Origin of the sequence: Methylobacterium sp. J-068, from assembly GCF_022829445.1 — a bacterium.
Lineage (GTDB): Bacteria > Pseudomonadota > Alphaproteobacteria > Rhizobiales > Beijerinckiaceae > Methylobacterium.
The window spans coordinates 57281-112795 of sequence record NZ_JAKSXY010000063.1 but is presented as its reverse complement, the minus strand read 5'-3'; the positions used below and the strand labels follow the sequence as shown (position 1 = coordinate 112795).

The window sequence follows — 55515 nt, the reverse complement described above, 5'->3', positions numbered from 1 at the left end:
CGATGGCGCCGGAGCGGACCAGCGTGTCGGTGATCTCGAGGGCCTGCTCGCCGGTATCGGGCTGCGAGATCAGGAGATCGTCGAGCTGCACGCCGAGCTTGCGCGCATAGACCGGATCGAGGGCGTGCTCGGCGTCCACGAAGGCGCAGACGCCGCCCTTCTTCTGGGCCTCCGCGATGGTGTGCAGGGCGAGCGTGGTCTTGCCCGAGGATTCCGGTCCGTAGATCTCGATGACGCGGCCGCGCGGCAGGCCGCCGACGCCGAGCGCGATGTCGAGGCCGAGCGAGCCGGTGGAGATCACCTCCACCTCGGCGACCTTGTCGTTCTTGCCCAGGCGCATGATCGAGCCCTTGCCGAAGGCCCGCTCGATCTGTGACAGCGCGGCGTCGATCGCCTTCGCCTTGTCCTTGTCCACCATCGGGGATTCCACAACTTTCAGCGCGGGCTGTGCCATTCGTCGGCATCCTTATGCATGGGGGAGGAGCAAGGCTCAATGTGCCTCGGATGCCGATTATGTACCTGTTTTGTTCTTGTTCTGCAAGCGAGCGGCGCCTGATTTCGCTGCTCAGCGCCCGTTCTCGGAACGGGCGGCCCATGGAGAGGAGACCACCGCTCCTCTGATGCCTGGACCCGAGACGCAAGGATGACCGGGAGGGCGAGCGGCACTCCGAGGCGCCGGGTTTACTCGTGGCCGTGTTCGATCGAGACTCTGCGCCGCCTTCGACCGGAATCAGCGCATGATCACCTTCCAGGAACTCGCGACGTTCTCGTCCTTTCGCTCCTGGACGCTCTCGGGTGAGAATGCTGTGGTGAAAGCCGTCAGCGTCGAGGACGCCGTTCGCCCTGCATCCTTACGGACCGCGACGGGCTACGTCACGCAGGCGAAGTTCCTGAGGAATCTGAATTCTCTGCAGATCGAGAGCAGCCTCGGCCTCCGTCCCAACAGCATGAAGAAGGGCTGTTACGTCTTCTACTTCGCCGAGATGCCCAAGCTGAAGGACGTCGACCAACGGTTCACCGCCGATCTGCCCGATGGAAAAGTCTGGAGCGAGACGGTTCAGCAGGCTTACGAGGACGCCCGGGCCGCGGCCCGACAATCGGGCTCGGATCGCATCGAATTCTATCCCCCCGGATCGGCGAAGATCATGCAGTGGCAGCTCATGCGACCGTCGAAGCTCTCGGGGCTCTGGAAGCTCGTCACGCCATCGGTGCCGTTCGAGGTCTGAAAGTGTTCCCGAAACGGCGGATGGCGGTTCTGCGTCGATGCCGCCTGGTGAATCGCCGCGCCCCGCCTCCCGTCAGCGGGCGATGGTCTCCTTCACCGTCTCGACGAGCTGCTTCAGGCTGAAGGGCTTGGGCAGGAAGTTGAAGTCCTCGCCCTCGGGCAGGTTCTTGCGGAACGCGTCCTCGGCGTAGCCCGAGACGAAGATCACCTTCAGGTCGGGGGATTGCTTGCGCAGCTCGCGCAGCAGGGTCGGCCCGTCCATCTCGGGCATCACCACGTCGGAGACCACGAGGTCGATGGTCTCGGTGGTCTCGGCGATGATGCGCAGGGCGTCGAGGCCGGAGGCGGCCTCCAGCACCGTGTAGCCGCGCGCCGAGAGGGCGCGGCTGTTGACGGCGCGCACCGGGTCCTCGTCCTCCACCAGCAGGATCACGCCCTGGCCGGTATGGTCCGGGGCGGGCTTGCGCGGCGCGGGCTTCTCGCCCTCCGGCCGGGTCCGGTCCGGCGCGCCCTTGAGGCGGCTCGCCGCGATGGCGGCCGTGCTCTGGGGCGCCGGCGGCGCGATCTCGGGCTCCGGCGCCGGCTCGGCGGCGGGCTCGTGCCGGGGGAAGTAGATCCGGAAGGCTGTGCCCTCGCCCACCGTGGAGCGCACGTCGATGGTGCCGCCGCTCTGCTTGACGATGCCGAACACCGTCGAGAGGCCGAGGCCCGTGCCCTTGCCGATCTCCTTGGTGGTGAAGAACGGCTCGAAGATCTTCTCCATCACGTCGGGCGGGATGCCCTGGCCGGTGTCGAGCACCTCGATCAGCACGTGGTCGCCCGCCGCCGGCATGCCCAGGCGGTCGTCGCCCGGCACGGCGTCGTGCAGGACGTTGGAGGTGCGGATGAGGAGGCGGCCGCCTTCCGGCATCGCGTCGCGGGCATTCACCGCGAGGTTCACGATGACCTGCTCGAACTGGTTCACGTCGGCCTTGATCGGCCAGATGTCGCGCCCGTGCTTGAGGTCGAGGTCGACCCGCTCGCCGAGAAGCCGCTTCAGCAGCAGCGTCAGGTCGGAGAGCGCCTCGCCGACGTTCATCACCTCCGGGCGCAGGGTCTGGCGCCGCGAGAAGGCCAGCAGCTGGCGCACCAGGCTCGCGGCCCGGTTCGCGTTCTGCTTGATCTGCATGATGTCCTGGAAGGCCGGGTCGGTGGGCCTGTGGCTGGCGAGCAGCAGGTCCGAGTAGCCGATGATGGCCTGGAGGACGTTGTTGAAGTCGTGCGCGATGCCGCCGGCGAGCTGGCCCACCGTGTCCATCTTCTGCGCCTGCGCCACCTGCTGCTCCAGCTGGCGCTGGGCGGTGGTGTCGAGGGCGTAGAGGATGACCCGCTCGCGGTCGTTGTGCGCGCCCTCCGCGCCGTCGCGTCCGGCCACCGCCGGCTCGCCACCGGCGGGGCTGAGCCAGACGCGGGCCGAGCGGGTGCCGGGACCGGCCAGCGCGATCTCGATCGGCGCGACCTCCACGAGCCCGGAGGCGGCCCTGGCCAGGGCCGCCTCCAGGGCCGGGCGGTCGCGCTCGACGATCGCGTCCCACATGGTGGGCTCGCTCTGCAGGTCGTTGCGCCCGTCCGGCAGGGCCTGGCGCGGCAGGCCCCCGAACAGCCGGGCGAAGGAGGCGTTGGCGCGGGCGATGTGGCCGCTCTGGTCGAGGGTCGCGATCGCGATGGGGCTGTTGTTGAGGAAGCGCGCGAGGCGCACCTCGGCGACCCGCTGGGGCTCGTCGCTCTCGGCGCCGGCCGAGCGGTTGAGCACGAAGGTGCGCGAGGGGCCGGGCCGTCCGTCCTGCCCGAAGGCGACGCGGTGGTAGAGGCGGGTCGGCAGCGGGTGGCCGTTGCGGCGGCGGAGGTCCAGGTCGAAGCGGTCGGTGCGGACCTCGCCGGGCAGGCCCTCGGAGGCGGTGAGCACGTCGGCGCCCGGCGCGATGTCGGCGAGCTTCAGGCCGCCGGAGCCGACCGTGGCGAGGTCGTAGCCGAGCCAGGCGGCGAGCGTCGCGTTCATGTAGACGATCGACCCGGCGGGATCGATGGAGAGGAAGCCCGCCGGCGCGTGGTCGAGGTAGTCGATCGCGTGCTGGAGTTCCTGGAAGACGTTCTCCTGGCGCTCGCGCTCGTGGGTGATGTCGCACACCGTCCACAGGGTGGCGGGGCGGCGCGGCCGCTCGATGGGGCGCACGGCGATGCGGAACCACGCGAAGGCGCGCTCCGGCCCGCCGCCGGGCGGGGGCGCCATGCGAATCTCCTCGGCGTGGCCGAGGCCGTCGCGGGAGGCCTGGGCCAGGCGGTAGACCGCCTCCGACACTTCGGGCGAGCCCACGAAGACCCGCTCCACCGGGCGCAGGCTCGCGAAGGTCTCGCCGCCCGCGATGCGCAGGTAGGATTCGTTGGCGTAGATGAGGCGCCCGCCCTCCTCCACCACGATGGCGCCCTCGGGCGAGGCGTCCACGATGGCCTTGGTGATGTCGTCGCGCGCGGTCTGCCCGGCGAGCTGGATCGCCCCGATGGCCAGCGCGAACAGGCAGAACACCCCCGCCATGGCCAGGAGCGCCAGCAGGCCGAGGATGAGCGGCTGCGCCTGCTCGTTGGCGACGAAGGACAGGCCCACCGCCGCGCCGACGAGGAGCCCCGCCAGGACAAGGAGGAGCCCGACGCGCCCCGGCCGCTCGGACCGATCGATCGCGTTCGACGCGGGCTTGCCCTGTCCGCTGAACTCAACCATCCGCCGTCGACCCACTCCTGAAGCCCTTCCGGTTAGCGCTCCGCTCGTCGTCGCGGCAAGCGGAAACCGGTGCAAGTTGCCGATAAATCTCGCGAAAGAAGGTGCATAAAGCGTGGCGGGGCGATGCGCCAATCGTCACGCCGCGCGCCGCCTCAGGCGCATCACGTAGCCGATGACCTCGGCCACCGCCCGGTAATGCTCGGCCGGGATCTCCGCGTCGATCTCCACGGTGGCGTGCAGGGCGCGGGCGAGCGGCGGGTTCTCGAGTATCGGCACGTCGTGGTCCTTGGCCACCGCGCGGATCTTCAGGGCGAGGCTGTCGACGCCCTTGGCGACGCAGATCGGCGCGGCCATGCCGGCCTCGTAGCGCAGGGCCACGGCGTAGTGGGTCGGGTTGGTGACGATCACGGTGGCGGTGGGCACGGCCGCCATCATGCGCTTCTTCACGCGCTGGGCGCGCAACTGCTTCATGCGGCCCTTCACCTCGGGGCTGCCCTCGCTCTCCTTGTGCTCCTGCTTCATCTCCTCCTTGGACATGCGCAGGCGCTTGTGCCAGCGGAAGCGCTGGTAGACGGCGTCCCCCAGCGCGATGGCGATGAAGACGCAGAGCATGCCGGCCATCAGCTTGAGCGCGAGCCCCAGGATGGCCGCCAGCGTCGCGGCGGGGTCGAGGCGCGCGAACACCTCCATCCGGTCGCGCTCGCCCCACAGGATGGTGCCCCCGACCACGCCGACCATGCCGAGCTTGGCCAGACCCTTCAGGAACTGGAACAGGGCCTCCATGCCGAAGATGCGCTTGGCGCCCGCCATCGGCGAGACCCGCTCCCATTTCAGCCCGAGCGTCTCCGTGCTGAAGACCAGCGGGTGCTGGATCAGGCCCGCGGCGAGCCCGGCCACCACCACGAGGCCGATCGGCACCACCAGAGCCTGGGCGCAGATGAGCAGCATGCGCATGCCCATCTCCGTATAGGCCGTGGGGTCGGAGGGGACCTGGTGCGCGTTCGCCAGGAAGCCGCGCAGGGCGGCCACGAGGTCCCGGGCGATGCTGGGCGCGGCGAGAAGCAGCGCCATCGTGAACGCGGCCAGGATGAAGAAGGTGTTGATCTCGGGGCTGTTGGGGACGTTGCCCTGCTCGATCGCCTTCTCGATCCGCCGCGGAGTCGGGTCTTCGGTCTTGTCTTCCGGATCGGACTCGTCGGACACGGGGTCAGGCCTCCGTCACGGGGCTCAGCGCCCGGCGAGATCCGCGAGGTAGCGCCCGATATCGTCCAGGAAGACGCCCATCATGACGCCGAGGCTGCCCAGCAGCAGCAGCATGCCGATGAGGACCGAGGCCGGCACGGCCACGAAGAACACCTGCATCTGCGGCATCAGCCGCGCCAGCACGCCGAGGCCGACGTTGAACAGGATGCCGAAGGCGATGAAGGGCGCCGAGATCTGCACGCCGAGGGTGAAGCCCCGCGCGATCGCCTTCAGGGCGAGGCTCGCGGCCTCGCCCATGCCCGGCACCCCGTCCGGCGGCAGCAGCGCGTAGCTGCGCCCGATCGCGTCGAGCGCCACGTGGTGCAGGTCGGTCGCCAGGATGAGCGTGATGCCGAGCAGCGACAGGAAGTTGCCGACCGCCGCCTGCTGCCCGCCCTGCGTCGGGTCCACCGTCATGGCGTAGGACAGGCCGAGCTGCTGCGAGATGATCATGCCGGCGGTCTGGAGCGCCGCGACGACCATCCGCACCGTCAGGCCGAGCATCAGCCCCACCAGAAACTCGCCGATGAGGAGCGCGATCAGGCCCGGCCCCGCCAGCGCGCTCCCCTGCGCCGGCAGGAGCGGGCGCACCATCGGGAACAGGACGAGCGACAGCAGCAGCGCGAAGGCGAGGCGCAGGCGCGGCGAGACCATCTGCTCGCCCAGGCCCGGCATCAGCATCACCAGGGTGCCGACCCGCGCGAAGGTGAGGAGGAAGGCCGCCGCGATGCCCGGCAGGAGGAGGTTCATGGCCCCTCATAGCACGCCCCGTCATGGCACGACCCCCGGATTCCGGCCTCAGCCGCCGGAGACGATGCGGGCGGCGATGCGGGTCATGTAGCCGCCCAGCGCGTCGCCCATGAAGGGGAGCATCAGGAGCAGGGTCGCGAAGACCGCGACGATCTTGGGCACGTAGATCAGCGTCTGTTCCTGGATCTGCGTCAGCGCCTGGACCAGGGAGACCACGAGGCCGACGACGAGGGCCACGAGCATGATCGGCCCGGCGACCTTGAGGAAGACGAAGATGCCGTCGCGGGCGACGTCGATGATGGCGAGACCGGTCATGTGGGGGATGTCATCTCGCGGCTGGGCGATGGTCAATCGGGCGGGGCGAAGGCGGCTTCGGCGTTAGATCTGCATCCGCATGATCTCTTCGTAGGCCGAGATCACCCGGTCGCGCACCGCCACCAGGGTCTGCAGGGCGGTCTCGCTCTCGGCGACCGCCGTGACCACGTCGACGACGTTGGCTTTGCCGCCCGCCACCGCCATGGCCTGGCTGTCGGCCTTGCGCCCCGCCTCGCTCACCGAATCGAGGGTGGAGGTCAGGAGCGAGGTGAAGTTCGAGCCCTGCGCGCCGGCGGCCGGCGCGATCTTGGGCGCGCCCTTGGCGCCGATGTTCTGGATCGCCGCGTAGGCGCCGGCGGCGAAGGCGTTGGTGGTCATGCGGGCGGTCCTTCGGAGTGCGGCGGGCGGTGGCGTCAGGCCTTGAGGATCTCGAGGGTCTTGGCGACCATGCGGCGGGTCGCCGTGACCATGTTGAGGTTGGCCTCGTAGGAGCGCTGGGCCTCGCGCATGTCCATGTTCTCGATCAGCCCGTTGACGTTGGGCATCGCGACCTCGCCCCTGGCGTTGGCGCCCGGATTGCCGGGGTCGTACTTCGTGCGGAACGGTGTGGTGTCGCGCCGGACCCGGCCCGCCTCGATCAGCGCGGCGCCGGTCTCGCGGTCGACCTGTTGGCTGAAGGTCGGGATCTTGCGCCGGTAGGGTTCGGCCCCGGGGCTGGCGGGCGCCGAATCCGCGTTGGCGATGTTCTCGGCGATGATGCGCATCCGGCTCGACTGGGCCTTGAGGCCCGAGGCGGCGGTGGTGAGGGATTTCAGGAAGTCCACGGGGCGCGCTCCATCCGGTCGGCCGACATCGTCGCTCAGCGCTTGCCGATGGCGATCTTCAGGGTCTCGAGGCTCTTCTGGTAGAGCGACGCGGCCATCTGGTAATCCGCCTGGTTGTCGCCGGCCTTCATCATCTCTTCCTCGAGATTGACGCCGTTGCCGCTCGGCCGGATCTCGAAGCCCTTCACCCGGCGGGGATCCGCGCCGGGGCCCTCGGAGCCGCCGCCGGGGCCGATATGCGCGACGTTGGTGACGGCGAGACCGCCGCCGCCGGGCGTCGCGGCCCCGGCGGGCTGGGCGAGGCCGCCACCGGAGCGCCCGAGGTCGGGGCTCGCGAGGTCGCGCGGCTTGAAGCCCGGCAGGTCGGCGTTGGCGACGTTCTCGGCCAGGAGCTTCTGGCGGGTCTGGTGCCACTGCATGCGGGTGCGCAGCATGCCGAGAATGGGAAGGTCGGTGACGGACACGGCTGCGAACCCTCCCCTCGCCCGGAAGAATCTGCCCGGTGGGACCGGCAAAATCTGCCGCCCTCATGGTTAACGCCCGGTTAAGATCGGCCGCCGTCCGGGTGGATGGCCGCTCGTCTCATGCCGGATACGGTCTCAGGGCGCGCGCGGGGTCGGCGGGCGGGCCTGTGGGCATTCCGCCGGCGGCGGACCGGTGGGGTTGAGCGGCGCGCAGGCGACCGGCGCCCCGGCGCCGCGCGCATCCTCGCTCGGATGCCGCAAGGCGCCCCGGCTCCAGAGGAGGCCGAGGGTGAGGGCCGCCGCGACGAACAGCGCGGCGGCGAGGACGGGAATCCAGCGCGGGACGGTCATGGACCTCGGCCTTTCGGAGGCGCCGCCTGCCGGTCGCGCCAGATCGCGTAGGGATGCGCGCCCGCCTCGACGGCCCGGTGCTCGACCCGCATCGGCTGCTCGGACGGGGGCCGACAGAGTTCGGCGTAGATGCCGGCGCCGATCAGCCCGTACGCCTCCCCCTCCTCCGCGCTGAAGGCGAAGTACGCCCTGGTGATACCGGCGAGCCGCATGGCGGCGTGGCACATCGGGCAGGGCCGCCCGCTGGCATAGACGACGCAGCCCTCGAGCTTCGGGCTGCCGAGGGCGCGGCTGGCCGCGCGGATCGCCACCATCTCGGCATGGTCGGTCGGATCGTGCGTGACCGAGGTGGTGTTCACCGACCGGGCCAGCACCGTCCCGTCGCGCACGATCACGGCGCCGTAGGGCCGGCCGCCCGCGCGGGCATTGTCGCGGGCGAGCGCCACGGCGTCGCGCAGGTATTCGTCGCGCAGGTATTCGTCGGTCCGGTCATCGGGCGGCACGGGGCGGGTCTCCGTCGGCGGGTCCCTTACAAACGCGCAGGCCGTGCCGGCGGGTCCCGTTTCGAGACCGCGCGGATCGCCCGCATTGAGGCGGGGCTAACCGAGCGAGGTCAGGATCACGGACAGCCGCGTTGCGTATCGGCTCGCCGTGTGGACACGGCATGCCCCGCCGGCCCGTGATCGGATCGGGCGGCGGGGCACCCGCCACGACGCGGGACTTCCCGCTCCGCGCTGAGGCGCTCGCCGGGGCAGCCGACAGGGCAAAGGAGCTGTTAACGAAGTCTTAACGTTATTGCCCGTGCCCCCGCCTGCCATGATACTGCGAGGCCAAGTGTTGCGTTGGGCCACGAGCCCCTAAAAGCGAGAGACCCCGGTCTTGTCATCGTTCTTCAGCTCGGATGGTTCGTTCCCTCTCCAGTTCGCCATCATCTTCGTCGTCATCTTCCTGGTCCTGGCCGCCGGCGTGTTCCTGCTCCGGCGCTTCACCGGGCGGGGCACGCCCCTGTCGAACAAGACGCCCCCGCGCGGCCGCCAACCCCGCCTCGGCATCGTCGACATCTACGAGCTGGACCGCCAGCGGCAGCTGATCCTCCTGCGCCGGGACAATGTCGAGCACCTGCTCCTGGTCGGGGGGCCGAACGACGTGGTGGTTGAGCGCAACATCACGCGCGGCATCAATGCCCGCCTGCCGACGGAGGAGACCGCCTACGACGAGCCCCCGGAACAGGCCCCGGCCAATCCGTCTCCGCCCACCCCCATCTCCGGCCCGTCGCCGAGCCTCGGGGCGGGCCTCGCGCCGAACTACCCGCCATCCGCGCCCTACCTCGAACCGAGCTTCGCGATGCCCGTCGTCGTGCCGGCGCCCGAGGCCGCGGCCGCCGGCGCCCGTCCCCCGGAGCTTCCGCCCCAGCTGGATCTCGGGAGCGACCTGCGCGCGCCCCAGGCGAGCGCCGCCCCCCGGCCGAAGCAGAAGGAATCGCAGTTCGCGCGCGTGATCCGCCGCGCGCCGCCCGGCCTCGCCAACCTCGTGCCCGCCGCCCTCGCCGAACGGGTTCGCCTGCCGGAACGCGCGCCCGAGGCGCCGCCGATCCCCGCCGTCGAGCCGCCCCCCTTCGTCTTGCCTGCGGCGGTGCCCGTCCCGCCTCCGGCGTCCCCCGTCTCGCCCCCGGCGGCCCGCGCCATCGATGCGGCGATCCTGTCGGACATGGCGCGCCAGCTGGAGGAGGCTTTGCGCCGGCCCGCCGCGGCGGTGCGTCCGCCCGTTCCCGCGCAGCCCGAGCCGCAGGAGAGTGCGGAGGCGGCCGCGTCGCGGGTCGAACCCGAGGGCGTCCCATTCCACGAGCCCGAGCCGGTCCGCGCGGAAGACATTCAGGCCGTCGATCCGATCGCGGCCGCGATGGCGGCCACGGCCCAGGAGCCCGTCCCGACTCAAGAGCCTGTCTCGACCCAACAGCACGCCCCGGCCGATGCTCCGCTGGAGGTGCCTCCGGCGCACGACGCGCTGTTCGCCGAGGACGAGGCGCATGCGCCGCCGGCCGACACGGGCCCCGTCTTCGTGGAGCCGCCCGAGCCGGTCGTCCACGCGGTGATCGCGGATGCGCCGGTGCTCGAAGAGCCGGCGCCCGCCGTGACGCCCGAACCCGATCCGGAGCCTGTGCCGGCCCCTCCTCCGGCCCCCGCGCCGAAGCCGGCCGCGTCGCCCAACCCCTTCTCCGTCGAGGAGATCGAGGCCGAGTTCGCCCGCCTGCTCGGCCGGCCCCTCGACCGGAAGCACTAGAACCGCCCGAAGCTTTTCCGCGCCGGCCCGTGCGGCGATGCGGGCCAAGGCGCGGATGCCAAACGCCGCCCGGATGGTAAGAGGGGCCGAGCGGCCGCGCCGCCCCGCATCGCCCGGAACCGGTATGACCGACGCCCGACCCTCCTCGACCCGGCCCTCGAATCCATGGCGCCCGTCCCGGCCCCTCCTGCTGGCGATCCTCGCGGGCGGCGGCTGGGCCCTGACGGCAGCGACCGTGCGGGCCCAGAGCCTGTCGGTCGATCTCGGCACGGGCGGGGTCACCGAGCGGGCGCTGCAACTCGTCGCCCTGCTCACCGTGCTGGCGCTGGCGCCCTCGGTGCTGGTGATGGCGACCTCGTTCACCCGGATCATCGTGGTGCTGTCGATCCTGCGCTCGGCGATGGGCACCCAGAGCGCGCCGCCGAACGCGGTGATCACCAGCCTCGCGCTCTTCCTCACGGCCTTCGTAATGGCGCCGATCGGCCGGGAGGCCTATCGCACCGGGATCGAGCCGCTGATCGCCGGCCAGATCACCCAGAGCGTCGCGTTCGAGCGCGCCTCCGCGCCGTTCAAGACCTTCATGCTGCGGAACGTGCGCGAGAAGGACCTCAAGCTCTTCCTCGACATGGCCAAGGCGCCCCTGCCCGCCGGGCCGGAGGCGGTCGGCCTCGAGGTGCTGACCCCGGCCTTCATGATCTCGGAACTGCGGCGCGCCTTCGAGATCGGCTTCCTGCTCTTCATCCCGTTCCTGATCATCGACCTCGTGGTGGCCTCGATCCTGATGGCGGTGGGCATGATGATGGTGCCGCCCGCCACCGTGGCGCTGCCGTTCAAGCTGATCTTCTTCGTGCTGGTCGACGGCTGGACCCTGGTGGCCGGGTCCCTGATCCAGAGCTACGGCACCTGACGAACGAAGAAGGGCGCCCGCGAGGGGCGCCCTGGCCGTCCATCCCGCGCGAGCGACGGAGGGTCAGCGCTCCAGGTAGCTCTTCAGGGTCGAGATGCGGGTGCCGACGAGGCGGACGGCGCGCTTCAGGCGGTCCTCGGTGACGCCGAGGCGCGAGGCCATCATGCTGCGCTGCTGGCTGTCGTAGATGTCGAGATGGGTCTTGCCGGTCTTGGAATCGAGGGAGTCCGTGAGCATGACGGGGCCTTTGCTGTGCCGGGCTGGGCAATGCGCCGCGGAAGAGGGATGCGATTGGATTCAGAACGTGGCGGCCCCGCTTTTGTTGCGGCCCCGGCCCCGAATTTCGCGCATTCCGACAAGCTTTTACGCCGCAAGCCTCGCGTCGGGCGGGAACCGCCTCGCCACACCTGATATCGCCTCCGAACCGGGCGAACCGCCGCTCATACGCGGTCTCATCGCGGTCCGGGATCAGCCGGGCGGTGACGCGCCGCCCTGCGCGTCGGCGCGGGCATCGGTCTCGCGCTTGGCCGGGGCCGGGACGGCGCTGTCGGGGTAGCGCTTGCGGTATTCCGACAGGAAGGCCTGCAACGTCTCGGCGCTGGTCGCCTTCTGGGCGATCTCGCGGAAGCCGGACGCGCGCACGGCGTTGGGCTGGGTCAGGAGCGCGAAGGTGCGCGCATCCGTGCTCTCGGCCATCGGACCGGCGAACTTGGCCCGCAGGCGCTCCAGGCCGAGCGTCTCCCCGGCCAGGCCGTAGGCGATGGCCGTGCGCAGGATGTCGGTGCGGGCGGCATCGTCCAGGGGCGCCCGGCGGCGCCAGGCATCACCCACCAGGGCCTCGTGGGCCTCCCCGGCCTCGCGCCAGCGCCGCGCGGTCCAGAGGATGTCGGCCTTCAGACGGGCCGCGTCGGCGCCGGTCTCGCCCTCGATGGTCTCCAGGGCCAGGTCCGTGCGCGACAGGTCGGAGAGCGCCCGCGCCCGCAGGAGGGCCCGCGCGCGGCGCAGGTCCTCGGGCAGTTCCGGCACGTAGGTGGCGTCCAGGCTCTGGAGGGCGAGCAGGGGCTTGTCGTCCATCAGCCGGATCGCGGCGAGGCGGGCGGCGACGCTGGCCCGGCTCGCGCCCTTGAGGCGGTGGTCGATCTGATGCTGCAGGAGTTCGCCGGCGGAATCGAGGAGATCGAGTTCCACCAGGCGGTCCGCGAGGCGGCGCACGATCTCGTCCCCGCGCCGGCCGATGGGCGCGAACTCCTTGAAGTCGAAGTACAGCGCCAGGGCCTCGACGCCGGTGATCTTGTCGCTGCGCGCGCCGAGGTAGAGGTCGTCGAACAGGGCCTGCGCCTGGTCGTGGATGTCGCGCAGGAGCGGCGTGTCGACCCCCAGGGCATCGGCGCGCCGCGCCGTGAGCAGGGCCTGACGCCACCGCCCGGCTTCGACGTAGAGCTTGGCGAGGCTCGCGATGGTCCGATGCTCGATGTCGCCGCCGTGCCAGGACAGTTCGAGGGTCTCCAGGCGGTCGATCGCGTCCGCGACCGGGATTTTGGCCGTGGCGTATCCCAGCATGGTGCCGCGCAGTTTCGCGGCGGCGGCGACGGAGGGCGCCTCGCTTTCGCTCAGGCGCCCGTAGACGTCGAGGGCGGCGACGGTCTGGCCGGTGACCTCGTCGATGCGGGCACGCAGCAGGGCGAGTTCGTCCTGCGTTCGGCGATCGCCCATGCGGCTGGCGGCGATGATGTGCCGGTTGGCGGCGTCCCAGTCGCCGGTCTCGACCGCCGCCTCGGCGGCGGCGGTGCGCAGCAGGGCCTGGAGGTCGTCGGGATAGCGTTCGAGCACGCTCGCCGCGGCCTGGAAGCCGTCGGCGGCCGGCACCCAGCGGCCCGTCGCGGCATCCAGGTAGGCCTGCCACAGGCGGGCTTCCGGATCGTTCCTCAGGATTTCGGCGGACAGGCCCGCGCGGGCGTCGCCGAAGCGGCTCATCAGCGCGTTGCCGATCACGGTCAGCATCGGCACGTCGCGCTGGCCGGCCAGGACGGGGTCCTCCCGGGCGGCGGCCTTCAGCACGCCGAGCCCCTCGATCGCGAGTCGGTTCGCCAGGAGGCTGCGGGCGAGCACCATCCGGAGTGGACCCCGCGCGCCGCGCGGCGCTTCCGCCGCCGCCTGCAACTGGTCGCGCAGCAGGTCGCGGGTGTCGCCGCGCTGCGAGGCCTCCCAGGGCCCCCGGTCGATGGCCAGATCGCCGATCGCCGCGAGCGGCGCTTCCGAGGGCCGCGCCACGCCCGACACCGCCATGCCGGTGTCCCGGCCGATCGCGACGCCGTCGATGTCGGGCCGCACCAGGAGGTCGTCCGCCCGGGCCAGGACCGCGACGCCCTGGCGGCTCGGCAGCAATTCGAAATCGACGAAGGCCTGCCGCTTCGGGATGCCGGCCGGCTGCGGGCCGTAGCCCGTGACCACGGCGATGCGCTCGCCGTCGAGGTCGAGCCAGGTCGCGGAGCCCGGATTCGGCAGGCGCACGCCCACGCCGATCCGTCCGGCGGCGTCGGTGGTCCGGAGCGCCGACAGGGGCTGGCTCGCCGCCAGGTTCTCGCCCGCCACGAGTTCCCAGCCGGTCGGCGCCTCCGGCGGTCCGGCCGGGACGAGATCGAACAGGCGGTCCTGCGGGACGGGGAAGCGCAGCACGACGACGCGGCCGGTCCGTGCCGGCGGCCCCAGCGGCGTGAGCGGCGCGCCCGCGCCTGAGGCGGTGACGGGCTCGCCGGTCTCGAAGACCAGGGTGGCGATGCCCGACCGCTCGAACAGGGCGGCGGAGGGCATGCGCTGGAACGGGAAGACGAGGCCGGGGCCGGCGGGGCGCTGGACCACCGGCCGGGCGGGCATGGCCGCGCGCGGCGCCGGCTCGGCCCGTGACATTGCGGCCGCCTTGTCCGGCATCGCGCCCGCCTTGGGGTCGGGCGATCTGGCGTCGGACGGTTTGGCCTCGCCGGATTTCATATCGCCTTCGGCCATCATCGGCCCGCCGGCGGCCCCCGGCTTGGCGTCCGGGACCGGCAGGCGGGCGACGTCCAGGGTCACGCCGTCCTCGTCGCGAAAACGGCGCACCTCGTAGCCGGCGGCCGGCGTCACGAGGAGGCCCGCGCCCGTCGGATCGTCCTCCACCTCCAGGGATTCGATGGCGGGCTTCAGGCGTCCGCGCGTCGCGACGTCGTCGAGCCGCCAAGCCCCGGGGATGGACACGCGCGTGGACGGCCCCACGCTGTCGAAGGACGATTGCGCGGAGGCCGGCAGGCGCAGGCTCAGGCGCGTGAGGTTCGGAAGCTGCGCGAGTTCGAGGCGCAGCGGCCTCGGCTCCGCCGGGGGCTTGGCCGCCTTCAGGGCCGCCTCGGCCGCCTGGGTCCGCCGGAACAATTCGGCCACCACCTCGGGCGGCAGGGCCGGCGGAAGGCCGCTCCAGTCCTGCGGCAGGAGATCGATGAAGACCCGCTCGCCCGCTTCCTGAACGTTGATGCGGAACGGCCGCTGCAACCCGAGCCGGAGGCCCAGGCCGTCGGGGTCGCGCCGGACCACGGAGACGTAATCCGGCATCTCGGCGGCGATCCGCTCGGGTGCGGCCCCCGACCGCTCGGAGAAGCCGAGCACCAGCACGGCGCCCGAGACCCGCGCCTTGACGGCGACGGGGCTGTCGAAGCTGAGGACGATGCGGCCGTAGCGCTCGGCCTGCGACCCCTTGATCGCGGTCAGCTTGGCGGCCTGCGCGCCTCCGGCGCTCCAGAACCCGCCGGCCAGCACCGACGCCACGACCAGGCCGGCCCAGGGCCGACGCCGTTGTGTCGCGAAACCGGCATCCAGAGCCATCGCAGAATACGCCAACCCGGTGGGCGAACGGACCGACGGGGTCCGGTCGCCTGAACGCCACAACTTCGCGCAGTGTCGCCGGTCGAGGCTAACGGGCACTTAAGATCGGCCCTCGGGTGAGCCCGGCCCGCGAGGCCAGACTCACCCGAGATTCGGCGCAGGCCCGGTGGCGGCTACCGCTTCGCGATCAGGCCCGGCACCGTCTGGCCGTTCTCGCCGAAATTCGTGACCGCGCGGGCGCAATTGGCCGGGACGTCCTTGGCGTAGGTCTCCGCATAGGCGAGCGCGCGCAGGTGGAGGTCGCCCGCCTGAAGGTCGTCGAACGGGACGCCCAGCCGCGCCAGCACCGCGCGGAAGCGCGCGTCGTCGGGGCTCAGCTCCGGGCAGTGGGTCCGCACGAAGCCGATCAGGCCCGCGAGCTTGGCCGCGTTGTTCCGCTGCCGGTCCGCCGGGCTCACCGGGCCGGACGGCATGCCGTCCGGCGGGGCCGGCGGCGGTTCCTGCGCACGGGCCGGACCGAGCAGGAGCCCGAGCAGGGTCACGGCCGTCAGGGTGGATCTCATGATGGTCCGTGTCCTCGGGTGGATCGCAGGGTCTTTCCCGCGGGCGGCCCACCACGCGTGGTCGCGACCGCGCGGGTGCTCAGTTCGTCAGGGCGGCGGCGCGGGCCAGGGCGTCGCCGAACCCGGCCAGCGGCACGGTGATCACCGTGGGCTCCTTCGCATCGGGTTTCATCGCCGAGACGAGCAGGTTCTTGGCCGTCTTCATGGTGTCCGTCGCCAGCGTCGGCAGGCCGATCGGCACGAGGCAGCCCTCCTGGCTGCACGAGAGATAGGGCGCGCCCTTGCCGAGGACGGCCTCGTCGAGCTTGAACGCGATGCCGGGCTCGATCGCCAGGCCCAGGGGCATGAGGATGAAGCCCTGCGCGCGTCCCTCGGCCGGGGGCCGAAGCTCGATCGCGAACTCGCGCCGGCCCTTCGAGCCCTGCGCCTGCATGACCGCGCATTCGGGCTTGGTATCGGGAGTCTTGGCATCAGGGGTCTTGGTCTCCGCCGATCGGGCGCAGGTCACGGTCCAGTCGCCGTAGACCTCGGTCACCGAGCTCGCGCCGACCGGCCAGCCGGCCGTCGCGGCGGCGGGCGTCGCGACCGGCTTGGCCGGCGCGGGTTTGGCCGGCGCGGGCTTCGGGGGAGCGGGCTTGCGCGGTTTCGCCTTCGCGGCGCCTTCGGCCGGCGCGTCGGGCGCCTCGGCCTCCTGGGCGAGGGCCGGCCCCAGCGCCACCAGGGCGACGGCGAGTGCGGCGAGGGGTCGGATCAGACTGGTGGACAACACGGATATCGCTCCCCGGATCCGGAGGGCGGCTCGCGGCCCCGCGGAATGCCTGCCCCTAGTCGGGTGACGCCGAAGGCGCAATGGAGTCGCGCGCGACACGGGCCCGCAACGGGGCGATTCCCCGTCTCGGCCCCCGGGTTCCTCAGCGCCGGAGCTCGGTCCTGGCCACGGGGTCGATCGCCGGAAGCTCGTTCGGTCCGAGTCCGGCCGCGACAGCCTGGGCCGGAGCCGGTCCCTGGCCGCGCGCCCGGTTCGCCAGGGCCACCGTCAGCTTCTCGGCCGGCTCCGACTGCATCAGGGCCAGCACCTCGGCCATCTTGCGCGGGTTCATCGCGAGCACGATGGGCACCAGCACCTCCAGGCTGAGCCGGTCGAACACCCGCGCGGCATCCTTCGGCTTCATCGTCTCGTACATCGTCACGATGTTCTTCAGCGCCGCCCGCTCGGCCTCCGCGCGCTGCGAGCCGCCGCCCTCGGTCTTCTCCTCGCCCTGCTTCAGGGTGTCGACGCCCTCCTCCAGCTTGCGCTCGGCGGTGCCGAGAAGCTGCTCGCGCAGGTCGAGGGCCTCGCTGCGCTGCTTCAGGGAGTCCCGGCGGGCCGCGAGGCGCTCCAGCAGGGCCCGCTCGGAGGCCGGCATCGGCTCGGGCGGCGGCGGTGGCCGGGGGGCCGGCTTCTCCGGTTCGGGGGCCGGTTTCTCGGGTTCCTTCGGGGTGACGGAGCCCGTCGTCGTCGGGTCGGCGGGCTCGTAGTTCGTGCGGGCCTTGGCCAGCACCCGCGCGAAGTCCGGCAGGCCCGCGCCCGGCTGCGGCTTGGTGTCCTCCACCGCGATCGCCGAGAGCTTGAGCACCAGCAGCCCGGCGGCGGCCAGGGTCACGGCATCGATCAGCCGCAGCTTGAAGGGGCGCGGCTGGGGCAGCCGGACGCGGCGGGGGAGCGTCTTCACGCGGCCTTGCTCCGCAGGCGGCCCAGCGCCCGCTCGGACATCGCGAGCGCCGCCGCCGCCGCGACGCCGAGGCGCTCGCCGTTGGGGCTGGGCGCCGTTGCGGGCGCGGGCGCCGGGGCGATGCGGCGGGGCGATGCGATGGCCTCCGGGTCGCGCTGCGCCGCCGGGCGGACGGTCTCGCGCCCGGGCGCGGCCTGGGACACGATGGAGGCGATGCGGGCGATCACCGCCTCGCCCGCCTCCACGTGGGCCGCGAGGTCGGTGGCGTAGCGCTCGGCCGTCCCGAGCCGGTCGGCCAGGGTCCGGTCGCACTCGTCGAGGGTGGCGCGCAGGCCCACGATGGCCCGCTCGGCGGTGGAACTCGCCATGACGAGGTCGCCGATGGTCTGGCGCAGGGCCGCCTCGTCGGCCTTGAGCCGGGTGATGCGGCGGCTCAGGCGCACCGACGAGACGATGCTGGCGACGAGCAGGACGGCGACGAGGACATCGGCCGCGAGGGTGACGAGGAGGCTCATGGTGTCGTCACCCGTCCGAGCGGTTGTTCATGGAGGCCTCGAAGGCCTGGAGGGTGGTGCGGGACTGGCGCAGGGGCCGGGTGAGCTGCACCGCGATGTTGTCGTCGATCCGCCCGATGCGCCCCTGGGTCAGGGCCCAGTCGCCGCAGCGCACCGCGATGAGGTCCGAGGGCTTGGTGTCGAACATCAGGGTGTCGCCCACCTTCAGCGACAGCACCTTCTTCAGCGGCAGCATCATCTCGTGGAGGACCGCCTCCATCGTCGATTCCGCCTGCCAGATCTCGGTGGCGAGATGGCTTTCCCAGGTGTGGTCGCGACCGAGCTTCTCGCCCATGAAGCTCTGCATCAGCAATTCGCGGATGGGCTCGATGGTCGCGTAGGGGAACAGGATCTGAAGCAGGCCGCCGCGGCCGTCCATGTCGAGCTTGAGGCTGATCAGGATCGCGGCGTTGGCGGGCCGGGTGATGGTGGCGAAGCGCGGGTTGGTCTCGATCCGGTCGATGGCGAAGCGCACCGGCGAGAGCGGCTGGAACGAGAGTTCGAGGTCGCTGAGGATGATCTCCACGAGGCGCCGGACGAGCTGCATCTCGATGGTGGTGAAGGGGCGCCCGTCGAGGCGCGTCGAGGAGCCGCCGCGCTTGCCGCCGAGGAGCAGGTCCATGGTCGAGTAGGCGAGATTGGACTCGACGGTGACGAGGCCCGAATTCTCCCAGGCATCGGCGCGGAACACGCCCAGCAGGGTCGGCAGCGGGATCGCGTTGAGGTAGTCGCCGAAGCGCACCGAGGTGATGTTGTCGAGGGTGACCTCGACGTTGTCCTGGAAGAAGTTGCGCAGGCTCGTCGACAGCAACCGGATCATCCGGTCGAAGACGATTTCCAGCATCGGCAGGCGTTCGTACTGGACGACGCCCGAATCGACGATGGCGCGCACGCCCCCCGCGCCCGAGGCGGAGAGCTCGCGCAGCGAGAAGCCCAGGACGCCGTCGATCTCGTCCTGGTTCAGGATGCGGTCGTTGCCGGCCAGTTCGGGGAGGTTGTCGGTCTCCCCGTCCTCGATCATCGTCGCCCATTCGGCGGCGACGTCGCTGGCATGCGTCGTGGTGCCCTGCTCGGCGAGCGCCGCGCCCCACTCGTCGGCGAGCGAGGATTCCCCGCCCTCGCCGTTCTGGGCGATGAGGGCTGCCGCCCAGTCGTCCTCGTCGATCGCGTCGTCCGCTTCGGCCATCAGACTCTCGTCACTCGCAAACGCTTCATCGGCCCGGTGATCGGGTGGCTACTGGACGACCACGTCCTTGAACAGCACCGCTTCGGCCCGTGCGGGGTGGATCGCGATGTTGACCCGGCGCAGCAGTTCCTCGCGCAGGCGGTAGATGCCGGCCGACCCCGCGAGGTCGCTGGCGCGCAATTCGCGCAGGTAGACCTGGAAGGTGTCCTCGATGCGCGGCATCAGGGGCTTCACCTCGCCCTCGACCTTGGCGTCCTTCAGCTCGATCGCGACCTTGATCTTGGCGAAGCGGACCCTGTCCTGTCCGGGCTCGCTGGCGAGGTTGATCATCATCTCGCGCACGTCGAGGAACACGACCGGCTTCTTGACCTCGGCCATCGCCTCGCCGTGCCCGTCGCCGCCACTCTTCTTCTTCAGGAAGAAGAAACCGCCGCCGCCCGCCAGGGCGAGGACCACGGCGCCGATGACGATGATCTTCTTCTTGCCCGATTTCGGGGCCTCGCCCTCGGCGCCCTCCTCGCCCTCGGCGGCGGCCTTCTTCGGCTTCTTGGCCATCGCTGGACCTCGGGCTGGCGTCGCGGAGCGGGGCGCCCCACCCTCGCGCGGGACGGCCCTCGCCCCGGTATCGGACCAACAGGGTTAACGCGTCGTTAAGGCGGCAAAAACTGCCGGGTCGGACTTGCCGCGCGGCGTCTGCGGACGGTGCGCGGGTGTCGCCAGGAATATCTCAAGTCACTGGGAAACATCGATAAAACGGATCTCGCAGAAATGGCACGGCCCGTGCGGACATGTCCTCGTCGTCGCGTGTCGAGGCCGAGGGTGTCATGCAGAACGCATTGTTCGTGGGGGTTTCGAGCCAGGTCGCGCTGCAGCGCGAGCTGGACGTCATCGCCAACAACATGGCCAACGTCTCGACCAACGGCTTCAAGGCGCGCAACGCCCGGTTCCAGGAATACCTGATGCCGGTGGCGAGCGCCGATTCCTTCCAGAAGCAGGACCGGCGCGTCTCCTACGTCATCGACCAGGGCACCGCCCTCGATCTCGCGCAAGGACCGATCGAGCAGACCGGGAACCCCCTGCACGTGGCCGTGCGCGGCGACGCCTTCCTGGTGGCCCGCACCCCGAACGGCGACCGCTACACCCGCAACGGCGCCCTCGAGACGAATGCCCAGGGCACCCTGGTGACCAGCGACGGCTACCCCGTCCAGGGCGAGGGCGGGCCGATCCAGATCGGCCAGCAGGAGACCGGCATCGCGATCGGGCCCGACGGCACCGTCTCGACCAATCTCGGCATCCGGGGCCGCGTCCGCCTCGTCACCTTCGCCAACCCGCAGGCGCTCACCAACGAGGGCGCCAACCTCTACGCCTCCACCGCGCAGCCCCAGCCCGCCGGGCTCGCGGGGCGCCTCGAATCGGGCGCGCTGGAGCGCTCCAACGTCAAGCCGGTGATCGAGATGACCCGGCTGATGGACGTGAACCGCACCTACACCATGGTCTCGGGCGTGATCTCGCGCCTGGACGATCTGCGCGGCACGGCGATCCGCCGTCTCGCCGACGTCGCGTAAGGAACACCGCCAATGCGCGCCCTCTACGCCGCCGCCACCGGCATGGCGGCCCAGGAACTCAACGTCCAGGTCATCTCGAACAACATCGCGAACCTGCGCACGACGGGCTACAAGCGCCAGCAGGCGCATTTCCAGGACCTGCTCTACCAGAACCTGCGCCGGGCCGGCTCCTCGACCTCGGACCAGAACACCCAGCTTCCCGCCGGCCTTGCCATCGGCTCGGGCGTGAAGACCACCTCCACCGCCCGGGTGATGTCGCAGGGCACCCTGACGAGCACCGAGAAGGACTACGACGTCGCCATCCGGGGCGAAGGCCTGTTCCGGGTGACGATGCCGGACGGGCGCACCGCCTATACCCGCGACGGCTCGTTCGACCTCTCGGCGCAGGGCCAGCTCGTGACCCGCGACGGCTACCTCGTCGATCCCGGCGTCACGGTGCCGAACAACGCCACCTCGGTGACGATCAGCGCCCAGGGCGCGGTCCAGGCCACCGTTCCGGGCCAGACGGCGCCGCAGGCGCTCGGCCAGTTCCAGCTCGCCCGCTTCGTCAACAAGGTCGGCCTCGAATCCATCGGCGACAACCTCTTCGTCGAGACCGCCGCCTCCGGCCCGGCGATCAACGGCCTGCCCGGCGCCGAGGGCTTCGGCAACCTGCAGCAGAGCTATCTCGAGGAGGCGAACGTCAACGCCGTCACCGAGATCTCCTCGCTGATCGCGGCGCAGCGCGCCTACGAGATGAACTCGAAGGTGGTGACCGCCGCCGACCAGATGCTCTCGACCACCTCCCAGATGTTCCGCGGCTGATCGGATTCCTGACCATGCACGCCCTGCGACAGATCACGCCCCATCGCCCGACGCGGGTCGCGACCCTCAGCCTCGGGATCGTCTCCCGCGTCCTGCTGGCCGTGATGGCGCTCTCGCTGCTCACCGCCCAGGTGCTGGCCGAGGCGGCCGGCGCGAGCGGACCCACGAACGGATCTTTGCGCCTGCGCGGCGACGTCACCGCGCGCGGCGACGTGCTGACCCTCGGCGACCTCGTGGAGGGCGCCGCCCCGGAGGCGGCCCGCCGCCCGGTCTTCCGCGCGCCCGCGCTCGGCGCCACGGGCACGATCCAGGTCCGGCGGATCGCCGACACGGTCGCGGGGCTCGGCCTCGGCGAGATCGAGACCGGCGGCCGGGTCCAGGTCTCGGTCCTGCGCGCCGCGCGGCGGGTGACGCAGCCCGAGATCGAGGCGGCCCTGAAGCGCGCCCTCGAGGCGGGCCACGGCGTCGAGGCCCGCAACCTCGCGATCCGCCTCGACGGCGAGTCGCCGGTGCTGCTGGCGCCCCTCGACCTCGACGGGCCGGCGAGCGCCCTCGACGTCGCCTACGACCCGCGCACGCGCCGGATCGCCGCCCTGATCACGCTCGGCGAGCGGCAGGCCTCTCTCCGGGTGACCGGACAGGTGATGGAGATCCGCGAGGTCGCGATCCTGGGGCGCAGCCTCAACCGGGGCGAGGCGGTGACCGCCGCCGACCTCACGATCGAGCGGCGCCCCCGCGAGGCGACCCCGGCCGATGCGCAGGGGTCTCAAGGGAGCCTCGTCGGGCAGGTGGCGCAGCGCGGCCTCAGCGCCGGGGCGATCCTGCGCTCGGGCGACCTCGCCCCTCCCGACCTCGTGATGCGGGGCGAGGCGGTGACGATCGTGTTCGACGCGCCGGGCCTCAACCTCTCGCTGCGCGGCCAGGCCAACGAGAGCGGCCGCCTCGGCGCCTCGATCACCGTGACCAACCCGGTCTCGAAGAAGGTGCTGGCGGCCACCGTGATCGGCCCCGGCCGGGTCTCGGTCGGGCCCGCGCCCGCCGCGCGCCAGGCCAGCGCCGCCCTCGACACGTCCGTCCTTCAGCGTTGACCGATCCGGTCCGCTCCCCCCTCCGGTTTGCCAAGGGTCCGGTCCCCATGACCTCTCGCTTCACGGTCCTCCGCCCCGCGCCGCGCCGCGCGTCTCCCGCCCTCGCGGCCGCGCTGCTCTGCACGTCCCTCGGCGCCTGCAACACCGTCGACCGCCTGTCGCAGATCGGCGCGACCCCGGCCCTGTCGGCCATCGAGGACCCGACCGCGCAGGCCGGCTACAAGCCCGTGCGCCTGCCCATGCCCGAGATCCAGCCGGTCTCCTACGCGCCGAACTCCCTCTGGCGCACGGGCTCGCGCGCCTTCTTCAAGGACCAGCGCGCCGCCCGCATCGGCGACCTCGTGACGGTGAAGGTCAACGTCACCGACAAGGCCAACCTCAGCAACGAGACCAAGCGCTCGCGCTCGAACGCCGAGGGGTTCGGCCTGCCCAACGCCTTCGGCCTGGAGAACAACAAGGCCGTGACGGCCGCCGGGATCAGCGCCGACAAGCTCCTCAACGCCACGTCCACGACGTCGAGCGACGGCGCCGGCTCGGTCCAGCGCAACGAGACCGTCACCACCAGCGTCGCCGCCATCGTCACGCAGATCCTGCCGAACGGAAACCTCGTGGTGGAGGGCAAGCAGGAGATCCGCATCAACTTCGAGGTGCGCGAACTCATCGTGGCCGGCGTGGTGCGGCCCGAGGACATCGAGTCCGACAACACCATCGATTCGAGCAAGATCGCCCAGGCCCGCATCGCCTATGGCGGCCGCGGCCAGATCAGCGACGTGCAGCAGCCGCGCTACGGCCAGCAGCTGGTGGACGTGATCCTGCCGTTCTGAGGGGGGCGCCGGCGCGGATTCGATCCGCGCCGGTCCGGGCGCCCGCCGCCGCGCGGTCGCACGGGCAGACCTCGATGAGCCGGGCTCATCGCGGTCTGGTCTCAGTCGTCGCGGTAGACGCGCTCGCGGCGCTCGTGGCGCTCCTGGGCCTCGAGCGAGAGGGTGGCGATGGGGCGGGCGTCCAGGCGCTTGAGCGAGATCGGCTCGCCGGTCTCCTCGCAATAGCCGTAGGAGCCGTCCTCGAGGCGGGCGAGCGCCGCGTCGATCTTGCCGGTCAGCTTGCGCTGGCGGTCGCGGGCCCGCAGCTCGATGGAGCGATCCGTCTCGGAGGAGGCGCGGTCCGCCAGATCAGGATGGTTCTCGTTCTCGGTCTGCAACGCCACGAGCGTATCCTGGGCCTCGCGCAGGATATCCGACTTCCAACCGAGCAATTTCCGGCGGAAATACTCGCGCTGCCGATCATTCATGAACGGCTCGCTCTCACTCGGTACGTACCCGTCCTCAATCGTGACCTTCGCCATTCGCGCCTCTTGCAGCCGGTTCGCGGCGATCATTTTGCGTGGCTATAATGCAGGGGGCAGGCCACGACAACGCATCGTGCGCCCTGCATGGCATATCCCCCCGGATGTTTTGCGCGCTGCGGCAAACACGCCACGGCTGTAGGCGCCCAAGATCGGTTGCCGCGCTGCAATTCGCGGCGCGGGCGCCCACGCGCGGCGGCTTCTGCGATCTTCGATGCGGTGGCTTGCGCGATCTCCGATACAGGCCACGCGGGCCGGAACCCGGACGAGCGGCTCACGTTGGGCTCGGCGTCGTCAGGAGCGCGTTCCCCCAAGTCGAAATGCATTCGGGCCGCGTGCCGAGATCGTCGATATCCAAGGCAGGATCTCACCTGTTCGGGACGTGATCTCGGATCCTATCCCATCCCTACGGACACGGATCGAATGTGTTCGTCGTGACGTGTCTGGAACATCCTGATCCGTGGTCGGGTGTTCCATGCGATGACCTGTGGGCGTGAGCTCCGAGAACGCCGTCCCGACGCCCGAATCTCTTTATCATCCTCAACCCGGAGCAAACGTCATGGCCGCCAAGACGAAGACGCTGCACGATGCGTTCTACGAGACGCTGAAGGATGTCTACTACGCTGAGAAGCAATCGGTCCGGGCCCTGAAGAAATCGGCCAAGGCCGCCGAGCACCCGCAGCTTCGCAGTGCCTTCGAGACCCACGCGGAGGAGAGCGCCGAGCAGGTCGAGCGCCTGCAGCAGGTGTTCGAGATCATCGGCAAGCCGGCCCGCGCCAAGACCTGCGAGGCGATGCAGGGCATCACCTCCGAGATGGAGGAGGATCTGGAGGATTTCGCCGACAGCCCGGCCGCCGACGCCGTGCTCGCCGCCTGCGCCCAGGCTGTGGAGCATTACGAGATCGCCCGCTACGGCACCCTGAAGACCTGGGCGCGCCAGCTCGGCTACGCGGACGCCGCCAAGCTGCTGGAGCAGACCCTGGAAGAGGAGAAGAAGACCGACGCGCTGCTCAGCGAGATCGCGGAGCAGATCAACACCGAGGGCAGCGAGGGTGTCGAAGCGGAGGACGAACCCGAGGACAAGCCGCGCGCCAAGGCCAAGTCCAAAGGCTGATTCAAGGTCTCGTCCAAGGGCTGATCGCCCCGTCGGCCGGCGCGCGCTCCCGCGTCGGCGGCTCAGGCCGCCCGCGCCGCCGAGGCCGACAACTTGGCGAGTTCGACCGCCGCGCGCAGTTCGATATCGGCGATCAGGCCGTCGAGGCGCGGATCGCCGCTGGTCCCGGCGCGCTCGTTCAGGCGGGCGGCGATTGCCTGGAGGTCGCGCGGCGAGACGCGTCCCATCAGCAGGGCGGCCTTGAGCCGGTCGAGCCCGTCGAGGAGGTCGTTGCCGCGCCGGGCGGAGCGGCGGCGGCGCTCCTCGGGCGTGTCGGTGTTGCTCTGGAGGGTGAGGATCGCGTCGAGGCCCGCGAGGCTCGCCGCCGGGGTCGCCGTGGCGCCGGGGGCGTTCGGGGCGGGGCTCGACAGGGCGAAGGCCTGGCCGGGCTCGCTCCGCCGCGCCGCGCCGCTCGGGTTCGTGTTCAGGGTGACGAAGCGGGTATCGACGCGCATGGCAGGGGACCGATCGGGGCGATCGGCCGCCCATCGCAGCGAGAATCCGGCCGACGTGGTTAAGCCATCGTAAACGTCCCGGCAGAAGATGCCGGGTCGGCACGAAGCGTCCGGGTCCGCGGCGGTGTCGCGATGGCGTGTGCCTTGAAAAAGCCCTTTGAAAGCAAGGCGTTGCGGAAATCCGCCGTCTGGCACGCTCCTGGCAGGATGGTCGGCACCCGTCCGCCACGAAGTGCGCCATGCCCGACAGCCTCACCGGCACCACTCGATACCTTCGCCTCGCGCGCAGTCTTCCAGCGGGCTTGCTTCCGGCGGGCTTGCTCCTGGTGGTGCTGGCGCTGGTGCTCGGCCACGCGACGCCCGTGCTCGCCCTGTCGCGGGTGAAGGATCTCGCCAGCGTCGAGGGGGTGCGCCAGAACCAACTCGTCGGCTACGGCATCGTCGTCGGCCTCAACGGCACCGGCGACACCCTGAACAACATCCCCTTCACCAAGCAGTCGCTCCAGGCGATGCTCGAGCGCCTCGGCGTCAACACGCGCGGCGCCACCATGCGCACGCAGAACCTCGCGGCCGTGATGGTGACGGCGAGCCTGCCGCCCTTCGCGACCCAGGGCAACCGCATCGACATCACCGTCTCGTCCCTCGGCGACGCCAAGTCCCTCCAGGGCGGCACCCTGCTGGTGACCCCGCTGCTCGGCGCGGACGGCGAGGTCTACGCCCTGGCGCAGGGCTCCGTGGCCATCGCGGGCTTCTCGGCCGAGGGGGACGCCGCCAAGATCACCCGTGGCGTGCCCACCAACGGGCGCGTGCCCAACGGGGCGATGATCGAGCGCGAGATGGCGTTCAAGATGAACGACATGCGCACCCTGCGCCTGTCCCTGCGCAACCCGGATTTCACCACCTCGAAGCGCATCGCCGCGGCGATCAACGACTTCATGGGCGCCGACACGGCCGAGCCCACCGACCCCGCCACGGTCACGCTCCAGATCCCCGCCAAGTACAGCGGCAACATGATCCGCCTCGTCACCGAGGTCGAGCAGCTCAAGGTCGAGCCCGACCAGACGGCGCGGGTCATCGTCGACGAGCGCTCCGGCATCATCGTGATGGGCCGGGACGTCCGGGTCTCCACCGTGGCGATCGCGCAGGGCAACCTCACCGTGACCATCACCGAGCAGCCGCAGGTGAGCCAGCCGGCGCCTCTCTCCAACGGCGCCACCGTGGTGGTGCCGCGCACCGGGGTGAAGGTCGATACCGGCGACGGCAACAAGCTCGCCCTGGTCAAGGAGGGCGTGACCCTGCGCGAACTCGTCGACGGCCTCAACGCCCTCGGCATCGGCCCGCGCGACCTCATCTCGATCCTGCAGGCGATCAAGGCCGCCGGCGCCCTCCAGGCCGACATCGAGGTGATGTGATGCCGGCCCGCCCCTCCCGTTTCCTCAAGCCCGCGAGGTAAGTTCCATGCTGTTCGCGCCACTCGCCGCCAGCGCCGCCCTCGGGGTCGGCAAGGCCATCGTCGGGGACATCGCCAAGACGGTCCAGGGTGCGGTCGGTTCCGCCACGACGAGCACCGCCAAGAGTGCGGCGGAGACGAAGGCCCGCAAGGCCGCGACGGATTTCGAATCGATGTTCCTGGAGCAGTCGCTCGACCGGCTGTCGCAGTCGGAGGGCACCGACGGGCCCCTCGGCGAGAACGGCACCGGCGGCGGCGTCTACCGCTCGATGCTGACCAAGGAATATGCCGGCCAGGTCGTGAAGAGCGGCGGCGTCGGCATCGCCGATCAGGTGTTCCGCGAGATGATGAAGATGCAGGAGGGCGCTCGTGCATAGGCCCGTGGAAGCCCCCTTACGGATCACCGACCGCGCCGGTGCCGCGAGCCTCGTCGCCGCCGTGATGGCGAGCCTCGAAGCCCTCGACGCCGTGCTCGCCCGCGAGAGCGCCCATGTCCGGGTCGGGCGCCTGCGCGAGGGCCTCGCCGAGGGCGAGCGCAAGACCGCCCTGTCGGCGGCCTATCTCCAGGGTCTCGAGACGGTCAAGGCCAACGCCATCGCCCTGGCCCGGTTCGCGCCGGACGGCGTCGCGACGCTCAAGGCGGCGCATGCGCGCTTCACCCAGAGCGTCGAGACCAACCAGGCGGTGCTGGCCACGGCCCGCACCGTCTCGGAAGGTCTGGTCAAGACGCTCGCGGACGAGATGAACCGCGCGCGCATCCCGACCGTCTACGGCCGTCCCTCGCAGGGGCCCTCCCCTTATGGCCGCAGCGGCGTCGCCCGCAGCCAGCCCCTGGTGCTCTCGCGCAGCCTCTGACGCGTTAGGGCCGTCCGTGCCCCATGCGCACGAAGGCACGCACGGGGCCGAGATCCGACTCGGTCCGGGCGTCGATCGAGAGGTGTCCCGCCGTCACCGGAGCGGCGCCGTGCGCACCGATGTCGACGCCGCCGACGGCGCGGCCGCTGACGCGGACGCAGGTGGCCGAGCCCGGCAGGCGCACGAAGCCCGGACCCTGGCTCGGGCAGGGCTGCATCGCCTCGCGCTGCCGCTTGCGCGGGGGCTTCGGTCGTACGGCCGACAGGTCCGGCCCGACCCGGTCGGGCGCGATCAGGTCCGGAACCGTCAGGGCCGGAAGTGCCAAATTCGGGGCTGCCAATTCCTGGCTGGCCGAGCCCGAGGCGGTGAGGAGCAGGAAAGCGACGGCCAGCCCCGCGTGTTTCGCCCCTCGCATGCCCGTGCTCCCGGTCTCGGATCCGGTCCTGGTTAGGCCAAGTCGTACGGTCGAGCCAAGTCGCACGATCGAGCCAGTCTCGTTGCGATCCCGGCCGCGCGCCGGACCGGGAACCCGGAGCGCCGTCCCGATTTGGCGGGATCGGGCGACCCTCCGGGATCGGGCGCCTCCCCCCGGCCCTTCGCGAAGCTGGACCTTTTTTTGGTCTGCTCTTGGACCGTCCGGAGATCATTGACCGGGCGGGAATCGGGAGCGGGCACGATGGCGGCCGTCGGACTCTCCTTCCGGGAGGTGCCTGACAGCGACGCGCTGGGCTTCTGAAGGCCGGCACGCTCGTGACACCCCGCGCCCGGGGTAGCGTCAGCTCAGATAGTTCACGAGGTTCAGCTTCGAGAGCATCGAGGTCACCTGGTAGCTCGCCTGGAGCTGCGTCTGAAGCTGCAGCAACTGGACGGTGACTTCCTCGGTCGAGATCGTGTCGACGCCGTCGAGGGAGTTCTCCAGCGCCGCGCGGCTGGTCCGGTTCGCCGTCTGGGTGTTGGTGAGCGTGCTGGAGGCGAGGCCGAGGTCGCTGGCGATGCCCGGAATGCCGCCCGCGGTCGTGTCGGATGCCAGCAGGGCGCGGGCGCGGTCGGCGACCGCGCTGAAGCGGGCGGTTTCCTGGGTTCCGGTGGTCGCGGTGTCGACCGCCACGAGGGCGAGTCCTGCCAGCACGGCGCGGATCGGCGCCTCGTTGGCCTGCGTGCCGATGTTCAGCACCCGGTTGGCGCTGACCTGCGCGGTGGCGGTGGCGCGCGGATCGGCCGAGGTGTCGTCGCCGGTGTACCAGATCACCGTCTTGGTGCTCGCCTGCTCGGCGTAGCCGTTGCCGTCGGCGTTGACGCGGCGCGGCGCGAACCCGGCCGATTGCGAACCCGCGAAGAAGTCCTCCGCGGCGCGCGAGGCGGAACTCGCGCCGAGCGTGGTGGCGGCGGCGCCCTTCAGGGCGTTGTTGACCGCGTTCGAGAGGTTTGTGGCGATGTCGCCGGTCAACGAGAACTCGGTGGTCGAATCGCTGGCGGCGGTCGCGCGCGCCGTGAGGGTCAGGCTCTGGGTCGTGCCGTCCCGCAGGGCGATGTTGACCGTCACGGTGTCGCCCGCCACGGGCGTGCCGGTCACCCCCAGGGTGAGCGAGGCCGGCGTCCCGGTGCCGAAATCGGCCTGGATCCCGAGGGCGGCGGGGCCCTGGACGCTGGCCACGCTGACGGACTTGAAGCGGTCGTTCAGGTAGGTCTGGGCCTCGGCCGCCGTCGCGAAGACCGGAATCGTGTCGGTGTCGGCCGCCGTGGAGGACGCCTTCGCGGTCAGGTCGACGAAGCTCTGGGTCCCGTCCGGCTGGTTGACCGCGACGCGGATGCGGTCGCCCTCGGCGGGGGCTTTGGCCAGGGTGAAGGTGACGGCCGGCGCGCTGGCGTCCGTGGTGGCGCTGGCGCTGATGCCGGCCGGGTTCGAACTCGTGGCCGTGATGAGCCGGAAGCCGAAATTCGCGCGGGCCTCGGTGCCGGCCGTGCCCGTGCCTTCCTCGGCGAGGGTCACGGTCGTGCCGCTGACGCTCGCGGCGACGCGGCCGTTGCCGTTCGGGCCGAGATCGGCGGTCTTCTGCTCGGCGATCAGGGTCTTCAGGCCGTCGAGCCCCGCGGCCGGGTCCCCGTTGAGGATCGTGTCCACCGGGACGACCGGGGGCGATTCGGTGGCGCGGCCGCCGAAGATGTACTGCCCGCCCGCATCGACGTTCAGGGCGTCGATCGCGGCATCCAGGCTGTCGCGCGCGATCTTGGTCGTGTTGGCGGAGGTCGAGGTGTTGCTGGCGGCGAGCGAGCGCTGCAGCCCGGAGCCGAGGGTGTTGACCTGCGTCACGCTGGCATTGGCCAGGGCGACGCGGGTGGTGGCGCCGGTGATCGCGGCATCGTAGCCGTCGAGGGCGCTGAGCGCGGCGTGCGCGCTGAGGCTGGTGGTGCGCCCCGCGCCGAGGCCGCCATAGGTGCTGGCGGTCTTGCCGCTGGCGAGCTGGGTCGTCAGCGTGTCGAGGCGGCTCTTCAGCCCGAGGAGGCTGGCCGTGTTGCGGTCGCCCACATAGGTGCTGGCGTTGAAGGGCGCGATGCTCATCGGGTCCTCGTCGGAGAAGGAAACCTCGGCGGGATGGGAAGGCGCGGACGGGTTCGGCGCATGGCGGGCTGGCCTTTAGATCCGCAGCAGGGTGTCGAGGAGGTCACGTGCGGCCGTGAGGACCCGCGCGTTGGCGCTGTAGGCGGTCTGAAGCTGGACGAGCTTCGACATCTCCTCGTCGATGCTGACGCCGGAGGTCGAGGCGACGCGGGACTGGGCCGTCGCCAGCGCGATGCCCTGGCCCTCGTCGAGGCTCTGGGCGGTGGCGGTGGCGGCGCCCTGCGCGTCGATGATGCGCTGCGCGAAGGACTGGACGCTGGCGCTGTAGGGCGCGTCGATGCCGCCGATCCCGCTCGCGGCCGCGAAGGTCCGGCTGGTGCCGGTGAGCGCCGTGTAGAGGTATTGCGGCCGCGTGCTGTCGGAGGCGAGGGTGGTCGCCGAGGTCCCGACGAGGTTGGCGGTGTTGCCGACCAGGGCCTGGTTGACGCCGATGCGCTGGGCGAAGCCGGTGAGCTGAGAGCCCTTGTCGAACGAGCCGGTGTAGAGCGTCCCGTTGCCCGTCGTGTCCTTGGCCTTCGTGTCGACGAAGAGGGCCAGCTGCGGCTGGCCGCTCTGGAAATCGGTGGTGCTGGTCGGCTGCGTCACGCTGGCGCTGATGCCGAGCAGGGTCGGGGCGCCGGCGCTCCCGTCGGTGGTGACGCGCAGGCCGCCGGTGCCGGCGCTGGGCTGGCTGGTGACGCTGAAGGTGCCGCCGAGCGCGTTCTGGATCGCGTCGCGCAGGCCGGCATTCGTGCCCGTCAGCTTGATCGGGACGATCGTCGCCGTCGGGTCGCTGGTGTCGGCCGGGTTCACGCTCGGCGCGGGGTCGGAGGTGTAGGGGATCAGCACGAGGTTGCGCTGGATGCCGGCGGCGTCGCGCAGGCCGATCGTGACGGCGTTGCCGGCCTGGAGACCGTTCAGGTCGATGTCGAAGCCGCTGGCGCTGCCGGCGGTCACGGCGGTGCCGGTCGCCGAGCGGTCCGACAGCGCGCGCGAGAGCCCGGCCGCGAGTTCGTCGAGTTGGCGCTGGGCCTGCGGCAGGGTCGTGTCGCGCAACTCGATGCCGGCCGCGAGCGAGCCCGAGCGGATCGCCTTGGCGGCGATCAGGTCGATGCGCGCCCCGCCCGGCGTGGTCGCCGTGATGGTGCCGACGCCCCGCTGCGTCGGGTCCTGCGAATAGGCCGCGTCGGGCGACAGGGTGCCCCGTCCGTCGAAGCTCAAGGCGGCGGCGGCGCCGCGATCGACCAGCGTCAGGCCGGAGGTGGTGATGACCGAGACCGTCCCGTCGTGCTGGTCCACGGTCTGCACGTCGAGATAGGCCGACAGGCCGGTGATGGCCTGGTCGCGCCGGTCGAGCAGGTCCGCGCGCGCGCTCTCGTCGGTGGTGCTGGAGATCTGGGTGTTCAGGGTGGCGATCGATGTGAGGTAATCGTTCGCCTTGGCGGTGTCGCTGCCGAGCTGGCTCTCGGTGGCGGTGCGCAGGTCCTGCACGCCCTGGGCGATGGTGCCGATGCTGGAGGCGAGGTTCGCGGCCTTCGTGAGCACGGTCGAGCGGGCGGAGGTCGAGGTCGGGTCGCTCGTGAGCGTCTGAAGCGAGAGCGCGAAGTCGTTCAGCACCCCGTCGAGGGCCGTCGCGCTTCCGGGCGTGCCGTAGAGCTGGTCGAGCTGCGTCCGGACCGCCGAGACGGAGCCCGTATAGGCCGAGCCCGACGTCTCCATCCGCAGCTGCTTCAGGGAGGCGGCGTCCAGCGCCCGGCCGATCGTGCCGAGCGAGACGCTGGAATTGCCGACGCCCTGCGCCACCGAGGTCAGGGTGCGCTTCGTGTAGCCGACCGTGCCGACATTCGCGATGTTCTGCGAGACGACGCCGATCGCGGCCTGCGTGACCTTCAGGCCGGCGGTGGCGGTGTTGACGGCGTTGAAGCTCACGGCCCCCCTCCCCTGATCTCAGATTCCGGCCGGTCTCCCGCGGCGTCAGCGAATGATGTTGATCAGCGCCGACATCATGTCCTGCGACGTCGAGATGACCTTCGTGTTGGCGGAATAGGCCTGCTGCGTGACGATCATCTTCGAGAATTCGCTCGCGATGTCGGTGTTCGACTGCTCGACGTTGCCGCCCACCACCGTGGTGCCGTTCAGCCCGACCAGCGGGGTGCCGGATTCGAGGGTCTGCGCGTAGGTGCCGTTGGAATTCGCCTTCAGGCCGTCCGAGTTGTTGAACTGGACGACCTTGACGTTGGCGAGCGACAGGGTGTTGCCGTTGCTGTAGGTGCCCGAGACCTTGCCGTCCGTGGTGATGCTGAGGTTGTTCAGCGTGCCCGAGGTGTAGCCGTCCTGCGTCAGCGTGTTGGTGGTCACGGTGCCGCCCGAGGAGGTGTAGGCGGTCAGGCCGCCGCTGCCGTAGTTGAGCTGGATGTTGCCGAGGTTGACGCCGTCGACGGTCAGCGCCGGGATGGTCACCGCCGTGGCGGTGGGCGAGGTCAGCTGGCCGCTGCCGTTGAACTGGAAGGCCGTGCCGGCATTCGTCCAGGAGGTCGCGGTGCTCGTGACCGCGCTCTTGTCGGCGTAGAACAGGTTCCAGACGTCGCTGGTGGCCGGTGTCGCGGTGGCGTCGGCGTTCTGGACCTTGGCCCAGCGGGTCTGGATGCTCACGGGGCCGCCGCTGGCGCTGTAGGCGGTGAGGGACGGGCCCGCGATGCTGCCGTTGACGAAGCTCGCGGCATCGGCCGCCGAGACCGTGGCGGTCCCGGTGCCGGACAGGATCGCGGGGTTCGCGCCCGAGGCCAGGGTGCCGAGGAGTTCCGAGCCGGCCACGCTCGCGCTGGCGTTCGTGGTCGCGGGCGTCTTCGGAAGGTTGGCCGAGTAGGTGATGGTCGAGGTCGGACGCGCCGGCAGGATCGAGTTCGAAATCTTGATCGGCCCCTCGCCGGTCGCCTGGCCGGTGATCGGGTCGAGGCTGGTGCCCTTGAGGTAGGAGCCGGCGCCGTTGACGAGGTACCCGTCCTTGTCCAGGGCGAAGTCCCCGCGCCGCGTGTAGGAATCGCCGGTCGAGAAGGTGGTCTGGCCGTTGGTGTCGCCGGTCTTGCTCTGCACCACGAAGAAGCCGTCGCCGTTCAGCGCCATGTTGGTGCCGATGTTGGTGGCGTTCAGGCTGCCCTGCACCGTCGTGGTCTGGCGCGAATTGGCCGCGACCGTGCCGGCCACCTGCCGGCTCGGCGTCTCCTGCTCGGCGATGAGATCGACGAAGTTGGTGTCGACCCGCTTGAACCCGGTCGTCTGGGAATTCGCGATGTTGCCCGAGATGTTCTCGAGCGAAAACGATTGCGCCTTCAGGCCGGAGACGGCCGTCTGCAACGCGGTGAAGACATCCATGGCCGGGAACCCCAAGCGAGACGGTGGTGGGGCCGGTGCACATCCGCGCCGGCCTCGGTCTCGATCAGCAAGCGATGTGCCAGCGCTAAGTCATTGAAAATACAAGATCTTGCCAAGGAGGCGCCCGGCAGGAACGGCCGCCGGGCCGGTCAGGCGGCAGCTTTTGCCGGGCAGTCCGGTCCCGCAACGGTCGTTTACGTCGCGTTATCGCCGATCTGTCTAACGTGGCGCGATCAAAGGCGGTGTATCGCGATCATGAGAGCCAAACGCTCGACCCTCATCCACCTGATCTACTTCTCGCGCCTGAACCTCGCGGCGGACGCACCCTCGCGCACGCGGCAGATCGGCGAGATCACGCGGCAGGCGCAGAAGAAGAACGAGTTCTCGGTGATCACCAGCTTCCTGATCATCGACCAGAATTTCGCCGCCCAGATCATCGAGGGCGAACGCGCCTCGGTGAGCGACACCTTCGGCCGGATCAGCAACGACCCGCGCCACCGAGACGTGCAGATCGTCGAGTGGCGGGAGATCCTCAAGCGCGAGTTCGTGAACTCGTTCACCACGGGTGTTCGCGGCCCGGTCAACGACGGGCTGTTCCAGAAGGCGAACCTGTTGCCGATGTTCCAGCGCGGCACGCCCAAGGGCGCGGCGATCCACGGACTCGCCGTGAACCTCCAGGCCGAATCCATGACGAAGCAGGGGATCGACCACCTGTTCGTCTGAGCGAGATCCTGCCCGGCGCGACTTCGTCGCCCCGCACTCAAACCCGTGAAATTTCATGAGCGAGACGCCCGCGATCCTCATCGTCGACGACCAGGAGAAGCTCCTGAAGCTGGTCATCCTGTTGATGAACCGGCTCGGCTTCCCGGACGTCGAGGGCGTGACCGATGCCGTCACGGCCCTCGAGCGGATGCGCGAGCGCCGCTATGCCCTGGTGATCTCCGACCTCGACATGGAGCCGATGGACGGGCTCTCGTTCCTGCGCGAGATCCGCGCCGACGACGCCCTGATGAACACCCCCTTCCTGCTCACCGAGGCGTCGTTCGATTTCGAGGACATCAACCTGGCGCACCAGGCGGGGGCCGACGCCTTCATCCTCAAGCCCTTCGACATGTCGGTGCTGAAGACCAAGCTGAAGCAGGTGATCAACCGCAAGCCGCGCCGCCGCGAGGCGCCGCTCGCCGCGGAATCGGCGCTGAGCATCGACTTCCCGATGCTGGGCAAATTCTGATCGGTCGCGTTCTGAGCGGGACGGGTTCCGGGTCCCGATACGACGGGAGGTGACGTACGCGGCCGCCCGACGCGCCCGGCCGCATTCTCCGGCTCCGCCCGCGTGCGAGCCGCTACCCCAGCGCGGCTCGCCGTTCGAATGCTGTCGATGTCACGCGACAACTGGCGCGGCCGGCGCTTTGTTCTTATGATCGCATGTCGCGCAGGGCCGTCCGGGGGACTTTCCCCGACGCGATGTCGCCGGCCGTCACCCGCTCGCGACGTGTCGGCGGGCGGGGGCGCCCGTGCCGAGAGCCAATCCTCGGGTGAAGAGGCCGCTGCATGTCGACCCCGTCAAGAGCGTCGCCCCGGAATCGGTTGCGGAACGTGGCCGCGACGGAGCAGACCCTCAGGAGCGCGCCCGGCAGCGGCGACGCGATGCACGCCCTTCGTCTCGCCCTCTCCGACACCATGCGCGTCGCTCTGCTGTCGGATCAGGAGATCGTCCGGTACCTTGCCAAGGTGAGGGACAGCCGGAGCGCGTTCACGACCTCCATCAATGTGTCCGGCCTGAAACACATCAAGTTGCCCGCCCATACGAACCTGGACGCCGGCAAGTTGAGGATCGTGTTTCCAAATGCCGATCCGGATTACCTGTCGTCCGTCGCCCTCGAGCTGAACCGGGATCTCAAGCTGTACGGTCTCGATAGTCCGTTGCGTCAAGCGCATTTCTTCGCGCAACTGAGAGAGGAAAGCGGCGCCGACCTCTCGAAGACCGTCGAAAATCTGAATTACAATCCGGCGGTGTTGCCCGTCAAATTCGGCTATTACAAGCGTCATAAGGACGAAGCCAAAGAAGATGGCTATGCCAAGGATGAAAAAACCAAAAAAATCACGCGCAAAGCCGATGAAGAGACGATCGCCAACAAGGTCTATGCCGACAGGAATGGTAATGGCGGCATAGACAGTGGGGATGGGTGGAAATTCCGCGGGCGCGGTTTGATACAGATCACCGGGCGCACAAATTATGCCGCTCTAACCAAGAAGTACGGGGAATTGTATCTGGAGAAAAAGTCGATCCGTCGCTTGAGTTTCGTGTCGAATCCCGAATTGCTGGCCGAATTTCCCTACAGCCTCCGCTCTGCGATCTGCTACTGGAAAATTCATAAGCTTCATCGACTCGCCGATAGAGGGCATGCCGATGCCGACGTCGATCGGATCACGAAGGTCATCAATGCCGGTACGGACAGCTACGGCAAGCGCTGCGAGCATTTTCAGCGGGCCTATAGCGCTTTCAGCTAAAGCCTGGCTCCTGATCGCGGTCTTGCCGTGCTGCTTCGCCCAGGATGGCCTTGCCCGAGATGGCCTTGCCATGAACGGTCTTACAAAGAACGGTCTTGCCGAGACCACGCAACCCCCGGCCTCGCTCTGCCAGGCCGACGAAGAGGTGGTGTTCTCCTGCGCGCTGGGTTCGGACGTCGTATCCCTCTGTGCCCGATCTGATCGGGATTCGATCCGCCAGCTATCCTATCGCGAGGGCAATCCAAAAATGATTCGGACCCTCTACGTGGCCGACCAGGCCAACGGCCATCGCTTCAAGGCGAACGTCGCTCCGGCGAGTCCCGGCGCCCTGGTCAAGCAGGTCTGGTTCGATCAGGGCCCGCTTCGCATCCTGCTGACCGAATGTATCGGCGGCGATTGCCGGCGCTCGGCGGGGCTGGCCGTTTTCCGAGGCACGCGGGTCGTCAGGAACAGCGGTTGCGCGAGGACGGACAGTGATCTGGCCTGGTTCTCCCGCAAGGTCCTGAAATTCGACCCGGTCGCGAAAGCGTATGGATCCACGTCCGACCTGCTACAGATGGAAGAGGCCGACAACATGCTGGAGACGATCTACTGATCGTCCCGCGTGCCGTCCGCGCCGCAGGCCGTGACGCTGCGAGGATGCCCGCGGGCGGGCCCTCAGGCGGGGACGATCCGCCTGTAGAGGTGCCAGGTCGCGTGTCCGAGGATCGGCATCACCACCGCGAGGCCGACGAAGAGCGGCAGCGATCCGAGGACCAGCAATCCGGCCACCACGAAGCCCCAGGCCGTCAGGGTGAGCGGGTTACGCCGGAACGCCGCCAACGACGTCTCGATCGCCGTGAGCGTGTCGATCCGCCGGTCCACCAGCATCGGCACCGAGACCACGCTGATCGCCAGCACCGCGAGGGAGAAGGCGAATCCCACGAGGTTGCCGATCGCGATCAGGGCCCAGCCGCGCGGGGTGGTGAGCACGTCGCGGGCGAAGCCGAGGAGGGAATCCGGGGCGGCGTCGCCGTAGAGCCCCCAGTAGATCCCCTGCGCGGCCACCAGCCAGCAGGCGAAGATCAGGGTCAGGAGAAGGCCGATGCCCGCGAGCGCGCCCGCCGCCGTGCGGTTCAGGCTGGAAAAGGCCGCCGCCCAATCGGCCGGAAGGCCCCGCTCGCGGCGCCGGCTGAGTTCGTAGAGGCCGACCGCCGCGAAGGGGCCGATGAGGGCGAACCCCGCCGCCAGGGGGAAGACCAGCGGCAGCACCGCCGTGCCGAACGCGACCGTCGCCAGCACGAGGCCGATCAGCGGATAGATCAGCCCGATGAACAGCGCGTGGGTCGGCATCGCCTGGAAGTCGTCCCACCCGCGCCGCAGCGCGAAGGACAGGTCGCGCGCATCGATCGCGTTCACGACCGGCCGGGCCATGCCGTGCCGGTGGTGATCCGCGTGGTGGAACTGATCGGCATGAAGTGTCGTCATCGCTCAAACCCTCGTCCGGGGATGAAGCTCACGACGTGGACGCCCAAACTTGCAACGCATGCTCGCGCGTGCAGGCGCCGAGAGCGGATGCGTCCGACACTAAACCCTTTTCGCGGACCTGTCCCGATGTCTCGAGACCGGAACCGAATATTTCAGTCAGCTTGGCTTTTCGGCGCGTAGACTTGGCCCGGGTCGCGCTCTTGGGCCCGACCGCGCGCGCCGCCTTCAGGCGGCGCGCTTCTGGTAATCCTTGATGTCGCTGAAGCGCACCTCCGGCGCGCGCTCCTCCTCGTAGCGTAGCGAGAAGGCGGTGGTGGCCATGAAGACCGGAGCCCCGTCGAGGTCGCTCGCCAGGGCCGAGCCGTGGCTGCCGATGAACTTGTCGAGGTCGGTCTCCTTGTCGGCCGTGATCCAGCGGCAGATCGAGAAGCGGGTCGGCTCGTAGTCGATCGGCAGGCCGTACTCGGCCTGGAGGCGCTCCTTCAGGACGTCGAGCTGCAGGGCGCCGACGACGCCCACGATGGCCTGGGAGCCGTCATGCGGGCGAAACACCTGCACCACGCCCTCCTCGCCCATCTGCTGGAGGGCTTCGCGCAGTTTCTTGGCCTTCATCGCGTCGGTGAGCTTGATCCGGCGCAGGATCTCGGGGGCGAAGCTCGGCACCCCGCGAAACACGATCTCCTCGCCCTCCGTCAGGGTGTCGCCGATGCGCAGGGTGCCGTGGTTCGGGATGCCGACGACATCGCCCGCGAAGGCCTCGTCCGCGATGGCGCGGTCCTGCGCGAAGAAGAATTGCGGGGCCGAGAGCGACATCGGCTTGCCGGTGCGCACGAGCTTGGCCTTCATGCCCCGGTTCAGCCGCCCCGAGCAGACGCGCATGAAGGCGATGCGGTCGCGGTGGTTCGGGTCCATGTTCGCCTGGATCTTGAAGACGAAGCCGGTCATCTTCGGTTCCGTCGGCTCCACGAGGCGCTTGTCGGCGTCCTGGCCGCGCGGCGGGGGCGCGAAGCGGGCGAGCCCGTCGATGAGGTCGCGCACCCCGAAATTGCGTAAGGCGCTGCCGAAGAACACCGGCGTGAGGTGGCCCTCGCGGAAGGCCTCGAGGTCGAAGCGCTTCAGGCCGGTCTCGGCGAGTTCCGCCTCCTCGCGCCAGGTCGCGGCCTCGCCGTTCTCCGTCAGCAGGGTGTCGAACAAGGGATCGTCGATCCCCGTCACCGGCACGGTGCCGGCATCGTCCGCCGCGTCGAGGCGGCGGACCCGGCCGTTGCCGAGGTCGTAGGTGCCGGCGAAGTTCCGGCCCCGGCCGATGGGCCAGGTCACGGGCGCCACGTCCAGCGCCAGCACCTTCTCGATCTCGTCGAGGAGCTCGAACGGGTCGCGGGCCTCGCGGTCGAGCTTGTTCACGAAGGTGACGATGGGAATGTCGCGGAGCCGACAGACCTCGAACAGCTTGCGCGTGCGCGCCTCGATGCCTTTCGCCGCGTCGATCACCATCACGGCCGAATCGACGGCCGTGAGCGTGCGGTAGGTGTCCTCCGAGAAGTCCTCGTGGCCCGGGGTGTCGAGGAGGTTGAAGACGCAGTCGCCGTACTCGAACGTCATCACCGAGGTGACGACGGAGATGCCGCGCTCCTTCTCGATGCCCATCCAGTCCGAGCGCGTCGAGACGCGGTTGCGCTTGGCCTTGACCTCGCCGGCGAGCTGGATGGCGCCGCCGAACAGCAGCAGCTTCTCGGTGAGCGTGGTCTTGCCCGCATCCGGGTGCGAGATGATCGCGAAGGTGCGGCGACGGGCGACCGGATCGGCTTTCGCGTCGGCGGATTTCATCTCAGTTTGCATCAGCATGGCGGGCAAGGCGTTCCAGGTCCCCGCGCGGCGGACGGCGTTCGCGGCGGGGATTCGACGACGGGCGGGCGCGAAGGGGCGGCGCGGTGCTGTTCTGTAGGCGTTTCGGACGCGATGCGCAAAACTCAGCCGCGCCCGAGATAGGGCATGGTGGTCGCGACCACGGTCATGAACTGCACGTTGGCCGAGAGCGGCAGCCCGGCCATGTAGACCACCGCGTCGGCCACGTGGCGCGCCTCCATCACGGGCTCGGGCCGGACGCTGCCGTCGGCCTGCCGGGCGCCGGCGGCGATGCCCGCCGTCATCTCCGTCTCGGCATTGCCGATATCGATCTGCCCGCAGGCGATGTCGTGGGGGCGCCCGTCGAGGGAGGTCGCCTTGGTCAGCCCCGTGATGGCGTGCTTGGTGGCCGCGTAGGGCGCCGAATGCGGGCGCGGCGCCTGGGCGGCGATGGAGCCGTTGTTGATGATGCGGCCCCCGCGCGGGACCTGGGCCTTCATCATCCGGAAGGCGCCTTGCGTGCACAGGAACGCGCCGGTGAGGTTCACGTCCACCGAGCGGCGCCAGTCGTCGAGGGTGACGGCGTCGATCGCCGCGCCCGGCGTGAACACGCCGGCATTGTTGAACAGGAGGTCGAGCCGCCCGAAGCGCGCCGCCACCCGCGCGAACAGGTCCGCCACGGAGGCCGCCTCGGCCACGTCGGTGGCGATGGCTTCCGCCGCGACGCCGCAGCCCCGCGCCTCGGACGCGACCGCCTCCAGCGGCGCGACCCGCCGCCCGGCCAGGGCGAGATTATAGCCCGCCCGCGCCAGCCCGAGCGCCACCACGCGCCCGATCCCCGAGCCCGCCCCCGTCACGATCGCGACCCGACCCGCCATGCCCGTCCCTCCGTTGCGCGGGCGGGAGCATAAAGCGCTCCCACCCCCCGTTGCCAGCGCCCGAGACTGCGTCTAGACAACGCCACGCCAGCGCTTTGGGGCGTCGCCAAGTGGTAAGGCAGCGGTTTTTGGTACCGCCATTCCCAGGTTCGAATCCTGGCGCCCCAGCCAAGTTTTCTTTATGTAACAATGGTATTCCGCTGCGGACATCGCGGCCATGGCGGAACAGACCGTGTTTCTGGGACGCACGAGAGTCGGCACTGGTTTCGGGGCGAATCGAATCCGCGCCTATACCCCGCGCGCCGCAGGCATTCTCTCAAAATGCGTGATGCTCTCGATATGCCATCCCGTTCGGCACGCCATAACCGCCTCTGCTCCACTCGACGTAGCACATGTGCTGGAGGCTTTATGCCCAGATTGGGGCAATGCAAGCCGTGCGCGCCGCAGGCTTTACCGTCCAACTTCGAGGCCTATCTGACCTGTCACTGCCTCGGCCGCAGATGGGGGGCGAGACGCCGAAACGTTGCACGGTGTGAATCAACCACTGAGGCATCTAGGCGCGCAATCTTACCTATGAAAGGTGGCGCATACTTCGGTTCAAGCCGGTGAACGGCACGATTCATGGCCACTGGACGCGACTCCCGTTTGCTCATTGCACGGGATAGGAGTATTGGGATTACAAAATTCATGTTGATAGTGGACCAATCGGCTACGGAGCATTTCCCGCATGCAAAGTTGATTGTCGTTGGCATGTGAAGACGCACAGCAAGATCTGGGATCGCCAAAAGAGCTTTCTTGACGGATCTACATTGGATAAGCTTAAGACTGGGCCTGTCTCATCAGGTGTGGAATAAAAGATTTGCGGTTCCGATTTTTTGAGTTCTTGAACTTTTGGATGGGCATGCTGTCATATATAAATATTCGTGGCGATAATTCATTGCTTATGCTGAGAACTTCTCATGGCACAATGGTCGGCATCGACCCAGTGAGCCGTGTTCTGCGACATGCTGATGTTTCTCAGCTGGTTACGCTGTTTGGAGTCCAGATCCCAACTGGCGATTATGTCTTTGTTGCAGCCGATGGCGGTAGTTTCCATCTAAATCTGGGATACACTTTCCGTAACGCGGCTCTCGTAGCGGCTCGATGCGTGACGGGCGTATCGAACGGTGTTGGCCTGCTCGACAAATTGGTCGAAAAATATTTTATGGCCGACCCAGATGGGCAATTGGTTGTAAATCGCACCGAAATCTTCGGATGGGAAACTTTCGAACTTGTCTCAGTCCCGAAATCCCATATCCCATCAGGTTGCTACGATCGGCTCAATTGCTTTTCGTTTTGGACAAAAGATAATACTAATATAAATTCTAATTTGCGAGATGTGGTTGAGTTAAGTGTAAATTGTCTCAGTAGGAATCAAATACCGCAATTTATATCTAAAATCGAGCTCGATGATCGTTTCCGGGGATGGGGCGATCTTCTTGGCGTGGACGACCCTTGGCTTGGCGCAAGCGAGAACGCTCTCAAAGCCTGGGAAGCGGGCAGCCGTAGCCGATCTGGTCTGGCCGAACGCGATTGGCTTATGCCACCGGAGTACGACTTTTTGAGTCAAGCTGGATCGGAGGGGCAGCTGATATCTGTCGGGCATGCGATTTCGCGTGTCAAGCGAAGCTTGATTGAGCCGAGCCGGAAATGGTGTATTGTAACAACCGTAAGAAATGAGGGCGTCTACCTTGTTGATTGGATAGCGTATCATAAATCGTTGGGGGTTGATACGATATTTGTTTATAGCAATAATAATGATGATGGGTCGGATCGTCTCCTTGAAGCATTGGATGCCGTCGAAGCAATCGTCTGGATGCGAAATGCGGTGCAAGGTGCAGTTTCGCCCCAATATAAGGCTTATGGTCACGCCTTTGGCCTCCTGCCGGACATACTTGATTATGAGTGGGCGCTTCTAATAGATCTCGATGAATACATTATTGTAGACAGTAAAAAATTTGAAAATGTAAGTTCATTTCTTGATTGGGAAATGAGCCTTGGCGCAAATACCATTATGATGACGTGGCAAGTTATTGGCTCGTCACGTCAGGCGCGGTGGGTCGATCTGCCAGTACCTGAGAGATTTGTAGATCGTCAGGCCAGAGAGCCGACGCTCACGAAATGTTTTACGCAGCCTCGGTGGACTTCTCATTCTCATTGCCATTTTCCCTGGTTCAGCCAAGTGTTTACAATGCAATGCTTAGATGCGACTGGGCAAGAAGTAGACGATTTTAATGATGGAAATGTTTCTGCGCCTTCTATCGTCAAGCGAGCAACGCGAAAAGAACCGATCAGTGAAAATGCTTGGATCAATCATTATTGGTACAAATCGGCGGAGGAATTTCTCGCGCGTCGCACGTATGCTGGCGGTGGGGAATCGATTGTAGAACACGGAAATGTCCCGCCGAGTTTTGCTGCTCATTTCGCAGGTCAGGAGTTTGGAGAGATTGATAAAAGCATTTCACATCTTCTGCCTGGAATGTACCACTTTCGTAACCAAATTCTTGCTTCTTCAAAGGTCAAGGATGCACGCGATTACGTAAACTCACGTTATGCCGAAATTCTAGCGCAAAAAATTCGGTCTAACCTTCGATCGGACGATGTTAGCGTTAAGACATTGGCCGAACTCGTAATTAAATCTAATTAATATCCGTTCTGCAGTTGCGGTAAGTGTCAGTAATTATTTTTTCAAATATTAGTTATATTGTTTTATTTTTCGAGTAGAATGCTTTGATTTGGATTTAATGGCGATTTGGTTTGGGATGAGAGGACGGAGGAGGAATCCTCAAGCAGTGGATATCAGCCGGATGTCTTCCGCCTTTCGGCTTACCGCGCCGCTCGAATGATCGCTGCGAAAGCGTGCTGGCGCGAAAATGCGCTGATGGGGTTGAGGCAGGTCGCGATCTGTACGATGCGGCAGTGGCCGTGCCTGACCGGGGACGGTGATGTGACGATCGCAACGCCGTATTCAGGGTGCCGCGGGAGCCACCACGGCGTCGTGCTGGCCGCTCGCCGCCAGCGCTTCGGCGACGAAGCCCGAGGCCTTCATCGTCTCGATGAAGGCGCGCATGTAGGCGGCCGATCCCGCGCGCTCCTTCGGCGTGGCGACGGTCTGCTCGATCACCATGAAGCGGCCGGGCAGTATGCGCAGGCCCGGATGGGTCTTGACGTAGCTTTCCAGGGGCTGGCGCACGGAGGCCAGCACGTCCGGCTTCGCGTCGAGGAACAGCGTCAGGGCATCGGCGGAGGTCGGTGCGTAGATCCGTTCGGCCGCCTGGAGGTGGCGCCCGAGAAAGAGGTCGTAGGCGGTGTTGCGCCCGACGGCGATGCGGATTCCGGCGCGGTCGACCTCGTCGTTCGCGGTCAGGGCGGAGTCCGTGCGGACCAGATAGGCGCCCTCGATGATGACGTAGGGCGGACTGAACGCGATGGTCCGGCCGCGTTCCGGGTCCACCGCCAGGAAGGCCACGTCCCAGGTCCGGGGGCCGCCGAGGGCGGCCACCACGTGGCCGGCCGTGTCGAAGGTCTCGAACGCGACCGGGACGCCGAGGCGCCGGCCCAGTTCGCGGGCGAGGTCGGCCGAGACGCCGGCCGGCGCGCCGTCGGCGCCCCTCTGGGCCAGCACCGGATTGCCGTAATTGATCGCGGCCCGCAGCGTGCCCGTCGGGGCGATCTCGGCGCGGAGCGCGGGTGTCAGGTCGAGGGCCACGGCAACCTCCCCGGAAAGCGAAACCAGCAGGGCGAGCGCCAGCAGGCCGCTCACCGTCCGTCGAGCCCGTGAGCGGGCCGGGCCCGAAAAGCAAGCCCGGACGAGGCGGGTCCACGCATTCCGCATCGCGCGCAATCGGGTTGGGCCATGCGGTCTGGCATCGTATCCTGGCGGGCGGCTGTGCATGTCCGGGCGGCCCCACGACGTCGATCTTCGGGAGAAACGATCCATGAGTGCCCTCCACGCTCCGGCGGACGATGCGGTGTCCGAAGCCGTCGTCATGCGCAAGGTCGGGCTCCGGCTCGTGCCGTTCCTGATCCTCTGCTACTTCATCGCCTATATCGACCGGGTCAATGCCGGATTCGCCGCCCTGACGATGAACAAGGACGTGGGCCTGAGCCAGGCCATGTTCGGCATCGGCGGCGGCCTGTTCTTCGTCGCCTACGTGCTGTTCGAGGTGCCGAGCAACCTCGCCATGGAGCGCTTCGGCGCGCGGGTCTGGATCGCCCGCATCATGATCACCTGGGGGCTCGTCGGCGCCGCCATGGCCTTCGTGACCGGGCCCTACACGTTCTATCTCGGGCGCTTCCTCCTCGGCGCCGCCGAGGCCGGGTTCTTCCCGGGGGTGATCCTCTACCTGACCTACTGGTTCCCCAAGGCCTACCGGGCCCGGATCGTCGCCACCTTCATGGTCGCGATTCCGCTCTCGAGCTTCCTCGGTTCGCCGCTCTCGGCCGCCCTGCTGCAGATGGACGGGCTGGCGACCCTGCGCGGCTGGCAGTGGCTGTTCATCATGGAGGCGATCCCCGCCGTGCTGCTCGGGCTCGCGGCCCTCGTCCTGCTGCCGAGCCGCCCGGCCGACGCGGCCTGGCTCGCGCCGGCCGAACGCGCCTGGCTCTCGGACCGGATCGCCGCCGATCGCGGCGCGGCGAGCCCGGTCGCCGACCACCTGCCCCTGTGGCAGGTCCTCTCCAACAAGTACGTCTGGGCGCTGGCGCTGATCTATTCCGGCAGTTCGGCCACGAGCAACGCGCTGTCGCTCTGGATGCCGCAGATCCTGAAGTCGTTCGGCCTGTCGAACGTCGAGACGGGCTTCCTCAACATGATCCCGTTCGGCATCGCCTCGGTCTTCATGATCGTGTGGGGCCTGCGCGCCGACCGTTCGGGCGAGCGGGTCTGGAGCACCGCCCTGCCGCTGGCCCTGACCGCGACCTGCCTGCTCGCCACGACGCTCACGACCTCCCTGACGGTGACGCTCGTCCTCCTGAGCCTGGTGCTCGTGGGCAATTACGCCATCAAGGGCCCGTTCTGGGCGCTGGCCACCGAGTGGCTCTCGGCCGGAACCGCCGGCGCCGGCATCGCGGGGATCAACACTCTGTCCCATCTCGGGACCGGCGGGGCGACCTGGATGCTCGGGGTGATCAAGGACCGGACCGGCAGTTTCCCCCTCGCCCTGACCCCCCTCGTCGTCCTGACCGCCGCCGGCAGCGTGATGGTCCTCGCCCTCGGCCGGGCGGCCCGCCAGCGCGCCGCCTCATCGCCGGATCGTTCGAGAGCGCCGTCGCAGCCGAGCCCGCGCGGCGCCTGAGCGAGGCAAAACCGTCGTGACGCGATCCGCGCCGCACGGAAGGCGCGGCTCGGAGCTGGGGACGCCGGACGGCGCGCGGGACCAAGCGTCCCGCCTCGGATCAGGTCAGGTGGCGCACCACGGTCCGCTCCATGACGAGTCCGATCGCGAGCGTCGAGCCCGCGATGAGCAGAACGTAGGCATGATCCACCTCGACGCCGAGGGCGGGCTCGTAGGCGACGCGCACCCACTCCACGATCTGCACCATGGGGTTCCACTTCATGATCTCGTAGATCTGGGCGGGCAGCATGTGGGGCAGGAAGAAGATACCACTGCTTATGTACATGCTGATCGTCACCAGGATGTAGCCGAGCTGCCATCCGGGAAAGAACGAGACGATACCGATATTGATGGAGCCAATGCCGATGCCCATGAAGATCGCGGCGCAGTAGCCGCCGATCGCCACGGCCGGCTCCTCCGGGATGGGATCCACACCGAGGCAGGCGAGGATCGCCAGGACGATCACCAGGCCGGTGAAGCCCTTGACGATCTCCACGAGGAGTCGTGCGATCATGAGATCGAAAATCTTGACCTGCGGATAGTAGATCAGCGGGCGATTATTCATGATCGCCTTCATGACCTCGCGCGAGATGTACTGGAAGGTCAGCGCCGGCACGCAGCCCGTGGCGACGAACAGGAGCGGGCTGTCGCCCATCGGCGACGGCATTCCGCGGAATGCCATGATCCCGACGATGAGGAAGATATGGGCGACCGGCCACAGGACGACGACCGCGTAGCCCCAATGCGAGCCGCCGAACCGGGTCCGCATGTCACGCAGGACCAGTGCCCGGATGACATGGGAATAGACATCGAACTTGGTCGGCGTCTCGATGATGTTCTCGGCGGGTGGGGCCATCGGGTGTCGCGATCTCTCAGCGGGTCGGCCGACCATGGCAGAGGATCAAGACGGAAATGGGTCCGTGGCCATGGCCGGGCCGTGGTTGGAGTCACGGCCGGTCGCCTTGGCCTTCGGGGATCGCGCCGGTCGCATCGCGACCGACGTGAAAGAACCGCCGGCTCCGTGCCGGCGGCCCTCGTCACGCCGTCCCGGTCGTCATTGCGGCGCGGGCGCCGGCATCGCGGGCGCGGGTTCCGGCGGGGCGGTGGCCGGCGGGGCAGCGCTCACGACTTCCGTCGACGTCGCCAGTTCCGGGTAGGCCTCGACCACGTGCGCGCCGTTCAGGGGCTTGCTCTGCCCGTTGTGGCAGGTGGTGCAGTTCACCTTGGGCGCGTCGCCGAGCGCGCCGAGCCGGTTCGGCGGGAAGGTCGAGGTCAGCGGCTCGAGGTAGTTGCCGTTGAGGTCCCGCACCATCCGGATGCCGTGCCAGGCGGTGGTCCGCTGCGGCGTGCTCTGCGACCAGTTCGAGATCGCCCGGGTGTTGTGGCAGAAGGTGCAGTTGACCCCGAGCCCCTCCGACATGTGGATCATCAGGCCGTAGGTCTTCTCCGCGTCCTGGATCGGCTTGCCCTTGGTGGTGGGCAGCGCCGTGGTGGCGTTCACCCGGATGGCGTTGTTGTCGATGGACTTGTCGGCGAGGTACTCGGTCAGCGTGTCGTAGGGCAGCGAGGCGAGCCCGACCGAGGGGGCGGCCATGTTCTGCCCGTTGTTGCGGGCGATGAAGCCGCCGGGACGGTTCGGGCCGGGATCGGTGAACCAGATGTTGGCCGGCACCGGCTGGCCGCGATGGCAGGTGTAGCAGGTGACACCGGTGCCGCCGACATGGTTCTCCTTCCACGCGGCGTTGATATGCTGCGTCATCTGCAGCATCCGGCGGGCGACCTTCTTCTGGTAGAGGCCGTCGTCGGCCATGTTCTCGGTGTTGTGGCAGTAGGTGCAGCCCTGCTCGGGGCTGACCCACTCAGTCATCGAGGCCATCAGGCGGTTGAACTCGTTGACGCTGACGTTCTTGAGGACCTGGACGTTCTCGTAGGTGGTGCCGGCGAGCTCCTCGCCGGGCTCGGCCGGATCGGCGGGCGCGGGCGCCAGGTTGGCGTCCTTCTTCTCGGCCACGCCGTCGCGGGTGTGGATCTGCGCCATCGCGGTGCCGCGAAAGCCGTTCTGCTGCGTCACCAGCGGCGGCCGGTCCCAGCCCGAGGTGCCGAACATCGCCACCGTGAGGAAGAACGCCACGGAGGCGCCGAGGATGGTGAAGAAGGTCTTCATGGCGCTCCCCCGGGAATGGTGGTCGGCGAGACGCTCAAGGGGTCGACGACCGGCGGATAGACATGCGGGTAGGACGGGGCGACGCCGTGCTTGACCGCCCAGAGGTACCAGTTGTCGACCACCGTGCCGGTGAGCAGGATGCCGATGCCGCCGGTGAGCGTGGTCAGGACCGCGAACCACCAGGCCCAGCGGTGGACCGATTCCATGGTGGCGTTGAAGCCCATGGTCCAGCGCCAGAACAGGGCGGCGCGCTCGGTGGCGGTGCCGCGATCGACGATCTGGTCGATCTCGCGCTCGCCGCCGAAGCGGCTGACCGCCAGGATGGTGCCCCCATGCATCGCGAAGAGCAGCGTCGATCCGTACAGGAAGACGATCGAGAGCATGTGGAACGGGTTGTAGAACAGGTTGCCGTAGCGCAGCGAGAAGGCGGCGGTCCAGTCGAGGTGCGGGAAGATGCCGAAGGGCACCGCCTCGCTCCAGGACCCCATCAGCACCGGCCGGATGAAGCCCAGCACCAGGAACAGCCAGATCGCGGAGGCGAAGGCCCAGGGCACGTGGTAGCCGAGGCCCAGAGCCTTGGCCCGCCGGAACAGGCGCAGCCACCAGAGCAGCACCGAGGCGGTGAGGAAGAAGCCGGCGATCAGCCACCAGCCGCCCTCGGCCAGCGGCGGCAGGATGCGCAGGCCGTATTGCGGGCGCGGCGGCTCCAGGGCGAGCCAGGGCAGCTGGCGCACGAACTGGACCGGGTCCCAGTTCACGCTCGCCCACATGTTGAGGCCGATGATCTCGAAGGCGATCAGCCCGCAGGCGAAGGAGAGCGCGCCGAGATAGCCGATGTAGATCGGGCCGACCTGCGCGTTGCCGATGAGGCCGAACAGGTAGGAATTGAACGGCGTGCCCCAACGCTTGTCGACGTCGACGGGGATTCCGTGTTCCGGCTTGATCGGCCGGACCTGCACTTCGGAGAAGATGTTCTGGTAATAGGCCATGACGTCACGAGCCCCCCTTTCCCGAAATCCGTGTTGTCCGAAGTTGTCGTTGTCCGAAGTCGTCGTTGTCCGACGTCGCCGTCGTCCGAGGTGCGTGTCGCGCGCGGTCGATCCGGCCTCAGCGCCAGACCGGCAGGTTGAGCCACCAGCCCCACCATTCCGGCCAGCCGCGGGTCCAGAACGGGCCGCTGATGACGATGCAGACCGCGCTCCAGAAGCCCGCCGAGAGGGCCAGGAACAGGCCGAGGCGGTGGATGCCGAGGGTGCCGATCGAGTAGCCGATGGTGTCGCGGAAGAAGGTGTCCTCGTGCTCGGGCGTCTTCACCACCTCGCCCTTGCCGGGATTGGTGGAGGACAGGATCAGCGAGCCGTGGAGCGAGAGCGCCAGCGTGGTGGTGAAGAAGAACGACACCGCCAGCATGTGCGCCGGGTTGTAGTGGAAGTGCAGGTACTGGTAGCCGGTGTTCGAGACCCAATCGAGGTGGGACAGGATGCCGTAGGGGAAGCCGTGGCCCCAGGCGCCCATCAGCAACGGGCGCACCACCACCAGGGTGACGTAGGCCAGGATCGCCACCGAGAAGGCGAAGGGCACGTGGTAGCCGATGCCGAGCTTGCGGCAGATCTCGACCTCGCGCAGGGCCCAGGACGAGAAGGCGCCGACCGCGCAGAAGGTGATGATCTGCCAGAGGCCGCCCTCCTGGAGCGGCGCCAGGGCGAGCCCGTATTTGAGGTCGGGCGGGGCGATGTTGATCTGCCAGATGTTCCAGGTCGGCCCGAGGGCCGCGCCGTAGAGGATCAGGGCCGTGCCCAGCACCGAGAAGAACAGCGTCGTGACGCCGAAGAAGCCGACGTAGAACGGCCCGACCCAGAAATCGAACAGGTCGCCGCCCATCAGGGTGCCGCCGCGGATGCGGTATTTGCGCTCGAAACTCAGCATCGCCATCGCGACCTCCCAGGGCTCATCACGATTCTCGGCGATGGTCGACGGGTGGTGTGTGGCCAGCCCGCCGATCATCCGTGTTGTGCGGTCCGTTGCCGTTCGGTGCCGCGCCGGTCAGGCGGGCATCGTCGGCAGGACCAGGGTCTGCGCGTTGGCGGTGCGCGGCGCCTTGGGGCCTTCCAGCCAGTTGAAGCGGTCGGTGCTGAGCAGGATGAAGTGGATCAGCAGCGCCAGGATGAACAGGAAGGTGAAGAGCGCCACCAGCGTGCGGCGCGGATCGAAGAGAAGCCAGACCTTGTGCATGATGAGGGGGTCCTTCTCAGGAGAGCAGGGAGACGACGCCCTGGGCCGCCGTCTCGAGGGCAGCGTAGCCCTTCGGTCCGGGCAGCCACGGGCGCCACAGCCACACCAGGATGTGGGCGACCACGGCGATCGCCGTGAAGATGATGAAGCTCGTCAAGAAGATCGCGTGGAACTCCTTGGCTTCCGGTTCCGTCAGCCCGGACAGGCTGCTCGGTTTCTCGACAATGCCATTGGCCATCGGTTCAAACCTCCGCTTTGACTGGCCGCGCCCGGATGTCCGGGGGCGGCGGATGTCGCTGAGGCCGCGCGGCGCGGCCTCGGCGGTCCTTCCCGCCGCATGACGGGAGGTCGGTGGGGGCCCGTGCGCCGTGAGCGTCGCCGAGCCCCGTGAGACGAGTTCCGGCCGCACAGTTCGGAAACTGGCGCGGGGTCCCCTCGCCTGGAAGGAGAGGGTGAGGGTGAGGTGTGTGACCCCTCCGGAGATGGCCTGCACCTCACCCCAACCCTCTCCTTCCAGGAGAGGGGGCGCGTTCCGAGTATGAAGACCGAAGTGATCGACCGAATTGCGTGTCAGCCCATGAAGACGAAGGGGATGGCCGAGACCGCCATGGCGCGCGCCTCGGCGAAGACGGAGCGGCGCTGCTGCGGCAGCGCGCTGCGCGCGCCCGGCCACACCCGCTGCGCCACGGCGGCGACGAGGAAGAACGGGTAGGTCAGCCCCAGGATGATCCGGGCCTGGACCTCGTCCTGATGCTGGCGCGACACCGAATTCAGAGAACGTTGCATGGGATGGATCTCCTCGTGGCGTTCCGCGGCGGGACGCATCCGGCGGAGGATGCGTGGGCTCGGTCTCGATCGGCCGGGCGGCGCCGCGCCGCTCCAGCCGGAAAGGGAAACATGCGAAGGAGCCGGGCGCGCGCTCATGCGGCGGCCCCCAAGCTCGTCTCGGCGCGGGCGCGCTCGACGTGGTCGGGGGAGACGCGGGCGCCGCCCTCCCCGCGCGCCGCCCGCTCGGCGGCATCGCGCAGGCGCTTGGCCGCCGAGATGCGCACCAGCACCGGATGGGCCTCGACGAGTTCGTCGAGCCGGGCACGCGCCGCCTCGTCCCACGGCAATTCGCGGTGGAACCGCCCCGGCGTCGCCTCGACGGCATCCATGTCGCGGGCGAGCGGCAGGATGTGGAAGAGCATGTCGAACAGGGCGTTGCAGACCTCCTGGACGAGGTAGGTCGCGCCCGAGAACCCCATGAAGGGCGTGCCGGTGTGGCGCCGGATGATGGCGCCGGGAAACGAGGCGGGCACGAAGATCGCCCGCGCCCCGGCTTCCGCCGCATACATCCGCTCGTTGAACGACCCGAACAGCACCAGCGGCGGATTCTTCGCGATGAGGTCGCGGATGGCGGCGTTGTCGGTCTTGGCGCCGGCCCTGCGGGACTCCGCGAAATGGCAGGGCAGGCCCATCTCGTCCTCGAGGAAGTGCCGGACGCCCCGCGCATAGGTCTCGGACGCCACGATGCCGAAGCTCGCCGTGCCGAAGAAGTCCTGGGTCACGGAGCGCCACAGGTCCCAGACGGGCTTGATGGTGGTGTGCTTCTCGCGCTCGATGAACGGCTCGGGGTCGAGGCCCAGAATCTCGCCCAGCGACCGCAGGAACTTCGTCGTCGAGTGAATACCGATGGGCGCCTGCAGGTAGGGCCGCTCCAGGGCCTCGCAGAGGAGCCGGCCGAACTCGCGGTAGAGGCAGATATTGGCGTCGGCGTTCACGAGCTTGGGCACGTCGGCGAGATGCGAGCCCAGCGGAAACGCGAGATTGACCTCGGCGCCGATGCCCTCGATGAGGCGGCGGATCTCGGCGAGATCCGAGGGCATGTTGAAGGTGCCATAGGCCGGCCCGATGATGTTGACGCGGGGGCGCTCGCCTTCCTTGCGCGCCGGCCGGGCCGGGATGCCCTTCTTGGCGAATTTCCGCGCGCCGTATTCCTGCCAGAGCCAGGCCATGGCCCGGTCGGCGGCCTGCCACTGGTCCTCGTCGATGGTGCGCGGCAGGAAACGCTGGAGGTTGGTGCCCTCCGGGGTGACGCCGCCGCCGATCATCTCGGCGATGGAGCCGGTGACGACGACGCTGGGCTGGCCCGGATCGAGGGTCGCGTGCGCCCGCTTCATCGCGGCTTCCGTGCCGTGGCGGCCGAGCTCTTCCTCCGCGAGGCCCGTGACCACGATGGGCAATTCGTGCGGCGGCAGGGCGTCGGTGTAGTGCAGCACCGAGGTGACGGGCAGGTTCTCGCAGCCGACGGGGCCGTCGATGACCACCTGAAGGCCCTTGATGGCGGTGAAGACGTAGACGGCGCCCCAGTAGCCGCCGGCCCGGTCGTGATCGAGGACGAGCATCAGGCCATCTCCCCGATCGGATCGTGCGCGGGCTTGCCCCGGGGGGCGCTGGCCACGGCCTTGCGCAGCTGTGGGACGTCTTCCCAGATGCCGGCGGCGTGGCCCTCGCCGACCCCGGCGAAGAAGTCCCGCATGGTGTCGAAGCGGTGCCGGTTGCCGATGGCCGCGTTGATGACCTTGGCCAGCGACCCGGCGCCCGCGACGCCCATGAGGGGGCGGGCCGAGATGAGATTGGTGAAGTAGAGCGCCGGGATCGCCAGGGCTTTCGCCTTCTGCACCACCGGGGTGGTGCCGATGGCGAGATCCGGCCGGAATTCGAGGAGGGCTGCGAGATCGTCCTCCAGGGAGGCGCGGAACCGGACCGTGACGCCGCGGGCCTCGAGCCAGTCCCGGTCGGCCTCGGCATAGGGGGTTCGCGGGCAGGCGGTGCCGACGTAGCGCAGATCGGCGCCGCTCTCGACGAGGAGGCGGCCGACGAGCAGCTCCGAGCCTTCGTAGCCCGACAGGGTGATGCGGCCCTTGATCGGCGTCGCCGCCAGCGCCCCCCGGATCATCGGCAGCATCCGGTTCTTCGTGGTTTCCACGAGGGTGCGGGGGACGGCGCAGGCCTCGCCGATCCGGTCGAGCCAGTCGGCGGTGCCGTCGTGGCCGACGGGCGCCGAGCCGACGATGGGCCGACCCGCCGCCTCGAACTCGCGGATCGAGGCGGTGTAGAACGGGTGGATCGCCGCCACGGCCGCGCCGTCGAGCGCCGCGTAGAGTTCGCGCCATTCGCGGGTGGGCACGACGGGACCGGCGGCGAGCCCGAGGGGTTCGAGGAGGCCGCCGATCACCACGGGGTCGGCGGGGAACATCTCGCCGAGCAGCGTCACCGTGGGCCGCTCGGAGCGGCCGGCGCGGGGCGCCTGCACCGGCCCTTGCTCGACCTCCGTGCGGGCGAATTTCAGCATGGCGCCGGCCAGAACGTCCTTGGCCTCGGCATGGGTCGGCACCCCGAAGCCCGGCACGTCGATGCCGATGATGCGCACCCCGTCGATCTGCTTGGGCAGGAGCCGCAGGGGCACGCCGGAGGCGGTCGGCACGCACAGGTTGATCACCACGACGGCATCGTAATCGGCGGGTTTGGCGACATCGAACACCGCTTCGCGGATGTCCTCGAACAGCTTGCCGGTGACCAGGGTCTCGGAGTTGAACGGCACGTAGCCGACGCTCCGCTTCGCCCCGTAGAAATGCGAGGTGAAGGTCAGGCCGTAGACGCAGCAGGCCGAGCCCGAGAGGATCGTCGCCGTGCGGCGCATGCGCAGGCCGACGCGCAGGGAGCCGAAGGCCGGACACATGCTCTGCGGCTGGTCGTGCGGACCTTTCGGATAGTCCCTGGCATACTGGTCGAGGGTCTCGCTCATGCCGGCGGCTTTGGCGGCCGCCGTCATCGCGTCCTTGCCGGCATGGCAGCCGAGGCCGTCGCCCTTGGCGGCGGCGAGGTTCACCACCTCGGCCGGAACGGCCGGGGCCGCCAGGGTCGAGGCCGGGCGCTCCTTACGGGCGCGCAGATCGGCGATGTCGAGGGTGACGGCCATGCGCGTCAGACCTCGTCGTAGACGACTTCGAGGGACGGCTTCACGACCTGGGCCGTGCCGCACATGTCCTCGAAGGTGGCGGGCACCAGGGTGACGCCCCGGCCCACGGCCTCGCCCTTGAACAGGCCGAGCAGACCGTCCTGGGAGAGCGGCGTCGGATGGTTGGCCGCCGCGTCGTGGACGTTCTGCGCGAGGTCGGCGAACAGCGAGCCCCAGGGACTCTCGGGCCGGCCGATGATCTCGTAGTTCGCGCTCTTCTTGCGGATGTCGTCGTCGGCCGGGATCGAGGCCAGGATCGGGATGCCGACGGCAGCCGCGAAGGCCTGGGCCTCGCCGGTGCCGTCGTCCTTGTTGATGACGAGGCCGCCGACCCCGACGTTGCCGCCGAGCTTGCGGAAGTATTCCACCGCCGAGCAGACGTTGTTGGCGACGTAGAGCGACTGCAGGTCGTTGGAGCCGACGACGATGACCTTCTGGCACATGTCGCGGGCGATCGGCAGGCCGAAGCCGCCGCAGACCACGTCGCCGAGGAAGTCGAGCAGCACGTAGTCGAAGCCCCATTCGTGGAAGCCGAGCTTCTCCAGCAACTCGAAGCCGTGGATGATGCCGCGCCCGCCGCAGCCGCGCCCGACTTCCGGGCCGCCGAGTTCCATGGCGTAGACGCCGTCGCGCTTGAAGCAGACGTCGCCGATGGCGACCTGTTCACCGGCGAGCTTCTTCTTGGTCGAGGTCTCGATGATGGTCGGGCAGGCGCGGCCGCCGAACAGGAGCGAGGTGGTGTCGCTCTTCGGGTCGCAGCCGATGAGCAGGACCTTCTTGCCCTGCTGGGCCATCATGTAGCTGAGGTTGGCCAGCGTGAACGACTTGCCGATGCCGCCCTTGCCGTAGATCGCGATGATCTGCGTCGCCTTGGTGGCGGCCACGGGCACGGGGTCCGGCTCGATGCCGGCCTCGGCGCGCAGGGCCTCGGATGCTTTCAGGGCGGCGCCGTTCAGCTGCATGTTCATGCGGCACTCCAATCCAGGATCATCTTCAGGCATCCGGCATCGCCGAAGGCCGTGCGATAGGCGTGCGCCGCGTGCCCGGCCGGGCGTCGGTGCGTGATCAGGCCGTCGAGGGAGAGGTGGTCGGTCGCGATCAGCGCCAGGGTCGCGGCGAGATCCTCCGACCGCCACTGCGCGGCGACCCGGATGCGGGCCTCGCGCAGGAAGGCGGGGGCGAAGTCGAAGGCGAGCCGGGCCTCGTAGAAGCCCGCCAGCACCACCTCGCCGCCGGGCCGGAGATGCCGGATCGCGGTGTCGAGGATCGTCGCGTCGCCGCTGACATCCAGGATGGTGACGTAGGCGCCCCGGACCTCGTCGAGGGGTGCGCGGACCGTGTAGCCCTCGGCCTCCCGGCGCGCCGGGTCGGTCTCCC

General features: G+C 68.9%; 56 protein-coding genes and 1 tRNA gene (2 of these 57 only partly in view). 18 read left to right on the top strand and 39 right to left on the bottom strand.

Annotation, left to right across the window (positions count from 1 at the left end):
* Positions 1–454 carry the 5' end (the start) of a recombinase RecA gene (gene recA, locus MKK54_RS09005; protein WP_244010454.1) on the bottom strand. Its footprint begins 638 nt before the window's first position, so 454 of the gene's 1092 nt are visible here — the first part of the coding sequence; it begins with the start codon at positions 452–454; the stop codon falls past the left edge of the window.
* Between the two features lie 283 nt (positions 455–737).
* On the opposite strand from recA, the gene MKK54_RS09000 reads away from it, so the two are divergent.
* Positions 738–1226 carry a hypothetical protein gene (locus MKK54_RS09000; RefSeq protein WP_244010453.1) on the top strand — a complete coding sequence of 163 codons (489 nt, stop codon included), beginning with the start codon at positions 738–740 and terminating at the stop codon, positions 1224–1226.
* A 72-nt stretch (positions 1227–1298) separates the two neighbouring features.
* On the opposite strand, the gene cckA is transcribed toward MKK54_RS09000, so the two are convergent.
* The 9 genes from cckA to MKK54_RS08955 form a co-directional block, all read right to left on the bottom strand.
* Positions 1299–3980 (bottom strand): cell cycle histidine kinase CckA, encoded by a 2682-nt coding sequence (cckA, locus tag MKK54_RS08995; RefSeq protein WP_244010452.1) that lies wholly within the window; start codon positions 3978–3980, stop codon positions 1299–1301.
* Between the two features lie 135 nt (positions 3981–4115).
* Positions 4116–5183, bottom strand: coding sequence for a flagellar biosynthesis protein FlhB (gene flhB / locus MKK54_RS08990; protein ID WP_244010451.1), 1068 nt, complete (start codon positions 5181–5183; stop codon positions 4116–4118).
* Positions 5184–5207: 24 nt separating this feature from the next.
* Positions 5208–5972 (bottom strand): flagellar biosynthetic protein FliR, encoded by a 765-nt coding sequence (fliR, locus tag MKK54_RS08985; RefSeq protein ID WP_244010450.1) that lies wholly within the window; start codon positions 5970–5972, stop codon positions 5208–5210.
* Positions 5973–6020: 48 nt separating this feature from the next.
* Complete coding sequence (gene fliQ / locus MKK54_RS08980; RefSeq protein ID WP_244010449.1) at positions 6021–6287, bottom strand: flagellar biosynthesis protein FliQ; 267 nt, start codon at positions 6285–6287, stop codon at positions 6021–6023.
* A gap of 63 nt (positions 6288–6350) precedes the next feature.
* Positions 6351–6665 (bottom strand): flagellar hook-basal body complex protein FliE, encoded by a 315-nt coding sequence (fliE, locus tag MKK54_RS08975; protein WP_244010448.1) that lies wholly within the window; start codon positions 6663–6665, stop codon positions 6351–6353.
* Positions 6666–6700: 35 nt separating this feature from the next.
* Entirely contained in the window at positions 6701–7111 is a 411-nt protein-coding gene (gene flgC / locus MKK54_RS08970) for a flagellar basal body rod protein FlgC (protein WP_244010447.1), read from the bottom strand.
* 35 nt (positions 7112–7146) lie between these two features.
* Positions 7147–7575, bottom strand: coding sequence for a flagellar basal body rod protein FlgB (gene flgB, locus MKK54_RS08965; protein ID WP_244010446.1), 429 nt, complete (start codon positions 7573–7575; stop codon positions 7147–7149).
* A gap of 135 nt (positions 7576–7710) precedes the next feature.
* Entirely contained in the window at positions 7711–7926 is a 216-nt protein-coding gene (locus MKK54_RS08960; RefSeq protein ID WP_244010445.1) for a molecular chaperone-like protein, read from the bottom strand.
* Positions 7923–8429: a nucleoside deaminase gene (locus MKK54_RS08955; RefSeq protein WP_244010444.1), complete on the bottom strand. Its 507-nt coding sequence runs from the start codon at positions 8427–8429 to the stop codon at positions 7923–7925. The genes MKK54_RS08960 and MKK54_RS08955 overlap by 4 nt, the downstream gene beginning before the upstream one ends.
* A 376-nt stretch (positions 8430–8805) precedes the next feature.
* Here MKK54_RS08955 and MKK54_RS08950 point away from each other — a divergent pair, with 376 nt between their 5' ends.
* Together MKK54_RS08950 and fliP are read left to right on the top strand one after the other, a co-directional pair.
* Entirely contained in the window at positions 8806–10206 is a 1401-nt protein-coding gene (locus MKK54_RS08950; RefSeq protein ID WP_244010443.1) for a hypothetical protein, read from the top strand.
* 124 nt (positions 10207–10330) lie between these two features.
* On the top strand, positions 10331–11113 hold the full coding sequence (gene fliP, locus MKK54_RS08945) for a flagellar type III secretion system pore protein FliP (RefSeq protein ID WP_244010442.1): 783 nt from the start codon (positions 10331–10333) through the stop codon (positions 11111–11113).
* A 63-nt stretch (positions 11114–11176) separates the two neighbouring features.
* Here the strand turns inward: fliP and MKK54_RS08940 are convergent, their stop codons facing one another.
* The 8 genes from MKK54_RS08940 to fliL all read right to left on the bottom strand — a co-directional run bounded on the left by MKK54_RS08940 (position 11177) and on the right by fliL (position 19532).
* The gene (locus MKK54_RS08940; protein ID WP_244010441.1) at positions 11177–11350 is read right to left on the bottom strand and encodes a DUF3606 domain-containing protein; all 174 of its coding nucleotides are present in this window, start codon (positions 11348–11350) and stop codon (positions 11177–11179) included.
* A gap of 231 nt (positions 11351–11581) precedes the next feature.
* Positions 11582–14962 (bottom strand): hypothetical protein, encoded by a 3381-nt coding sequence (locus MKK54_RS08935; protein WP_244010440.1) that lies wholly within the window; start codon positions 14960–14962, stop codon positions 11582–11584.
* Between the two features lie 173 nt (positions 14963–15135).
* A complete protein-coding gene (locus MKK54_RS08930; protein WP_244010439.1) occupies positions 15136–15525 on the bottom strand; it encodes a hypothetical protein in 390 nt (129 codons plus the stop codon).
* Between the two features lie 79 nt (positions 15526–15604).
* On the bottom strand, positions 15605–16300 hold the full coding sequence (locus tag MKK54_RS08925) for an invasion associated locus B family protein (protein WP_409564153.1): 696 nt from the start codon (positions 16298–16300) through the stop codon (positions 15605–15607).
* A 136-nt stretch (positions 16301–16436) separates the two neighbouring features.
* Entirely contained in the window at positions 16437–17237 is an 801-nt protein-coding gene (locus MKK54_RS08920) for a MotE family protein (protein WP_244010437.1), read from the bottom strand.
* Positions 17234–17752: a DUF6468 domain-containing protein gene (locus tag MKK54_RS08915; protein WP_244010436.1), complete on the bottom strand. Its 519-nt coding sequence runs from the start codon at positions 17750–17752 to the stop codon at positions 17234–17236. Before MKK54_RS08915 ends, MKK54_RS08920 begins: the two co-directional genes overlap by 4 nt.
* A gap of 7 nt (positions 17753–17759) precedes the next feature.
* On the bottom strand, positions 17760–18977 hold the full coding sequence (gene fliM / locus MKK54_RS08910) for a flagellar motor switch protein FliM (RefSeq protein WP_244010435.1): 1218 nt from the start codon (positions 18975–18977) through the stop codon (positions 17760–17762).
* Between the two features lie 48 nt (positions 18978–19025).
* A complete protein-coding gene (fliL, locus tag MKK54_RS08905; protein WP_244010434.1) occupies positions 19026–19532 on the bottom strand; it encodes a flagellar basal body-associated protein FliL in 507 nt (168 codons plus the stop codon).
* 269 nt (positions 19533–19801) lie between these two features.
* Between fliL and flgF the strand changes: the two genes are divergently transcribed.
* The 4 genes from flgF to flgH are packed head-to-tail and all read left to right on the top strand — an operon-like array spanning position 19802 to position 23258.
* Entirely contained in the window at positions 19802–20542 is a 741-nt protein-coding gene (gene flgF, locus MKK54_RS08900; RefSeq protein ID WP_244010433.1) for a flagellar basal-body rod protein FlgF, read from the top strand.
* A 12-nt stretch (positions 20543–20554) separates the two neighbouring features.
* On the top strand, positions 20555–21346 hold the full coding sequence (gene flgG, locus MKK54_RS08895; RefSeq protein WP_244010432.1) for a flagellar basal-body rod protein FlgG: 792 nt from the start codon (positions 20555–20557) through the stop codon (positions 21344–21346).
* 14 nt (positions 21347–21360) lie between these two features.
* A complete protein-coding gene (gene flgA, locus MKK54_RS08890) occupies positions 21361–22434 on the top strand; it encodes a flagellar basal body P-ring formation chaperone FlgA (protein WP_244010431.1) in 1074 nt (357 codons plus the stop codon).
* A 47-nt stretch (positions 22435–22481) separates the two neighbouring features.
* Complete coding sequence (gene flgH, locus MKK54_RS08885; protein ID WP_244010430.1) at positions 22482–23258, top strand: flagellar basal body L-ring protein FlgH; 777 nt, start codon at positions 22482–22484, stop codon at positions 23256–23258.
* Between the two features lie 101 nt (positions 23259–23359).
* Here the strand turns inward: flgH and dksA are convergent, their stop codons facing one another.
* The gene (dksA, locus tag MKK54_RS08880; protein ID WP_244010429.1) at positions 23360–23779 is read right to left on the bottom strand and encodes an RNA polymerase-binding protein DksA; all 420 of its coding nucleotides are present in this window, start codon (positions 23777–23779) and stop codon (positions 23360–23362) included.
* 559 nt (positions 23780–24338) lie between these two features.
* Here dksA and MKK54_RS08875 point away from each other — a divergent pair.
* Positions 24339–24893 (top strand): ferritin-like domain-containing protein, encoded by a 555-nt coding sequence (locus tag MKK54_RS08875; protein WP_244010428.1) that lies wholly within the window; start codon positions 24339–24341, stop codon positions 24891–24893.
* Positions 24894–24955: 62 nt separating this feature from the next.
* On the opposite strand, the gene MKK54_RS08870 is transcribed toward MKK54_RS08875, so the two are convergent.
* Entirely contained in the window at positions 24956–25387 is a 432-nt protein-coding gene (locus MKK54_RS08870; RefSeq protein ID WP_244010427.1) for a flagellar assembly protein FliX, read from the bottom strand.
* A 239-nt stretch (positions 25388–25626) separates the two neighbouring features.
* Between MKK54_RS08870 and MKK54_RS08865 the strand changes: the two genes are divergently transcribed.
* From MKK54_RS08865 to MKK54_RS08855, 3 genes are read left to right on the top strand one after another with little or no spacing between them, the layout of a single operon-like run.
* Positions 25627–26799 carry a flagellar basal body P-ring protein FlgI gene (locus MKK54_RS08865; protein ID WP_244010426.1) on the top strand — a complete coding sequence of 391 codons (1173 nt, stop codon included), beginning with the start codon at positions 25627–25629 and terminating at the stop codon, positions 26797–26799.
* A gap of 46 nt (positions 26800–26845) precedes the next feature.
* Entirely contained in the window at positions 26846–27214 is a 369-nt protein-coding gene (locus tag MKK54_RS08860; protein ID WP_244010425.1) for a rod-binding protein, read from the top strand.
* Entirely contained in the window at positions 27207–27692 is a 486-nt protein-coding gene (locus MKK54_RS08855) for a hypothetical protein (RefSeq protein ID WP_244010424.1), read from the top strand. The genes MKK54_RS08860 and MKK54_RS08855 overlap by 8 nt, the downstream gene beginning before the upstream one ends.
* A gap of 4 nt (positions 27693–27696) precedes the next feature.
* On the opposite strand, the gene MKK54_RS08850 is transcribed toward MKK54_RS08855, so the two are convergent.
* The 4 genes from MKK54_RS08850 to MKK54_RS08835 form a co-directional block, all read right to left on the bottom strand.
* On the bottom strand, positions 27697–28107 hold the full coding sequence (locus MKK54_RS08850; protein ID WP_244010423.1) for a porin: 411 nt from the start codon (positions 28105–28107) through the stop codon (positions 27697–27699).
* A gap of 360 nt (positions 28108–28467) precedes the next feature.
* Positions 28468–30252, bottom strand: coding sequence for a hypothetical protein (locus MKK54_RS08845; protein ID WP_244010422.1), 1785 nt, complete (start codon positions 30250–30252; stop codon positions 28468–28470).
* A 75-nt stretch (positions 30253–30327) separates the two neighbouring features.
* A complete protein-coding gene (flgK, locus tag MKK54_RS08840; protein WP_244010421.1) occupies positions 30328–32220 on the bottom strand; it encodes a flagellar hook-associated protein FlgK in 1893 nt (630 codons plus the stop codon).
* A 45-nt stretch (positions 32221–32265) separates the two neighbouring features.
* Positions 32266–33663: a flagellar hook protein FlgE gene (locus MKK54_RS08835; RefSeq protein WP_244010420.1), complete on the bottom strand. Its 1398-nt coding sequence runs from the start codon at positions 33661–33663 to the stop codon at positions 32266–32268.
* A gap of 255 nt (positions 33664–33918) precedes the next feature.
* Here MKK54_RS08835 and MKK54_RS08830 point away from each other — a divergent pair, with 255 nt between their 5' ends.
* The 4 genes from MKK54_RS08830 (at position 33919) to MKK54_RS08815 (ending at position 36769) form a co-directional block, all read left to right on the top strand.
* Positions 33919–34386, top strand: a complete 468-nt coding sequence (locus tag MKK54_RS08830; protein ID WP_244010419.1) for a BLUF domain-containing protein — start codon at positions 33919–33921, stop codon at positions 34384–34386.
* A 55-nt stretch (positions 34387–34441) separates the two neighbouring features.
* The gene (locus MKK54_RS08825) at positions 34442–34894 is read left to right on the top strand and encodes a response regulator (RefSeq protein ID WP_244010418.1); all 453 of its coding nucleotides are present in this window, start codon (positions 34442–34444) and stop codon (positions 34892–34894) included.
* 365 nt (positions 34895–35259) lie between these two features.
* Positions 35260–36174 (top strand): glycoside hydrolase family 19 protein, encoded by a 915-nt coding sequence (locus MKK54_RS08820; RefSeq protein ID WP_244010417.1) that lies wholly within the window; start codon positions 35260–35262, stop codon positions 36172–36174.
* Entirely contained in the window at positions 36107–36769 is a 663-nt protein-coding gene (locus MKK54_RS08815; protein WP_244010479.1) for a hypothetical protein, read from the top strand. Before MKK54_RS08820 ends, MKK54_RS08815 begins: the two co-directional genes overlap by 68 nt.
* Before the next feature lie 62 nt (positions 36770–36831).
* Here MKK54_RS08815 and MKK54_RS08810 read toward each other — a convergent pair whose 3' ends face one another.
* The 3 genes from MKK54_RS08810 to MKK54_RS08800 all read right to left on the bottom strand — a co-directional run bounded on the left by MKK54_RS08810 (position 36832) and on the right by MKK54_RS08800 (position 40364).
* On the bottom strand, positions 36832–37641 hold the full coding sequence (locus MKK54_RS08810) for a DUF2189 domain-containing protein (RefSeq protein WP_244010416.1): 810 nt from the start codon (positions 37639–37641) through the stop codon (positions 36832–36834).
* A 225-nt stretch (positions 37642–37866) separates the two neighbouring features.
* Complete coding sequence (locus MKK54_RS08805) at positions 37867–39486, bottom strand: peptide chain release factor 3 (RefSeq protein ID WP_244010415.1); 1620 nt, start codon at positions 39484–39486, stop codon at positions 37867–37869.
* A gap of 125 nt (positions 39487–39611) precedes the next feature.
* Positions 39612–40364 (bottom strand): SDR family oxidoreductase, encoded by a 753-nt coding sequence (locus MKK54_RS08800; protein WP_244010414.1) that lies wholly within the window; start codon positions 40362–40364, stop codon positions 39612–39614.
* Positions 40365–40460: 96 nt separating this feature from the next.
* Between MKK54_RS08800 and MKK54_RS08795 the strand changes: the two genes are divergently transcribed.
* Both MKK54_RS08795 and MKK54_RS08790 read left to right on the top strand, forming a co-directional pair.
* A tRNA-Gln gene (locus MKK54_RS08795) sits at positions 40461–40535 on the top strand.
* Positions 40536–41259: 724 nt separating this feature from the next.
* Positions 41260–43050 carry a glycosyltransferase family 2 protein gene (locus MKK54_RS08790; protein ID WP_244010413.1) on the top strand — a complete coding sequence of 597 codons (1791 nt, stop codon included), beginning with the start codon at positions 41260–41262 and terminating at the stop codon, positions 43048–43050.
* A gap of 321 nt (positions 43051–43371) precedes the next feature.
* Here the strand turns inward: MKK54_RS08790 and MKK54_RS08785 are convergent, their stop codons facing one another.
* The gene (locus MKK54_RS08785) at positions 43372–44166 is read right to left on the bottom strand and encodes a transporter substrate-binding domain-containing protein (RefSeq protein ID WP_244010412.1); all 795 of its coding nucleotides are present in this window, start codon (positions 44164–44166) and stop codon (positions 43372–43374) included.
* 175 nt (positions 44167–44341) lie between these two features.
* Between MKK54_RS08785 and MKK54_RS08780 the strand changes: the two genes are divergently transcribed.
* Positions 44342–45700 carry an MFS transporter gene (locus tag MKK54_RS08780; protein ID WP_244010411.1) on the top strand — a complete coding sequence of 453 codons (1359 nt, stop codon included), beginning with the start codon at positions 44342–44344 and terminating at the stop codon, positions 45698–45700.
* 100 nt (positions 45701–45800) lie between these two features.
* On the opposite strand, the gene MKK54_RS08775 is transcribed toward MKK54_RS08780, so the two are convergent.
* From MKK54_RS08775 to bchC, 11 genes are all read right to left on the bottom strand, one after another.
* Complete coding sequence (locus MKK54_RS08775) at positions 45801–46595, bottom strand: ABC transporter permease (protein ID WP_244010410.1); 795 nt, start codon at positions 46593–46595, stop codon at positions 45801–45803.
* Positions 46596–46793: 198 nt separating this feature from the next.
* On the bottom strand, positions 46794–47903 hold the full coding sequence (pufC, locus tag MKK54_RS08770) for a photosynthetic reaction center cytochrome PufC (protein WP_244010409.1): 1110 nt from the start codon (positions 47901–47903) through the stop codon (positions 46794–46796).
* Positions 47900–48892 (bottom strand): photosynthetic reaction center subunit M, encoded by a 993-nt coding sequence (gene pufM / locus MKK54_RS08765; RefSeq protein ID WP_244010408.1) that lies wholly within the window; start codon positions 48890–48892, stop codon positions 47900–47902. The genes pufC and pufM overlap by 4 nt, the downstream gene beginning before the upstream one ends.
* A gap of 118 nt (positions 48893–49010) precedes the next feature.
* Positions 49011–49835: a photosynthetic reaction center subunit L gene (gene pufL, locus MKK54_RS08760; protein ID WP_244010407.1), complete on the bottom strand. Its 825-nt coding sequence runs from the start codon at positions 49833–49835 to the stop codon at positions 49011–49013.
* 111 nt (positions 49836–49946) lie between these two features.
* Entirely contained in the window at positions 49947–50135 is a 189-nt protein-coding gene (gene pufA, locus MKK54_RS08755) for a light-harvesting antenna LH1, alpha subunit (RefSeq protein ID WP_244010406.1), read from the bottom strand.
* Between the two features lie 16 nt (positions 50136–50151).
* Positions 50152–50373, bottom strand: a complete 222-nt coding sequence (gene pufB, locus MKK54_RS08750) for a light-harvesting antenna LH1, beta subunit (RefSeq protein ID WP_055956020.1) — start codon at positions 50371–50373, stop codon at positions 50152–50154.
* Between the two features lie 332 nt (positions 50374–50705).
* Entirely contained in the window at positions 50706–50921 is a 216-nt protein-coding gene (locus MKK54_RS08745) for a hypothetical protein (protein ID WP_244010405.1), read from the bottom strand.
* 134 nt (positions 50922–51055) lie between these two features.
* On the bottom strand, positions 51056–52522 hold the full coding sequence (bchZ, locus tag MKK54_RS08740) for a chlorophyllide a reductase subunit Z (RefSeq protein ID WP_244010404.1): 1467 nt from the start codon (positions 52520–52522) through the stop codon (positions 51056–51058).
* The gene (gene bchY / locus MKK54_RS08735; protein ID WP_244010403.1) at positions 52522–54099 is read right to left on the bottom strand and encodes a chlorophyllide a reductase subunit Y; all 1578 of its coding nucleotides are present in this window, start codon (positions 54097–54099) and stop codon (positions 52522–52524) included. Before bchY ends, bchZ begins: the two co-directional genes overlap by 1 nt.
* A gap of 5 nt (positions 54100–54104) precedes the next feature.
* Positions 54105–55106 (bottom strand): chlorophyllide a reductase iron protein subunit X, encoded by a 1002-nt coding sequence (locus MKK54_RS08730; protein WP_244010402.1) that lies wholly within the window; start codon positions 55104–55106, stop codon positions 54105–54107.
* A protein-coding gene (gene bchC, locus MKK54_RS08725; RefSeq protein ID WP_244010401.1) for a chlorophyll synthesis pathway protein BchC crosses the window boundary here: on the bottom strand, positions 55103–55515 show its 3' end. The gene runs 520 nt beyond the window's last position; only the last 413 of its 933 coding nucleotides appear in the window; its start codon lies off the right edge, out of view; it ends in the stop codon at positions 55103–55105. The genes MKK54_RS08730 and bchC overlap by 4 nt, the downstream gene beginning before the upstream one ends.

Coding starts and splice junctions, on each gene's coding strand:
- MKK54_RS09000 (WP_244010453.1), top strand. CDS start 738: ATGATCACCTTCCAGGAACTCGCGACGTTCTCGTCCTTTCGCTCCTGG.
- cckA (WP_244010452.1), bottom strand. CDS start 3,980: ATGGTTGAGTTCAGCGGACAGGGCAAGCCCGCGTCGAACGCGATCGAT.
- fliR (WP_244010450.1), bottom strand. CDS start 5,972: ATGAACCTCCTCCTGCCGGGCATCGCGGCGGCCTTCCTCCTCACCTTC.
- fliQ (WP_244010449.1), bottom strand. CDS start 6,287: ATGACCGGTCTCGCCATCATCGACGTCGCCCGCGACGGCATCTTCGTC.
- fliE (WP_244010448.1), bottom strand. CDS start 6,665: ATGACCACCAACGCCTTCGCCGCCGGCGCCTACGCGGCGATCCAGAAC.
- MKK54_RS08960 (WP_244010445.1), bottom strand. CDS start 7,926: ATGACCGTCCCGCGCTGGATTCCCGTCCTCGCCGCCGCGCTGTTCGTC.
- fliP (WP_244010442.1), top strand. CDS start 10,331: ATGACCGACGCCCGACCCTCCTCGACCCGGCCCTCGAATCCATGGCGC.
- MKK54_RS08940 (WP_244010441.1), bottom strand. CDS start 11,350: ATGCTCACGGACTCCCTCGATTCCAAGACCGGCAAGACCCATCTCGAC.
- MKK54_RS08935 (WP_244010440.1), bottom strand. CDS start 14,962: ATGGCTCTGGATGCCGGTTTCGCGACACAACGGCGTCGGCCCTGGGCC.
- MKK54_RS08930 (WP_244010439.1), bottom strand. CDS start 15,525: ATGAGATCCACCCTGACGGCCGTGACCCTGCTCGGGCTCCTGCTCGGT.
- MKK54_RS08915 (WP_244010436.1), bottom strand. CDS start 17,752: ATGAGCCTCCTCGTCACCCTCGCGGCCGATGTCCTCGTCGCCGTCCTG.
- fliM (WP_244010435.1), bottom strand. CDS start 18,977: ATGGCCGAAGCGGACGACGCGATCGACGAGGACGACTGGGCGGCAGCC.
- fliL (WP_244010434.1), bottom strand. CDS start 19,532: ATGGCCAAGAAGCCGAAGAAGGCCGCCGCCGAGGGCGAGGAGGGCGCC.
- flgF (WP_244010433.1), top strand. CDS start 19,802: ATGCAGAACGCATTGTTCGTGGGGGTTTCGAGCCAGGTCGCGCTGCAG.
- flgG (WP_244010432.1), top strand. CDS start 20,555: ATGCGCGCCCTCTACGCCGCCGCCACCGGCATGGCGGCCCAGGAACTC.
- flgA (WP_244010431.1), top strand. CDS start 21,361: ATGCACGCCCTGCGACAGATCACGCCCCATCGCCCGACGCGGGTCGCG.
- flgH (WP_244010430.1), top strand. CDS start 22,482: ATGACCTCTCGCTTCACGGTCCTCCGCCCCGCGCCGCGCCGCGCGTCT.
- dksA (WP_244010429.1), bottom strand. CDS start 23,779: ATGGCGAAGGTCACGATTGAGGACGGGTACGTACCGAGTGAGAGCGAG.
- MKK54_RS08875 (WP_244010428.1), top strand. CDS start 24,339: ATGGCCGCCAAGACGAAGACGCTGCACGATGCGTTCTACGAGACGCTG.
- MKK54_RS08870 (WP_244010427.1), bottom strand. CDS start 25,387: ATGCGCGTCGATACCCGCTTCGTCACCCTGAACACGAACCCGAGCGGC.
- MKK54_RS08865 (WP_244010426.1), top strand. CDS start 25,627: ATGCCCGACAGCCTCACCGGCACCACTCGATACCTTCGCCTCGCGCGC.
- MKK54_RS08860 (WP_244010425.1), top strand. CDS start 26,846: ATGCTGTTCGCGCCACTCGCCGCCAGCGCCGCCCTCGGGGTCGGCAAG.
- MKK54_RS08850 (WP_244010423.1), bottom strand. CDS start 28,107: ATGCGAGGGGCGAAACACGCGGGGCTGGCCGTCGCTTTCCTGCTCCTC.
- MKK54_RS08845 (WP_244010422.1), bottom strand. CDS start 30,252: ATGAGCATCGCGCCCTTCAACGCCAGCACCTATGTGGGCGACCGCAAC.
- MKK54_RS08835 (WP_244010420.1), bottom strand. CDS start 33,663: ATGGATGTCTTCACCGCGTTGCAGACGGCCGTCTCCGGCCTGAAGGCG.
- MKK54_RS08830 (WP_244010419.1), top strand. CDS start 33,919: ATGAGAGCCAAACGCTCGACCCTCATCCACCTGATCTACTTCTCGCGC.
- MKK54_RS08825 (WP_244010418.1), top strand. CDS start 34,442: ATGAGCGAGACGCCCGCGATCCTCATCGTCGACGACCAGGAGAAGCTC.
- MKK54_RS08815 (WP_244010479.1), top strand. CDS start 36,107: ATGCCGGTACGGACAGCTACGGCAAGCGCTGCGAGCATTTTCAGCGGG.
- MKK54_RS08810 (WP_244010416.1), bottom strand. CDS start 37,641: ATGACGACACTTCATGCCGATCAGTTCCACCACGCGGATCACCACCGG.
- MKK54_RS08805 (WP_244010415.1), bottom strand. CDS start 39,486: ATGCTGATGCAAACTGAGATGAAATCCGCCGACGCGAAAGCCGATCCG.
- MKK54_RS08800 (WP_244010414.1), bottom strand. CDS start 40,364: ATGGCGGGTCGGGTCGCGATCGTGACGGGGGCGGGCTCGGGGATCGGG.
- MKK54_RS08790 (WP_244010413.1), top strand. CDS start 41,260: ATGGGCATGCTGTCATATATAAATATTCGTGGCGATAATTCATTGCTT.
- MKK54_RS08780 (WP_244010411.1), top strand. CDS start 44,342: ATGAGTGCCCTCCACGCTCCGGCGGACGATGCGGTGTCCGAAGCCGTC.
- MKK54_RS08775 (WP_244010410.1), bottom strand. CDS start 46,595: ATGGCCCCACCCGCCGAGAACATCATCGAGACGCCGACCAAGTTCGAT.
- pufC (WP_244010409.1), bottom strand. CDS start 47,903: ATGAAGACCTTCTTCACCATCCTCGGCGCCTCCGTGGCGTTCTTCCTC.
- pufM (WP_244010408.1), bottom strand. CDS start 48,892: ATGGCCTATTACCAGAACATCTTCTCCGAAGTGCAGGTCCGGCCGATC.
- pufL (WP_244010407.1), bottom strand. CDS start 49,835: ATGGCGATGCTGAGTTTCGAGCGCAAATACCGCATCCGCGGCGGCACC.
- pufA (WP_244010406.1), bottom strand. CDS start 50,135: ATGCACAAGGTCTGGCTTCTCTTCGATCCGCGCCGCACGCTGGTGGCG.
- pufB (WP_055956020.1), bottom strand. CDS start 50,373: ATGGCCAATGGCATTGTCGAGAAACCGAGCAGCCTGTCCGGGCTGACG.
- MKK54_RS08745 (WP_244010405.1), bottom strand. CDS start 50,921: ATGCAACGTTCTCTGAATTCGGTGTCGCGCCAGCATCAGGACGAGGTC.
- bchZ (WP_244010404.1), bottom strand. CDS start 52,522: ATGCTCGTCCTCGATCACGACCGGGCCGGCGGCTACTGGGGCGCCGTC.
- bchY (WP_244010403.1), bottom strand. CDS start 54,099: ATGGCCGTCACCCTCGACATCGCCGATCTGCGCGCCCGTAAGGAGCGC.
- MKK54_RS08730 (WP_244010402.1), bottom strand. CDS start 55,106: ATGAACATGCAGCTGAACGGCGCCGCCCTGAAAGCATCCGAGGCCCTG.